Genomic DNA, 56,190 nt, shown 5'->3' with positions numbered 1-56,190 from the left:
GACGCACTGTCGATCGGGGGCAACCACCTGATCCACGCCCTGCGACGTAACGTGAACATGCGGATCCTGTTGTTCAACAACAGGATCTACGGACTGACGAAGGGGCAGTACTCGCCCACGTCGGAGGTTGGCAAGGTCACCAAGTCGACGCCGATGGGTTCGGTCGACGCGCCCTTCAACACCATGTCGCTGGCGCTCGGCGCCGACGCGAGTTTCGTCGGCAGAGCCCTCGATTCGGATCGGGACGGGCTGACCGAAGTGTTGCGCGCCGCGGCGCACCACCGCGGTGCGGCGTTCGTCGAGATACTGCAGGACTGCCCGATCTTCAACGACGGATCGTTCGACGTGCTGCGTAAGGAAGGTGCCGGTGCGCGGATGATCCACGTTCGGCACGGTGAGCCGATCATCTTCGGAACCGACGACGAACTCTGCGTGGTCCGAAAAGGTTTCGGCCTGGGCGTCGCACAGCGTACCGAGGTGGACCCCGACGAGATCATCGTCCACGACGCGTACACCGACGACCTCGAGTACGCCTACGCCCTGTCGCGCCTGTCGGATCAGGACCTCCGGTACACCGTCACCGGTGTCGTGCGCGCGGTGCATCGGCCGGCGTACGACGACGGCGTGCGCGACCAGGTGGCGCAGGCGAAGACCGAGGCACCCGCCGACCTGCAACAACTCCTCGACGGGCCCAATACCTGGACCGTCGCCTGACGGTCCTCGGGGACAACCGGAATCATCCGTGGACGATCCGTCCACCGATGAGGGTGGTACGCACAGCGGACGACGAAGGCGACCGGAGTACCTCGGCGAGAGGTGCGTGGAGCAGGACCACGTCCGCAGGCCCGCCACGCCGGATCGTTCTCGGCCGACCACCCGGATCGTCCGCCGGCGACAGAAAACCGGTGAGCGACTGCATCGGGGTGAGCTTTTCGGCCGGCCCGACGACAGCACCCGAGGCGGCCCTCCGCGTCGTCGCAGCCCGAATGATCTGCCACGGGTCGAGCGGCCCGTACGGGGCGTCGCTCGACAATGCGAGGGAGATCCCCGCGTCGACGAGGCTGCGGCAGCGGTACAGGTCGCCGAGGTCCCTCGGCTCGACCTCGCTCAGATAACTGTCGCCGCGGTCGGCGATGAAACCGGGCTGGGACACGACGCGCAGACCGAGTCGACGCAGGTCGTCGATCGACTCGGCGGGGATGAGCGCACCGTGTTCGATGCGGTCGCCCGGATAGGTGCCCACCTCGGTGAAGACGGCCACGAGAAGCGCGAACGCCTCCCTGCTGACGCAGTGCACAGCAACCGCACGACCTCCCGCATGCACCCGGCGGATCGTCTCGGTGAGACCGTCGAGATCGGGTAGCCCGGAATCGGCGAGCACGATCTTGAAAGGCCCGCATGTGATCGTGTCTGCGGGAGAGACGAAATCGGCCGGTGCGCCCAGAAGGTGCAGACGCTGGGGAACAGCACCTCCGGTGTGCGCGTCCACGAGTGCGGTGAGTGAACTCGGTGACAGATCCGGTGTGGCGTCGGTGATCCCGGTGACCCCGTACCGCGCGAGTTCTCCGCCGATCACATCGAGTGGGGGCGGCGCGGTAGCGGGAAGGCGGTCCCGCAGCCAGGTGTCGGCCCGCCACACCTGCCCCGTCGGACGCCCGTCGTCGTACCGTTCGACACCCGGGTGGTCGGCGCTGTCGAGATGCGCTTGCGCCACGGCAGCGGAGTTGAGCACCCACAGCGCGCCGCTGCGATGCTGGATGCGCACCGGCCGTCCCGGGTGCAGCCGGTCGAGGATCTCCGAATCGAGCACCCCCGCCACCGATTCGAAGTATCCGACCCCGCGGACCGCGTCCCCCGGCGCGGACGCAAGCGCCGCTCCGAGTTCGTCGGCGGTCCGGACCTGCGGCGGACCGCACCGTACCGACATCCGCTCGGCGGCCGCCGCGTGCAGGTGGATGTGGTGGTCGTGCAGGCCCGGTACGAGTGCTCCTCCGCCGCCGTCGATCACGTAGGCGTCACCCGCCGGTTCGAGACCGGCCACGACCTGTGCGATCGCCGCGTTCCGGATCACCACCGTCGACCCGGGAACGCCGTCGACTTCGACATCGCGCAATACCAGCGATCTCACGGCCGGATTCCCAACTCGAACAGCACTTTCTCGGTGTCCCGCCCTGTCGGGGCGGCGTCACCCTGCGGCGCGCGCGGGCGTGGGGCGGCGATCTCCACAGCGCCGGACGTGGTCTCCGCCCACCAGGCACCGCCGCGCCGATGGACCTGTGGCACAGGGGGATACGGGGCATCGAGAGTCGCGGCCACCACCGCGGACATCGACACGTCCCACAGGACACCGGAACCGTCGGCGGGCGCCGACAGCGCAAGCGCGGCGGCGGTGAGTCCGGTGAGCGGATCGGCGAGCGCGTCGCCCACGAAGACCGGACCGTGCGCGTCGCGGGCGAGCAGGCCTGCGGTGGCGGCGACGTCGTCGCCGAACCCGATCCGCATCGACTCCCTGCCGTGGGCGGTGATGGACACCCACGTGCCGCCCCGCGCGACGACCTTGCGGGCATCGAGTCCGAAGCCCGTGAGGGCACGCGGACGTGACGCTTCGACGACGATGTCCGCGGCGTCGACGAGGGCAGCGAGTTCGCGGCGTTGCCCGTCGTCGGCGGGGTCGAGCACGACCGATTCGTGACCGCCGTGCAGAAGGCGATAGAACTCGGGGTTGCCGCGACGTGCTCCGTCCGGCCGGGTCGGAGTTTCCACCTTCACCACCCGGGCCCCGGCCAGTCCGAGCAGGTGCGCACACAGCGGTCCGGCCCACAGCGCACTGAAATCGACGACGAGCAAACCACGGACGGAGCGCGGTTCGAGCGGCCGGGGCGGGAGGCCTACCGGTGCTGCAACGGGGCCGGCCGCGATGCCGAGGAGTTCCGCGCGTTCCGCGAGTTCCGCACCGGTGTGCTCGGTGAGCCAGATCGTCACCGCCGGCCACGGATCGTCACCCACGTCGCAGCCGACGAGCGCACCGAGCAGAAGCGGGTCACCGGGACGCGCGCACGACACCGCTGCCCACCCGTCGGCGGTGGGCAGCAACCGGCACGCTCCACCCACGGACGTGGCACCCGCCCGGCGGGCTCCGGTGAAGGCGGCACGTTCGGACAGCAGGCGGGCGCCGTCGAGCAGCACGGCGTCGCCGGTCGCGGATGCGATCCATGCGCCCAGTTCCCGTGCCCTCGTCGCTGCGCGGCCCGGAGGAATGATCGGTGGTCCGTCGAGTCTGCCCGTCAGAGAAGCTATTCCGCTCTCCGCCCAGTCGCGGACCGGATCGTCGGTGCGACAGGTGGACATGGGCCTGATGCTACATTCCTGCGGACGGAGCCGAGTCGAGCGCGAAGGCGGGGCATATGGATACGGCACAGACCGTGACGATCTCCCTCGCGGACCTCGCCGACGGAGCAGCAGACGCACCGCTCGTCGGTGCGGACGGCGCGGTCGAGCGCCCGATGATGATCGTTTGCCTCGACGATGCGCCGGCGCCGGTCGTCGCGCGGGCGGTGCACCGGGCCACCCGGTCCGATCGGGTGCTGGTGGGCCGGGCCACGACGCCGTACGGAGACACCCCGGAGGGTTTCGGTCCGCTGCTCGACGCCCTCGACGTCACCTACGCGAGTTCCGGATCGAACTCTAAAACCACGGTCGGATCCGCCGATCCCGACGCGGATATCGCGACCTTCTTCGCCGCGGTGACCCGGAATCCACTCGCGTCCCTGGTGGCCCGGCAGGTGCTGCGAGCAACGGAGACACTTGCGGTGGGCGAGGCGATCGATGTGGAGTCGCTGGGTTACTCGACGCTGCAGGGCGGACCCGAATTCGCACGCTGGCTCGCAGAGCGTGGCCCCCGTCCTCTGCCCCTTCGAGTCCGCAGGACCCGGTGCTCCTGACGCGCGACGGGGACGTTCTGCACGTAACCCTGAACCGCCCGGAACGGCGCAATGCGTACGGCACGCAGTTGCGTGATGCACTGGTCGAGGCGCTGCACGTGGCCCTCGCCGACGAGAGCATCACGCGTGTCGTGCTGGACGGCGCGGGCCCGTCGTTCTGTGCGGGCGGCGATCTCGACGAATTCGGGCGTACCCCCGATACGGCGACGGCACATCTGATCCGCACGCGTGGGGGAGCCGGTCGTCTCGTCGGGCGTCTCGCCGACCGCGTCGAGGTACACCTGCACGGTCATTGCGTAGGTGCCGGCATCGAGATTCCCGCGTTCGCCGGCAGGGTCGTTGCCCACCCGGACACGATCTTCCGGCTTCCCGAGGTGTCGATGGGGTTGATTCCGGGCGCCGGTGGGACCGTGAGCATCCCGCGCCGGATCGGGAGATGGCGGGCGATGCATCTGTTCGTCACCGCCGCGCCGGTTGCCGCCGTGCGTGCCCTCGAATGGGGTCTGGTCGACGAGATCCGCGCCACCGGAACGGAGTAGACCGCTTCGGTGCTTAGGCCATCAGCGCGGTGAAACGCCAGTCCAACACCGGCGCCGATGCGTTGTCCCCGCGATGGGCGAACACCGAGGACCGCAGCGTGAGCACACCACCTCCCTGCGGGAGCGGTTCGGCGGACTCGACATGCAGGTCGCTGGTGAGGGTGTCGCCCTCGTGTACCGGACCGGTGTGATCGCAGGACTCCCAGCCGAGCACGGTCACCAGGTTCGGTAGCGCCCGCGCAGCCTGGGACAGCGCCAGTCCGATGGTGTGCCCGCCGTACACCAGACGTCCCGCCGCGCCGACGCGCTCGTCGTGGTGCGTCGCGGCGATGTTGAGAGTCAGCCGTGCCAGTTCGGGTGCATTCGACACGACATCCCCGCTGGATCGCAGCACGGTACCGGCAAGGGCCGGGTCGAAATGCGCGCCGGGCACGCGGGCGCGATACAGCGCGAGATCCCAGTCGCCCGGAACAGACCATGCGGGGCTGTCCTGTGGGCCGATGGCGGACAGATCGTCGGCAGGGACGGCCCTGTGGGGATCGGGGTTCGCACTCAGCGGCAGCATTGCGCAGCGGTAGAAGTCGAGCACCGTGGTGCCGTCCTGATCGACGGTGCTCATGCGAAGCGCCGCCAGGCCGGTGGGTCTACGCCCCGGCTTGGCCGAGTTCTCTTTCAGGCCTACCACTTCGGTGGTGGTGTAGAGCGTGTCGCCAATGAACGGGAAACGGTGGAATCGAAGACCGCGGTAGAAGAGATTGGCCTTGACGTGATGGGTCACCAGCGTGGACTGACCGATGGCGATGTCGGTGACCAACCCGGCATGGGCGAGGGCGCCGCCCGCGACGGCGGTCGACAGGTGCCGGTCCAGTGGGAGACGGAATCGATCACCGAGGATGGACTGGTGGGCGGCCGCGAGACCGTCGGTGAGGGTGACTGCGGGTGCTGCGTCGAAAACCTGCCCGACGGACAGTTCGTCGAAGTAGGGTCCGCCGACGTCGACGGGGGTCGTGGTCATGCCGGCGCTCCGATCTTCGGCAACGTGCGAGAACGCCGTGAATGTACGGCCAATGTGCAGTGCTGCGCCAGCCTTATAGGCAGATGTAGCGGGACCGATCACCGAAAACTCTGGATTCCTCGGCATCTTCGCGAGTCCGGCCATTGACAACGGTTGCGCAAGGTCCACAAAATGGCCGTACAAAGTCCGGTCGGGTGGTCGCACCCGAAACCGATCGAAGGATCCGCGTGAGCACTCTGAACGACGAAGAGACCTTCCTGATCAAGACGGTTCGCGACTTCGTCGACCGCGAGGTCAAGCCGACGGTGCAAGAAGTCGAGCATGCCGACGAATACCCGGAGCGCTGGATCGAGCAGATGAAGCAGATCGGCATCTACGGTCTCGCGGTGCCGGAGGCGTACGGCGGGTCGCCGGTGTCGATGCCCTGCTACGTGCAGGTCACCGAAGAACTTTCCCGAGGCTGGATGAGCCTTGCCGGAGCGATGGGCGGTCATACCGTCGTCGCCAAACTTCTCGCGCTGTACGGAACCGAGGACCAGAAGCAGAAATATCTGCCCAGGCTCGCCACCGGCGAGATCCGCGCGACGATGGCGCTCACCGAACCCGGGGGCGGTTCCGACCTGCAGGCCATGACCACCACCGCCAAGCGCGACGGCGACGACCTGGTGATCAACGGGGCGAAGACGTGGATCACCAATGCGCGCCGCGCGGGATTGATCGCGCTGCTGTGCAAGACCGACCCCAAGGCCACGCCGCGGCACAAGGGCATTTCGGTCGTTCTCGTCGAACACGGTCCGGGACTGACGGTTTCGCGGGATCTTCCCAAGCTCGGTTATAAGGGCGTCGAGTCGTGCGAACTGAGCTTCGACAACTACCGGATTCCGGCAGAGGCGATTCTCGGCGGTGAGCCGGGCAAGGGATTCGGGCACATGATGAAGGGCCTCGAAACCGGGCGTCTGCAGGTCGCTTCTCGCGCGCTCGGCGTGGCCGCGGCGGCGCTCGAGGACTCGCTGGCCTATGCCCAGCAGCGGGAGAGTTTCGGTAAGCCCATCTGGAAGCACCAGTCGATCGGCAACTACCTCGCGGACATGGCCACCAAACTCACGGCGGCCCGTCAGCTCACCCGATATGCCGCGGAGAAGTTCGACAGCGGGGAGCGGTGCGACATGGAAGCCGGTATGGCGAAGTTGTACTGCTCCGAGATCGCGATGGAGATCGCTCTGAACGCGGTGCGGATCCACGGTGGATACGGATATTCGACCGAGTACGACGTGGAGCGGTACTTCCGCGACGCGCCGCTGATGATTGTCGGCGAGGGCACCAACGAGATCCAGCGCAACGTGATCGCGAGCCAACTCGTCAGCCGCGGCGGAATCTGACCGGCAGCACGGGAGCACGGTCGTGGACAGCAGGGCACGGGAGACGGAACCGGCCTACGCGCAGGTCGCGCGCCGGTTACGCACGGAGGTCGAAGCAGGCCGGTACAGCAACGGAACCCGCCTGCCCACCGAAGCGGAACTCGCCCGGCAGCACGGGGTGAGCAGGCAGACGGTACGTCGTGCGTTCCAGGACCTCGTGGCGGACGACCTCGTCTACCGCGTCCCGGGGCGGGGAACGTTCGCCAACGAGTCGAGCCGGCGGTATCGGCGCAGGCTGGGGTCGATCGAGGATCTGCTCGCGCTGTCGGCCGACACTCTCATGCAGATCGCGGTCCCGCTGCGCAGGGGCGCTCACATCGATGCCGCGAGCCGGTTGCGGCTCGACACCGACCTCTTGTACTCGGTCGTACTGAGACGCGTTCACGGGTCCACCCCGTTCGTGCTCACTACCATCTATCTCCCCGACGAGATCGCCGCCCACGTGCTCGGCGCCCCCGAATTGCAGGCCGGTGCGTCGAGCGGCAACACGGTGATCGGGCTACTCGAACCGCATCTGGACAGCCCCATCACCGAGGCCGCACAGTCGATCACGGTCGCGCCCGCATCCGATCAGGTCGCGTCCGAGTTGGACTGTGCGGTAGGACATCCGCTGCTACGAGTGGACCGTCTTTATTCGAACGCCGAAGGCCTACCGGTGGAGCTGTCGGTGAGTTACTTTCTGCCGGAGCACTACACCTACCGCGTCACCCTCAGGCGGACAGCGAACTGAACTCCCGCCACAACCCGAAACAGGAGCGGCAATGCGAGTTTTCAACGGAATCGACGAAGTCGAGAAGGCAGTCGGGGAGGATCTCGGCCGCAGTGAGTGGATGGAGATCACCCAGGAGCGCGTGAACCTGTTCGCCGACGCCACCGGCGACCACCAGTGGATCCACGTCGACCAGGAGAAAGCGAAGGACGGCCCGTACGGCACGACGATCGCCCACGGCTACCTCACCCTCTCGCTGTTGCCGGTACTCGGCGCGCAGATCTTCTCGCTCGAGGGAGTGACCATGAAGGTCAACTACGGCGCGAACAAGGTGCGTTTCCCGGCGCCGGTGCCCGTCGGTTCCAGGATCCGTGCGGGAGCCGAATTCAAGTCGCTCGAACGCACTGCGAAGGGTGCAAACGTGGTGGTGAACTACGTCGTCGAGGTGGAGGACGGAACCAAGCCGGCGCTGGTCGCCGAAACGGTCGTCGTACTCGTTCCCTGATCCGCTCAGGATATTTCGACGCGCAGGATGCGATCGTCGTCGTCGCCCGGTTGCCCGCGACCGTCCCGGTTCGAGGTGGTGAGCCACAGTGAACCGTCCGGCGCGGCGGCGACGGTTCGGAGCCGCCCGTACTCGCCGACGAAGAACTCTCGTGCGGAGGCGGTGCCGTCGGCCCCGACCTCGATGCTCCACAAGCGTTCTCCCCGCAGAGCGGCCATCCACAGTCGTCCATCGGCGTACGCGAGGCCGGACGGTGACGCGTCGGCCACCGGCCAGGTCGTGACCGGGTCGGTGAACTCCGGTGCGCCTCCGCTGCCCTCCACCTCGGGCCAGCCGTAATTCGCCCCCGGCGTTACGAGATTCAGTTCGTCGACGTCGTTCTGGCCGAACTCCGACGCCCACAGGCGACCTTCGTCGTCGAACGCGAGGCCCTGCACATTGCGGTGTCCGAGCGAATAGACCGGCGACGCGGGGTCCGGGTTACCCGGGGCGGGTGCACCGTCGGGGGTGATCCTGAGGATCTTGCCGCCGAGCGACGCCGGGTCCTGGGCGAGTTCACCGTCGCCCGCCTCTCCCGTCGCTGCGTACAGCAGTCCGTCCGGGCCGAACGCCATGCGGCCACCGTCGTGGATCCGCGCGGCGGGGATGCCGTCGAGGATCACCGACGGCTCCGACAGCGCCGTGCCGTCGTAGACCGCGCGCACGATGCGGTTGTCGTCAGCGGTCGTGACGTACAGGAAGACCAGACCGTCGGTCTCGAACGCAGGGGAGACGGCGATGCCGAGAAGCCCGGATTCGCCCTGCGCGACGACATCGTCGATGCGGCCGACTTCGCGGATCGAGCCGTCCGCGCCGACATCGAGGACCCGGCCCGAATCACGCTCGGTGACGAGCGCGGAACCGCCGGGCAGGAACGCGATGCCCCACGGGGTTCCGAGCCCGGATGCGACCGTCCCGGTGACACGCGGAACGCCTGCCTCGGACGCCGCAGACCCGGTCGTCACGGAGGTGGCCCGGGTGGGCTCCTCGTCGACAGCGGGGGTGGACGGTGACGCGCACGCCACGAGAGTTGCCGCCAGCAAGGCGACGGCGAGACGAGCCTGGTGCATTCCGGTCACGTGATGCATCCTCTCGCGGCGTGTGCGATCCCGCCGGGTCAGGACGAGAATCGAATACGGGCCTGCGTCTTCCCGAGGACGGTCCGGCCTCCGGCGGAGACGGTGATGTCCACTCGTGCCACCCGCTCCTCCTCGTCGAGCCGGGCGACCTTCGCCGAGATCGACAGGTCGGCCCCGTCCACGGGATCTACGACGACCGGCCGCGTGAAGCGGGCTTCGTACGACACCACCGAGGTCGGGTCGCCGACCCAATCGACGACCACCTGCAATCCGAGCGCTGCGGTGAGCATTCCGTGGCAGAGCACCCCGGGCAACCCCTCCTCGGCCGCGACCTCGTCGTCGAAGTGGATGGGATTGAAGTCGCCCGACGCACCGGCGTAACGCACCAGGTCCGTGCGGGTGACCTTCACGTCGGACTTGGCGACGATCACTCCGAGTTCGAGATCGTCGAATCGCGGTGCCGTGCTCCGAGTCATTCGTCGTCCCCCCGGTGCAGCAGTGTCGATGTGATGGTGGCGACCGGATCGCCGGTGGTATCCCGGATCTCGCAGACGGTGGAGAGGATCGCGCTCCCGGCGCGTTCGGTGACATCGGTGATGATCATCGTGGCGGCCAGGTCGTCGCCGGCGACGATCGGGCGGTGATACTCGATTTTCTCCGAGCCGTGGACGGTCCGCCGCAATTCGAGGCCGGTGCCCGGCGTCTCCAGCAGTTGTACGACCGCCGGGCTCTGGACCACGGTGGTGAAGGTGGTCGGGGCGACGACATCGGCGAACCCTGCGGCGCGCGCGGCATCCACATCGTGGTGGATCGGATTCTTCGATCGCACGGCACGAGCGAACTCGCGAATCTTCTCGCGTCCGACGAGATACGACGTCGGTGGGAAGACCCGTCCGGCGAGGTCGGGGTTCAGTGGTGCAACGGAGCCTATTGGGACCGGGCGCGGATCAGGTATTGCATCCGCGTGCCGCGACCGCCCACGTCCCGACGACCGCATCGCCGGAGACCGCCACCAACTCGTCGACGAGGTTCACCGCGTTGCACGCGTGGTTCGGCGCCACGCGCACCCGCTCACCGAGCGCGGGCCGGGGACTGCCATCGGGCCACTGCACGGTGGCGTGATGTTCGGACAACGCGACGATCCGGGCGTCGGGTGTCCCGAGAATGCGACCGTATCCACTCGCCCACGGCGCGCGGTCGGCACCGAGAATCTTGCTCCCGGCATCGAGGACGAGAACGTCGTCGCGTGCCGACACCACGGTGGCCAATGCGGACAGTGCGATGTCCTGCTCGGTGATCGCTTCGAGTTCGAGTTGCTGGGCGTCGCCGAACACGTATACGCCGGGACGCAATTCCGTTGCTTCCGTCGGAGTTTCGATCATCGCGGTGGGTGAGGAACCGCCGCTGATCACCACGGGTTCGATGCCGGCCGCGCGCAGGGACGCGGCTGCCGCGGTGAGTGCGGCCGACTCTTCGGCGGCGACTCGCGGGCGAACACCCGGACCGTACGAGTGTCCGGGGAAGGTGAAGATACCGGCCACGTCGAGGCCTTCGTCATGGGCGGCCACCGCGACGTCGCCGGCGCGTTCGGGAGGAACCCCGGTGCGATGGTGTCCGCTGTCGATCTCGACGAGCGCGCGGGTACCCGTCCCGGCGTGGGCGGCGAGCGCTCGCGCACCGGTGGCGGACTCGACGCCGACCGTGAGCCGGACCCGGCCGGCGAGTGCTCGGATCCGTGCACCTCGCGCCGCGTCCACCCACAACGGATACGCCACGAAGAGGTCGTCGACACCGGCGTCGGCGAACACCTCGGCCTCGGAGACCGTCGCGACCGTCAGTCCCCGGGCACCCGCCTCGAGTTGACGGCGCGCGATCTCGACGCACTTGTGTGTCTTCGCGTGCGGGCGCAGCGCAAGTCCACGTGCCTCGGCCGATTCGGCCATGCGCGTGAGGTTGCGTTGCAGGACGTCGGGGTCGACGACGAGTACGGGGGTTTCGTCGAGTTCCGGAAACGAGGTCATTTCCGCAGCATATCGGGGGTGGACGGGGTTGCCCGGAAACGGAACGGGATTTGGAGAGTGCGCGACCTCTAATTGGGGTTACACTCGCCCCCATGAGTGGTGTGGATCACAAGAACGAAGATTTCGATGTCGTCGTGCGCGGCGGCCTGTGGTTCGACGGAACGGGGTCCCCGGGGGTTGTCCGCAACCTGGGAATCCGCAACGGTGTCGTCGCGGCCGCGACCTCCGGCGAACTGCCGGTCGGCCCGGATACCGAGGTCGTCGAAGCCGGAGGCCGGTGGGTGATGCCCGGCTTCGTCGACACGCATACGCACTACGACGCCGAGGTGCTCGTCGGGCCGGGCCTGCCCGAGTCGGTGCGGCACGGCGTCACCACCGTGCTGATGGGCAACTGCTCGATCTCGACGGTGTACGTCCCGCCCATCGACGCCGCCGACCTGTTCAGCCGGGTCGAAGCGCTGCCGCGCGAGCACGTGCTCACCGCCCTCGAACGTTCCAAGACCTGGAATTCGCCGCGCGAATACATCGACACGCTCAATGCTCTGCCGCTCGGCCCCAACGTCACCGCATTCGTGGGGCATTCGGATGTGCGGGCCTCGGTGATGGGCCTCGGTCGCTCGACGGACGGTGCCAACCGGCCGACCCGCGACGAACTCGCCGCGATCGACGCGCGGGTGTCCGAAGCCCTCGACGCAGGTTTCCTCGGCGTCTCCACGATGACGAATCCGTGGGACAAGATGGACGGTGACCGCTACCGCTCGCGCACGCTGCCGTCGACGCATGCCACCTGGTCGGAATTCCGAAGACTGCACAGGATTCTGCGCCGTCGCGGACGGGTCCTCCAGGCGGTCCCCAATCTCAACACCAAGTACGACGTCGCGTTCTTCGCCGCCGCGAGTACCGGGTTCGGCAGGAAGCCGATGAAGACGTCCGTCCTCGCCGCCGCCGACACCAAGGCGGAGCGGTGGGTCAACCGGATCTTCGGGCCGATCGCGTTCGCCGCCAACAAGATCGGTAAGGGTGCGTTCCGCTGGCAGCATCTGCCGACGACCTTCGAAGTCTATTCCGACGGAATCGATCTCGTGGTGTTCGAGGAGTTCGGTTCGGGCCGCGCGGCGCTGCATCTCCAGGAGGAGATGGGCCGCAACGACCTGTTGCGCGACGAGGCGTACCGCCGGTGGTTCCGCCGGGACTTCGAGAAGAAGTTCTCGCCGCGCGTCTGGCACCGCGACTTCAATGACACCCGCATCGTGGAATGCCCGGACGACTCGCTCGTCGGCCGGTCGATCGGTGACGTCGCCCGGGAGCGCAAGCTTCACCCCGTGGACACCTTCCTCGACCTCGTCGTGGAGCACGGCCGGGAATTCCGGTGGCACACCGTGATCGCGAACGATCGTCCCAAGGTCGCCGATCGGCTGATTCGCACGGAAGGCATCACGCTCGGCTTCTCCGATGCCGGAGCACACCTGCGCAACATGGCGTTCTACAACTTCGGCATCTGCCTGCTTCGCCGGATCCACGAAGGCGAGCAACGCGGAAAGCCGGTGCTGCCCTTGCACACCGCCGTCCACAAACTCACCGGCGAACTCGCGGACTTCTACGGAGTCGACGCCGGTCACCTGCGCATCGGCGACCGTGCCGACTTCGTCGTCATCGATCCGGCCGGCCTCGACGAGGACACGGATCGGTACCACGAAGCGCCGCTCGAGGAATTCGGCGGACTGCGGAGAATGGTGAACCGCAACGACAGGGCGGTCACCGCGACCGCTGTGGCCGGCAAGGTCGTCTTCCGTGACGGGGAGTTCGTACCGGGATACGGGCGCACCGTCGGCACCGGTCGCTTCCTGCGAGCGGGTGTGGAGGAACGCGGACCCGCGCCGGTGCGGACGATGGAGTCGTCGGCCTCGGTGGGGTAGCGGTGCCCGTCCTGCAGGGTGAGCATCTGCCCCGGCGCACCCAGAAGGAACGGCGCGAGGAAACGATCGGCCGCATCCTCGACGCGACGATCGCTTCGCTCGCCGAACGCGGCTACACCTCCACGACCATCGGGGAGGTGTGCCGACGTTCGGGAGTGTCGTCGGGGGGCGTGTTCCGGCATTTCCCCACGCGACTCGACCTGATGGTCGCGGCGGCCGAAGAGGTGAGCGACCGCCAGTTCGCGAACTTCCGGGCAGGACTCGAGGTGCTCGGACGTCTGGAGGAGCGCAGCGGTGCCGATACCACCATCGACGTGGTGCGTACCTGCCTGCTGTTGTTGCGAAAGGCGTGCCGGGCCCCGATGAATGCGGCCTGGTACGAACTTCTCGGCGCGGCCCGCACCGATCCGGCGCTGCGCGGTCACCTCGCGCCGATGGCCGCTCGGTACCACGCGCAGATCGCCGAGTTCGGCAGGTCGTTGCCGGTCGCAGACCGATTGCCGCCCACACAGTTCGACATGGTGCTGTTCTCGCTCGTGCACATGTTCGACGGTGAGGCGGTGTCGTCGACCGTGCACCCCCAGCCCGAATTGGATGATCCGAGAATCGAAATGCTGGCCCGAATGCTCACCGGCGTCACATCTCGCATAAGTTCGGAGAATGATCGATAACGAAGCTGCTCCCGGTTGGTTTGTCGACGCCCTCGAAACGCCTGTCGACAAGGGCACCGTCGACGTCGACGGTGTGTCCACCGCCTACCGCGCGTGGGGTGATGCCGGAAGCCCCGGTGTGGTTCTCGTGCACGGCGGAATGGCGCACTCGGGCTGGTGGGATCACATCGGACCGCAACTGGCCCTGGGCCGCCGAGTCGTCGCGCTCGATCTCAGCGGTCACGGGGACAGCATGCACCGTGAGCACTACTCTCTGGAGGCGTGGTCTGCAGAGGTGCTTGCCGCAGCAGCAGCAGGGGGGATAACCGGGCGTCCGGTGCTGATCGGGCACAGCATGGGCGGGATCGTGTCGTTCGCAACGGCACACCTGCACGGCGACCGGCTCGGCGGCGTGATGATTCTCGATTCCCCGATTCGTGACATGACTCCCGAGGAACTCGAGATGCGGGCGAAGATCGTCGCGAATGCGGTTCCGCCGAAGGTGTATCCGTCGGTAGACGCGGCAGTGGCCCGCTTCCGTCTCGTCCCGCCGCAGGACACAGCCGAGCCCTACGTCCTCGACCACATCGCGCGGGAATCCTTGAAGCAGGTCGAGGGCGGGTGGTCGTGGAAATTCGACAATCTCCGCATGGGGCGCGAAGGACGCGGCAGCCTCGAAAGTATGACAGCGCGATGCCGGTTGGCGTACTTCCGGAGCGAGCACGGAATCGTGGACGACACGCTCGCCGCGCGGATCCGCCGGCACCTCGGCCCGGACGCTCTGATGGTGGAACTGCCTGCGGCGGGACATCATCCCATGATCGATCAGCCGCTGGCCGTCGTCACCGCAGCCCGCACCGTGCTCGCAACCTGGGAAGGGTAACGCCGTGAATCCCTTCCGTCCGCTCGCGATCCGCATCGGGCGGTTGTCGTGGCTCCCGAACTACTCGCGTCCGATCATCAAAGTGGACAAGACCATTCAACGCCTCACGCGTGGGAAGTTCACACTTCTCAAGATCGGGGGGTTGCCGTCGCTCGCGCTCACGGTCCGTGGACGGAAGACCGGCGTGCCGCACACGACCCCGCTGCTGTGCGTGCCGCACGACGGCGACTGGCTCGTCGTCGGTTCGAACTGGGGTCACCCCAAGCCACCGGTCTGGGCACTGAATCTGAGCGAGGCAGACGAGGCGGAGGTGCTCCACGAGGGACACCGGACTCCGGTGTCGGTGCGGATCGCCGAAGGTGAAGAGCGCGAACGGTTGTGGCCGGTGCTGCTGAAGACGTGGCCGAACTACAAGCTGTACGCCCACCGCACCGACCGCACGCTGCCGGTGTTCGTGCTGACCCCGAAACCCCAATAGGGGACGGTCCCGGCACTCACGCCGCGGTCGCCGCAGTGCGCTTCTCCTCCTGCGGCGCGAGCACCCGGAAACAGATTCCAGCGAGAACGAAGGTGCCGAAAGTCCCCAGCAGAGCGGCGAATCCCTCGGATCCAGGCCGGTCACCCACCGTGTAGCCGGCGAGCGCGCTACCGGCCAGGCGGTGTTCTTCGACGTGGCGTGCCATGCACTCGCCCGTGGTTGCCTCCGGTCCGGCGGCGCATCCTCGCAGCGTCGCCGCTTCCAGTGCATCGGGCGCGGACGACCCGAGAGGGGAGGCGATTCCCGCGAGCAGCAATGCCGCGAATGCCAGGCCGGCGAGCAGCAGTCCCCGCGACCGTCCGGCGCTCCGGACCGGTGCGTCCGGCTTCCGTGACAGGAAGACCGACGCGGGGCGCGCCCGGACGACGGCAATCACCACGAGCGCTGTGACCACTCCGTCGACGATTCCGACCGGAATGTGCACGGCGAACAGATATCCCACAGTCGTCAGGGGGGTGACCGTGGCACCTCCGAGGGCATATTCGACGACGAATCCGGCGGTGGCCGCGAACACGGATGCGAACCCTGCGACGAGGCAGACCAGGACCCACGCGAGCGTGGGGGATGTGGAACGCCGTTCGAGCAGGGCACGCATCGCCACCGCGACGAGGAACGCGGCGGCGACGGCGGCGAGTGCCATGTTGGTGATGTTGGCGCCGAGTGCGGACAGGCCACCGTCCGCGAACACGAACGACTGCACGGTGAGCACGAGCGCCATACTCAGTGCGCCGACGAACGGGCCGAGCAGGATCGCGGCGATCGCGGCACCGACCACGTGCCCGCCGACGCCGGGCAGGATCGGCACCGCGACCGTGTGCACCGCGAAGATCAGTGCTGTAACCAGCGCCGCGAACGGCACGGTGTGCACGTGGAGATCGCTGCGTGCGCACCACGCAGCGAGGCACATGCCGATCGCCGCCACTACGTAGAACAACGTGGAGGCGCGCGGATCGATCAACCCGTCGCTCATGTGCAGCGCCACGACATCCATTCGAGACCTCCCGGGCAGCGTGTCCGGCCGAAACAGTAACCCCGGATCCTCGCCGTCCGGGTGGTTTCGGCACGGCCACGGTCCATGCGGAGCGTATACAGAAACCGGAACGTGTTCTATATTTCGGGGATGTACGAGTGGTCAGATACAGACCTCATGTTCCGCGATGCACTGCGCGGATTCATCGAGAAGGAACTCCGTCCGCATGTCGACAGACTCGAGTCGGGTGAGTTGCCGCCCTACGACATCATCCGCAAGTTGTACTCGACGTTCGGCATCGACGAGATGGCGCGCGAATCGCTCGAACGCGCCCTCGCGAAGGAAGAATCGGGCGAGAAGTCGTCCGGGGGCGGCATGGGCGGTTCGCCGGGTATGGCCGCGCTCCTCAACATCGAGATCGCGGGTGTCAGCCTCGGCCTCGTGGCGTCGCTCGGCGTGAGCCTGGGACTGACCGCCGGGACGATCCGCAGTCGCGGCACCCTCGCGCAGAAGAAGCGGTGGCTGCCCGAACTCGTGACCTTCGAAAAGGTCGGCGCGTGGGCGATCACCGAGCCCGATTCCGGGTCCGATGCCTTCGGCGGAATGAAGACGACGGTCCGCCGCGACGGTGAGGACTACATCCTCAACGGCCAGAAGACGTTCATCACCAACGGTCCCTATGCGGATGTCATCATCGTCTACGCGAAACTCGACGAGGGTGACGCCTCCGTCGACCGCCGCGACCGCAAGGTGCTGGTGTTCGTGCTCGACAAGGGGATGGAAGGGCTCACCCAGAGCCCGCCGTTCAAGAAGATGGGCATGAATTCGTCGCCCACCGGTGAATTGTTCTTCGACAACGTCCGCCTCACCCCCGACCGCCTCCTCGGCGAAACGGAGGAAAGCGGCAAGAGCGACGGTAAGGACAGCGCCAAGGAGTCGTTCGCGGCGGAGCGGATCGGCATTGCGTATCTGTCCCTCGGCATCATCGAGCAGTGCCTCGAGCTGTGCGTCGAGTACTCCCACTCCCGCAAGCTGTGGGGCAGCGAAATCGGGCGGTTCCAGCTCATCCAGCTCAAGCTCGCGGAAATGGAGATCGCGCGGGTGAACGTGCGGAACATGGTGTTCAGTGCCATCGAACGCGCGGAGGCCGGCAAGCCCGTGAGTCTGTCCGAGGCCTCGGCGATGAAGTTGTACTCGTCGCGCGCCGCGACGGACGTGGCCATGGAAGCGGTGCAGTTGTTCGGCGGAAACGGATACATGGCCGAATATCGCGTCGAACAACTCGCGAGAGACGCGAAGTCGCTGATGATCTATGCGGGGAGCAACGAGATCCAGGTGACGCACATAGCGAAGGGGTTGCTGTCCAGGTAGTTTCATCGGCTCCGAATTCGACACGCCGGACGTCCTCATTTTCGTCCGGCGTGTCGTCTATTCTCGGCGATACAACAATCCGGCCACCGACGAGGGGAGTGGCCGGTACATAGTTATCGAGCGGAAATCGGGGGAGCGATGTACGCGTACGATATTGAAACCGGAGTCCGGCCACGCGGCCATGTCGACGGGCGGTCGGCGCGTGCCGAACGCACGCGGCAGGCGGTGATCGAGGCGCATCTGGCGTTGATCCGAGGTGGCGAACTCAAACCCACGGGAGCGCAGATCGCGGCACGTGCAGGTGTGTCGTTGAGGTCGCTGTGGGGCCATTTCGGTGATCTGGAGAAGTTGTTCGAGGCCACGGGCGCCGAACTCTTACGCCGGCAGGACGACGCCTACGAGCCGATCGATCCGTCGTTGCCGCTCGCGGTGCGGATCGACGCGTACTGCCGCCAGCGTGCGGAAATGCTCGAGTACATCGCACCGTTTGCCCGTTCGTCGGAAGTCCGGGCACCGTTCTCGCGGGAACTCCAGCACAATCGGCTGCGCTACTTCGAGCGGGCGGCATTCGAAGCGAGGGTGCTGTTCGCGCGAGAATTCGACGGTGTCGGCAGCGAGTTGCGCTGCCAGATCGAAAGTTCGCTCGCGATCGCCACGACGTGGCCGATGTGGGTCTCGCTCCGCGACGTGCTGCGTCTTCCCGTGCCCGACGCCGTCGAAGTGATGAAACGGGCGGTCAAGGCGCTGATAGCGGAAGCGATGGCCGCTCGCCGTCCTGCAGCGGTGAGCTGAGCGCGCGACCCGTCACGAGGCGGTTCGGGCAGCGAGGAACGGTTCGATCACGGAGAGGACCTCGGGCGACGCCGCCACGGTCGTCGCGTGATCGAACCCGCGCAGCACGGCCAGGCGGGCGCCGGGAATCGCGCGGGACATGGCACGGGTGTCGTCCACCCGCATGTGGTCTTCCGACCCGGCGACCGCCAGCGTCGGCACCTCGAGTTTTTCGAGGGTCTCGTCGTCGATGCCGGGCTCCCGATCCGAGCGCCGGAAGTACGCGGCGAGGGCGAGGGGGTCGTTGGCGAGGAACGCCGCCCGCGTCGACGAGTCCACCGGTGCGCCCCGGTGTTGCTCCCAGTCGCGGACGAATCCCTCCATGCCGTCGCGCTCGAGCACCTCGATGCAGCCGCCGAAGAACATCGCGTCCATGGCCCCGCGTTGCGGCCTCGCGCTGCCGCCGAGCAGGACGAGGCTCGCGACACGCTCGGGGGCGGCGATGGCCAGTGCCAGTCCTGCCCTCGCTCCGAACGAATACCCGACGTAATGGGTGCGCTCGACCTCGGCGGCATCGAGAACGGCAAGCAGATCCCCGACGATGCGGTCCATCGCATAGGCGTCCGGGTCGTGCGGGGCATCGCTGCGACCGTGCCCGCGCAGGTCCGGCAGAGTCAACCGATACCGGTCGCGCAGCGCACGCACGTAGCCGAAGCCGCGCCACACGGCGGACGACAACGCGCTGCCGTGCACGAGCATCACATCGGGCGCGTCCTCTCGGTCCGGGCCGGCGATCGAATAGGAGATCCGGGTGCCGTCGGCGGTCTCGATCATGAAACTCATGTGCCCAGTGTGACCCACCGGGTGATACCGACGTCGTCGAGGAATCGCCTGTCGTGAGAGACGACAACGAGGGCCCCGGCGAACCCGCGCAATGCCTGGGTCAGATGTTCGAGGCTGGGCAGGTCGAGATTGTTGGTGGGTTCGTCGAGCAACAGCAGGCGGGGTGGCGGATCGGCGGCGAGGGCGATCGCGAGTGCCGCCCGCAGACGTTCGCCGCCGGACAGTGCTCCGACGGGCGCGTCGCCGTCGCTGCCGCGGAAGAGGAACCGCGCGAGCCGGGCCCGGATCTGCTGGGGCGGGAGGTGGGGTGCCCGCCGTTGCGCGTTCTCCACCACCGACAGTTCGTCGTCGAAGATGTCGAGTCGCTGTGGCAGGACCGCGAACGGCACGAGTGGGCCGGCGTCGACGATGCGGGAGAGCAACGTCGTCTTGCCCGATCCGTTGGGACCGCCGAGCGCGATGCGCTCCGGGCCGACGATTTCCAGTGGCCCCTCCGTGACGCGGCTACCTGAATGCACGGTGGTTTCCGGCAGGTCCACACGGATTTCCCGGTCTTCGCGCACCGCGTCCTGCGCGTGCTCGAGTTGAGCCCGCGCGGAATCGAGATTCGCCTCGTGCTCACGGCGGTACCGGCCCGCCGACTCCTGCGCCTGCCGTTTGCGGGCACCCATGACGATCTTCGGTTCGCGTTTCTGCTCGAACATCTTGCGGCCGTATCGCTGTCGTTGGGCGAGTGTCGATTCGGCGGCCGCGAGATCCCGGCTCTGCCTCCGGACATCGCTGCGGGCGTCGCGCAATGCGGCGCGCGCGGCCTGCTGCTCTGCCGCGATGATCTGCTCGTACTCGCTGTAACCGCCGCCGAACAACCGGAGGTGTCCGTCGCGCAGTTCGGCGATCGTCTCCATCCGGTCGAGAAGGTCGCGGTCGTGCCCCGCGACGACGACGGTGCCCGGGAAGCGGTCGAGCGCCTCCTGCAACCGTGCCCGTCCCTCCCCGTCCAGGTTGTTGGTCGGTTCGTCGAGCAACAGCACGTCCGGTTCCTCGAGCAACCGTGCGGTGAGGGCGAGCAGCATCGTCTCGCCGCCGGAGAGAGCGCCGACGGTTCGATCGAAGTCGTTGTCGTCGTGGAGGATCCGGCTCATGCCGAGCCGGTGGACGAGCGCGAGTGCTCGCTCCTCGATGTCCCACCGGTCGCCCACGACACCGAAGTCGGCGTCCTCACCCCTACCGGATTCGATGCGTCGCAGAGCATTTCGTATCCGATCGAGCCCCAGGACTGCCGCGACCGTTATCGCAGGGTCCAGCGTCACGTCCTGACGGAGGAAGGCGACGCGACCGCGGACGGTCACCGACCCGCTGTGGGGCCGCAGGTCTCCCGCGACGAGACGGAGAAGGGTGCTCTTCCCGCTTCCGTTGCGTCCCACCAAACCGGTGCGGCCGAGTGTGAACGTCGCGTCGAGTTTCTCGAAGACGCGGGTGCCGTCGGGATGGTCGTACGTGACGCCCGAAAAGGTGATGCCCGAGGGCGAAGACATGGTTGCTCCTGACAGGTGGGATCGATCGCGGTAATGCCGCGTGGTCGAAATCCACTACTGGAGCAACGCAGTTCTCCGATCGATCGGGGGCAGGGCCGAACACCACGGTAGGTGGGCCACGACAGTCGTGCAAGCGAATATCTCCACCCGCGCGACGGCCCGTCGGCGTGTGCTTTCCGGCACGCGCACGAAAGTTTGGGCATGATCGATGTCGTGCGTATTCGACGGCGGTGGGTTCCTGCAGGCGTGACCTTGGCCCTCGTGCTGGCGGCGGCCGGGTGCGGATTCGGGCCGGATCAACCGGAGACGGTAGCCGCGGAGTTCGCATCCGCACTCGACGCCGGCGATGTGCAGGCGGCGGCCGCGCTCACCACCGACCCTGGTTCCGCCGCCGCCGTGATCACCGAATTGTTCGACGGCCTCGGCACCGATCCGGCGGTGAGTGTCGCGGAGACAGGCGAGGGCGACACCTTCGACCTGGACGTGGCCTGGAACTTCGGGGAGGGCCGTGACTGGGCGTACCGCACGACAGGATCGGCCGTAGAGGAAGCCGATTCGTGGCGGGTGCGCTGGGACCCGGCGGTACTCTCCCCCGAACTCACCGACGGAGCGTCGCTGCGTGTCCTGACCACGGCCGGCACACCACCGAACATCTACGACCGGTCGGGCGGCACCTTGTTCAGCGAACAGGTCGTCACCCTGGTCAACCTCGACGCGACCGCCGATCCTGCTGCCGTAGCCCCGCTGCTCGCGCCCGTCGCTCCGACGATCACCGCCGAGTCGCTCGCTGCCGACCGCGCGAAAGCACCCGGGCCGTCACTGACCGCGATCGCGTTGCGCGAGGAAGACCTCGCGCCCATCGAGCAGCAACTCGCCGCACTGCCCGGCGTCACGCTCGTGCCGCAGAGCCGATTGCTGGTCGCCGACCGGGCGCTGGCCTCACCAGTGTGGTCCGGGCTGGTGGAGCTGTGGGACGAAGGGCAGGCCGCGTCCGCAGGATGGGTCGTGCAGAAGGTCGCATCGGACGGATCCACCCAGCAGGTGGCCGGCGAGACAGGACCCGACGCGCCCGACCTGACCACCACGATCGACCTCGACCTGCAGACCCGCGCGGAAGCCGCCCTCGCGTCCCTCGACACCCCTGCCGTGATCGTCGGTATCGAACCCTCGACGGGCGCCGTCCGGGCGGTCGCGCAGAACGCCGCCGCCGACGGCGAAGGACCGATCGCGCTGACCGGTCTGTATCCGCCGGGCTCCACCTTCAAGGTCGTCACCACCTCCGCCGCGCTCCAGGCCGGGCTCGCTACTCCGGATACGGTGCTGCCGTGTCCCGGCGTGGCGACCATCGGCGACCGCACCATCCCCAACGACGAAAGCTTCGACCTCGGCGCGGTGCCGTTGCACACTGCGTTCGCCTTCTCGTGCAACACCACGATGGGACAACTCTCGATGGACCTGTCCTCGACCGCGTTGCGAGACGCGGCCCTCCAATTCGGGCTCGGCGCCGACTACATCACGCCCGGGCTTGTGACCGTCACCGGATCGGTACCGGAAACGGACACCCCTTCGGCGCGCGTGGAATCCGCGATCGGACAGGGAGAGGTCACCGCGAGTCCGTTCGGGATGGCGCTCGTCGCGGCGGCCGTCGCGAACGGCAGCGCGCCCCTGCCGGTACTCGTGGACGGGCGCGAGACGACCGTCGACGAGCAGGTGGATCCTGCGCCTCGCACGGTCACCGATGCGTTGCGAACGATGATGCGGGAGACCGTAACCGAAGGTACAGCCAGTTTGTTGCGAGACATCCCCGATCTGACGGGAAAGACCGGGACCGCAGAGTACGGTTTAAACGACGGGGCGCACGGATGGTTCGTCGGATCACGCGATAATCTGGCCTTCGCAGTGTTCGTGGCAGGGGCGAACGGTTCGGCTCCCGCAGTCGAGGCCGCCGGCAGGTGGTTGAGGGGGTAGATCGGACGTGTGGCGTAATTGTGATTCGTTCGTAGACGAGCCGTGCTTGTTACCCCTGTGGCCGAAGTGAAGGTTGGTAGGCATGGGATTCGGTGAGTGGCGGCGCAGGGGGCGTACGCGAGTGCTCGCCCTCACGGCTGTCGTCGTTTTGGCTGTCGCGGTGGCAATCACCACCTTCGTCGTCACCGGCTCACGGACCGACGCACGCGGCCTCGTCGATGACTTCGTCGCTGCCCTCGACGACCGCGACCCCGCGGCCGCGGCCGCGCTCACGTCCTACCCGAGCGCAGCCGAAGGCGCCATCGGGCAGATGTTCGACGGCTTGTCGGACGGCACGGTGGATTACGAAGTCTCACAATTCGTCGAACTGAACAGCGAGTCCGGCTATTTCACGCTCTCGGCCGCATGGAACTTCGGCGAGGGCATGGATTGGAGCTACCAGGTCGACGGCGCGGTGAGAAAACTGGGCGTCGGGTGGCGGGTGTCCTGGGACCCGGACATCATCGTGCCCGACCTCGGCGGCGGACGAACCGTCCACCACGTCCGCACCGACGCCGCGCCTCCGAAGATCTTCGACCGCGCCGGTCGCCTCCTCATGGAGGAGCAGCCGATCAACGCCGTCGTGCTCGACCCCGCGGCGATGCCCGACCCGGGTGCCACCACGGCCCGGTTGGCCGAGGTGCTCGCGCCGGTTGCACCCGTCATCACCGCGCAACTGATGCAGGAGCGGCTCGCGAGCGACCCGGGCAACCGGATCACCGCCGTGAAACTGCGCGATCAGGACTACCAGTTCCTGGAAAGCGATCTCGCGGCCATCCCCGGTGTCGAGGTGATCCAGACCCCCACGTTGATCAGCGCCGACCGGCGGATCTCCACGCCGTTGCTCGACACGCTGCGCTCGGCGTGGCAACTCGAGCGCGACCGCACCGCGGGATGGGCGGTCACCCTCGAAGATCCCGAGGAAGGTCCGATCCAGGTTGCGGGCTTCCAGGGACCGCCGCCTCCCGATCTGAACGCCATGGTGGACTCGAAGGTGCAGCTTGCCGCGAAGGAAGCGGTGGTCACCACGGGCACGCCCACCGCGCTCGTCGCGATCCAGCCGTCCACGGGCGGAGTTCTCGCCGCCGACGTGAACAACTGGGCGATGGAACTCGGTCCGGTCGCGACACACGGGATGTATCCGGCGGGCGGCACCCTCGACCCGGTGCGCCTGGCCGCCGGACTCGACAAGGGCATCGACAGCGCGGATGTGAGCTCGGAAGATCTCGCGGAGACCGCGCGCAGGCTCGGTCTCGGACTCGACGTCAGCGTGCCCGGGTTCGATTTCGAGACCAGCGAGATCGGGAACACCCGGTCCGGGGTCGTGCAGTTCACCGGATCGGGCGGCGACGATGCGCTCATCAGCCCGCTCGGTGCGGCGGTCCTCGCTGCGTCCGTGGCCCGCGGCGAGGCGGTGGCACCGTCGATCGTGCAGGGCCAGCCCGCGACGATCAACGATCCGGTCGACGCACTTCCGCCCAACGTCATCGACGCGATGCGCGGCATGATGATCGACAACGTGCAGAAGGGCCCGGCGTCGTTCCTCCGCAGGCATGCCGGATTGTCGGGTGTCGCCGCCGCGGGTGGAGACGATCGGTGGTTCTACGGCTACAGCGGCGACCTGGCCTTCGCGGTGTTCGTCGCCGATGCCGACGGTGGAGACCGCGCGATCAAGGTCGCGGACACGTTCCTGAGCAAACTCGCCCAACCCGACGCTGCCTACTTCTGACGTTGCTGTCTTCGGACGTTGCTGTCTTCGGACGCCGCGTACCCCGGTAGCCGGTCGTCCGGCCGCGCGACCGGGCACCGCAGCCGGTAGGTTTTGCGATCGTGACCGTCCTGGACCTGCTGCTGCTCGTGGTGGCGGGGTTTTTCGCAGGGGTGATCGGCTTCGTCACCGGGCTCGCGTCGCTCGTGTCGTATCCGGCGTTGCTCGCCGTCGGTCTGCCTCCGGTTGACGCGAACGTGACGAACACGGTCGCGATGGTCGGCGTCGGGGTGGGTGCGCTCAGCAACTCCGCGCGCGAGGTCGTCGAGACCGGGCCACGCGTGTGGCGATGGACGGCATACGCGGCGGTCGGTGGCGCGCTCGGTGCGTGGGTGCTGCTCGTCGCTCCGGCCGGGTCGTTCGAGGCCGTCGTGCCGTATCTGGTGGCGCTCGCCTCGCTCGCGCTTCTGCTGCAGCCCCGCATTCGCGCTTTGGCGCACGGCCGGGACCTGCCGCGCACGTTTGCGGCGGCGTTGTTCGTGGTCGCCGTGTACGGCGGTTACTTCGGTGCGGGCGCCGGCGTCATGATCCTCGCGGTGACGTTGATCTGTACCTCCGAGAACATCTGGCGCGCGAGCATTCTCAAGAGCTATCTGCTCGGTATCGCGAACCTCGTGGCGGCGATCGGATTCGCCGTGTTCGGTCCCGTGCATTGGCCGGCGGCGCTGGCGATGGCGCTCGGGGCGTTCCTCGGTGGGTGGTGCGGACCGCCGCTGGTCGCGCGGATCCCCCCGACGGCGCTCCGCGTGGGTGTCGCGATCGCCGGATTCGGTCTCGCCGCGTGGCTGGCACTGAAGTGACGAGGGCCCACGGTGTCGCGGCGAGACCGCCCGGACGGCGTCAGTTCACGCCGTGCATCAGCTTCTTGATCCAGGGCGAACCCACTGCGAGGGCGATGCCGACCGCGATGGAGGCACCACCGATCCACAGGTAGTAGGGCACCTCGTTGTTCTGGTCGTAGAACCCGGCGAGCGTGCCGGCCATAGAACTGCCCAGCGCGACCGACAGGTAGAACAACGCGACCATCTGCGTATGGAAGCTCTTCGGTGCGAGTTTCGTGGTCAGCGACAGGCCGACCGGCGACAGGAGCAACTCCGCGAACGTGAAGAGCAGGAGGATGCCGACGAGGCCGAGCAGCGGAGCGCTGTTGGCGCCGCCGCCTGCCATCGGGATGAAGCACAGGAACGCGATGCCCATGATGATCGTGCCGGCTGCGAACTTGATCGGCGACGAGGGCTGGCGCGGTCCGAGCTTGGTCCACAGGGCAGCGAAGACGCCCGCGAACGCGATGATGAACACCGGGTTGATGGACTGGACCCACGAAGGCGGGAACTCCCAGCCGAAGAGGTCGCGGTTCAAGCGGGTATCGGCGTACACCGCGACCATCGTGAACTGTTGCTGGAACAGCGACCAGAACACGGCGCTCGCCACGAACATCGGGATGAACGACACCACCCGGCTTCGTTCGACCGTGGAGATGTTCTTGCTCGACAGGATGATGACGAAGTAGCTGATCGTCGCGATGACCGTCAGAGCGACGACGATGTCGGACAACCTGCCCGCGGAGATGATCCCGGTGGAGGCGAGGATGACGACCAGAACGATCGCGGCCACAGCGATCCCGGCGACGCGCATCCGGCTTTCGGCCGGCAGCGGGTTCGGGGCGACCTTGCCGATGTTGCCGAGGTGCTTGCGGTAGAGCGTGTACTGCAGCAGGCCGAGTGCCATGCCCACCGCGGCGAGGCCGAAGCCCCAGTGGAATCCGTAGCGGGTCTGCAGGAAGCCGGTGAGGAGCGGACCGACGAGGGCGCCGAGATTGATGCCCATGTAGAAGATGGAGAATCCGGCGTCGCGGCGCTCGTCCTTCTCGTCGTACAGGTCACCGACGATCGACGTGGCGGTGGCCTTCAGACCGCCGCTGCCCACCGCAACCAGCACGAGACCGACGCCGACTCCGACGAAGCCGGGGAGGAGCGCAAGCGCGATGTGACCGAACATGATGAGGATCGCGCTGTAGAACAGCGTTCGTTCGGAGCCGAGCAGCCTGTCGGCGATCCATCCCCCGAGGATCGTCGACAGGTACACCGTGCCGCCGTAGGCGCCGACGATGGAGGTCGCGGCGGCGTTGCTGATCCCCAGCCCACCCTCGTTGACCGAGTAGTACAGGTAGTAGATGAGGATGCCCTGCATGCCGTAGAAGGAGAATCGCTCCCACATCTCGACGCCGAACAGGTTCGCCAACGCCAAGGGCTGGCCGAAAAACCTCTTATCGGATCGCGACTCCGGCACTGAAGCGGTGTCAGTCATATATCCACTGTTTCACCGCGGTACATCCTCGAGCCAATTGATCTCGAAAAATCACAACATGGCGGTCGTCACGTTCGGGCCTCGGACCGTCGCATCACCCGGGCGACAACTCGCCAGCCGATCAGGGTTACGCCGAGGAAGGCGGTCGCGACCAGGATGAACGCGGTTGCGGTGCCCTGACCGGTTGCCGCGCGGAGCAACATGCCGCCGACCAGAGTGCTCACCCAGACGAGAAGGCCCGTGGGTGCGGGAGCGAACGCGTCGAACTTCTCGCGGTAGAGCCACACGAGCAGGAACCAGCCGACGGTCAGGCCGCCGAGGAACGGCCACGCGGTGCGTGCCAGACCGACGAGATCGAGGACTTCTTCGTGGCTGGATCGGCCGAGGGCTGCGAACACGACGATGAGGACCACGTCGACGACCAGCGCGGGAGCGTACTTCTTCACGGCTTTCAGGGTAGCGCCGGCGCGAACGGACCCCGCAGACGCCGACGGGCGTCCCTCCGTGAGGAGGAACGCCCGTCGAGACTCGGACGATCAGGCCTGCAGGCCTGCCTCGATCTCGAGGTGGATGGTGATCTTGTCGCCGACGACGGCGCCGCCGCCTTCGAGCGGCATCTCGATGGAGATGCCGAAGTCCTTGCGGTTGATGACGGTGGTGGCGTCGAATCCGGCGACCGGGCCGTTGCCCATGCCCGCGTTCACTCCGTTGAACTCGAGGCGCAGCTCGACCGGCTTGGTGACACCGCGGAGGGTGAAGTCACCGTCGACGATGTAGTCGTCGCCGTCCCGACGGATGCCGGTGGAGACGAAGGATGCGACCGGGAACTGCTCGGCGTCGAAGAAGTCGGCAGACCGGATGTGTGCGTCGCGGTCGGCGTTCTTGGTGGTGATGGACGCGACCTGGATGTCGGCGCGAACCGATGCGGTGCCGTCCTCGGCAACGGTGATCGCGCCGGAGAAGTCTTGGAAGCTGCCGCGGACCTTGCTCACCATGAGGTGGCGGACGGTGAAGCCGACGTTGGAGTGGACGGGATCGAGCGCCCAGGTTCCTGCGGTGAGGCCGGGGAAGGTGGTGGTGGCGGTAGTCATGTGCGAAACTCCTCGAATCGTTGAACCTTCAACTTGGTGAGGACGACGATGGCACGATTTGGTTGCGTGCGCAACTAATGAGTGGTCGGGATCACACGGATTCGACGTTGTCCGGACGGCGCCCGGGATCGTCAGCGGTGCCTCCGGGAGCATCCGGGCTGGTCACGCCACCCTCAGGGGCAGACGCGACAGCGTCCGGGGGAGGTGCGGCTACGTCGAGGGCAGCGGCGTCCGGACCGGCCACCGGCTTGCGACGTCGCGCGACGGCACTGCGATCCTGCTCCTCGCGTTCCGCCGCGGCGTCGATGTCCTCGTCCGCGCTGCTGCCGCGATACATCACCGCAATGGTGCCCCAGCCGGCGAGCGCCACGAACCCGAAGCTCACCGCGCGGTACACGAACACCGCGGCCAGCGACTGCGGCGCAGTGAGGCCTGCTGCCGTGAGCGTCGCGATGAGGGTCCCGTCGACGAACCCGAGGCCTCCGGGCGCGAGCGGTACGCTGCCCACCGCCTTGGCGGCGGCGAACGCGATGCACAACCCGGCGACCGACGGTGTACCTCCCACCGCCCAGCAGGCGAAACCGAGGCACGCGACGTCGAAGACGCGGTGCACGGCGGACCACGCCACCGCGGCGATCCCGTCGCGTCGTGCGAGTTCGACGGCCTCGAGCTGAGCGAGTACCCGGTCGAACACGCTGAATCCCGCGTCCTCGGGCTTCCCCGCGAACCTGTTGAAGCGGGTGAGCACGCGTGTACCCGCCGCTTCGATCGACGACGGATTGCGGGCGACGTAGCGAAGCCCGTAGAACAGCACGATCAGGCCGGCGAGCGACAGTACAAGCGTCACGGGGCTGATGCGCGTACCCACCGCGAACGCGCCCGCGACCCCCACGGACGCCAGGGTGACCGCGGCGATGACTCCCGAGATCGCGAGTTGCCACGACGCGACCACCGGGGTGGCGCCCCACTTGCGGGTCTGCTTGTAGGTGAAGGCGGTCGAGAACACCGGGCCGGCCGGCAGGGTCACCGCCATGGCGGTGCTCCCGTAGATGACCGACGCCGAGCGGAGATGACCCACTCGCACACCGCCTGCGTGCAACAGCCGTTGCTGGACGCCCGCGAAGCCGCTCAGCGAGATCATCTGCGCCGCGAGACAGGCCGCGAACCAGCCCCAATGGATTTCCGTGAGGGCCTTCCACGAGTCGCTCATCGTCGGCCACAGGTAGACGACCTCCACCGTGAGTAACGCGACGAGAGCGCCGGCCACCAGCCACTTGACCCACAGGAAACGGCCCCGGCGCGGTGCGGCGTCGGGGCCAGAGAGGTCTTGCTGCGGCTGCGCCACGCCATTCACCGTAACCGACGTGGGTATGTAGATGGCGCAATTGAGGTCCGCCGGTGACGTGCCCCCTCTCTCACTCCCCCTGTTCCGTGGCGTCGTCGCCGGGACGGCGGCCGCTCGGATACCGGACGGGTGAGGCGAGCTGGGTGACCCTGCGCCGGCCGCGAAGCTGCACCTCGTCGCCGAGTTCCCAGTGGCCGCGCTCGTCGTCGTCGGCGAAATACAGGGCACTCGACGACGCGAGGACCCGGCTCGGACGGAGCTTGGCCAGTTCGGTCAGACGCGACGCCTCGTTCACCGGATCTCCGATGACGGTGTATTCGAAGCGCTCCGCGGCGCCGATGTTGCCTGCCACCGCCAGGCCTGCGGAGACACCGATACCGACGTCGAGTCCGGTGATGTCGTCCAGCGCGAAGCGCAGTTCGCGGGCCGCCGCGAGCGCAGCGGTCGGGGCGTCGGGTCGATCGAGCGGTGCCCCGAAGATCACCAGGGCCGCGTCGCCCATGAACTTGTTGACGAAGCCGTGGTGCCGGTCCACGACCTCCACCACCACGCGGAAGAACTCGTTGAGGAGGTCGACGACCTCGTTCGGGGGCCGTTCCGCCGCCGTGGCGGTCGATCCGACCATGTCCACGAACAACACCGCCACGTAGCGGGTCTCGCCGCCGAGTTCGGTGCCGTACTGCAGCGCCCGCCGGGCAACGTCCTCGCCGACGTGCTGACCGAACAACTCGCGCAGTCGCCGTCGCTCGTCGGCCTCGGCCATCATCCGGTTGAAGCCCACCTGGAGTCGCCCGATCTCGCTGCCGTCGAAGACCTCGACCTGCACAGCCGACGCACCGCGCTGCACCCGTTCGATCGCCCAGCGCAACTGCTTGATCGGATCGGAGATCTGCGCCGACGTCAGCAACGACAGCACGAGGGCCAGCAGGATGGACGTCACGGCGAGCGCCAGCACCGCGAACGCCAGCGCGTCGGGCGTGAACGACGATTCGGTCGTGAGCTGGGTGACGCACAGTAGGACGATCCCCGCGACGGGCATCAAGGTGCCGAGCCCCCACGTCATGGCCAGGCGGGTGCCCACACCGGGAGCCATGGTGCGGTCGAAGTTTCCTTCACTGAGCGCGCGGGCGGCGACAGGACGCAGAATCCGCTCACCGAGCATATAGGTGAAACCGAACGTGCTCGTCGCGGCCATCGCCACGGTGATCGCCACCGCTACTGCCAGAGAGGGCGTCTCCCCGGCGGTGAGGAACACGAACAGCACGCCGCCGAGCAGCCACAGCCCGAGGTGCACGATCGCCTGTCGCAGCGGCGCATGGAGGGCCGCCATCTGCTCGGCCCGCGTCGGTGGACCACCGCGCAGTTGCCAGCGCACGACCGAGCGGAGCATGAGCGCGGCCGCCGTGAGGCTCACGATTCCGGCGAAGACGAGGTAGACCGCGAACACGGTGAAGTTCTGAACACGGTCGATCGTGTTGAAATCCTCGTCCGCGAACGGGACGCCGTAACGCACGAACGCGAACACGAGCATGGCGCCGAACAGGTTCGATGCGCCCATCGAGGCCATATACAGCGGCCAGCGACTACGCAATGTCGCGGCGACGGCTCGATAGGACCTCAGCACGACTTCAAATCAAACCATTGTCGGGACGGTCACAGCGCGTGGTGGTCACCTTCGGGGCGAAGAGTGACGGGATTCTCCCTGCGCGGTGGCCTCACCGGGTGGCGGCACGGCGTGATACCGGACGTTCCGGTCGGGACGAACTGTGTCGCGGATCCTATTCTGTACGCATGGACCCGAAGGATCTGCGCGTTTCCGACGCCGAACGTGAACATGTGGGTGAGCTTCTTCAGCGAGCCGTGGGACAGGGAATGCTCTCGCTCGGTGAGTTCACCGAACGGATGGACACCGTTCTGGCAGCCAAGACCCGCGGCGATCTGAACCAGGTCCTCGTCGACCTGCCCGGCATCCAGATGCGGCCCGAGTACCTCCCGCAGGCGACAGCGGCCTTCCCGGTCCAGCCTCACGCGAGCGCCGCTCCGGCGTACCCGGCCGTCGGGCCCGGTGGTCCGCTCGTGCTCAAGGGGCGCCTGTCGTCGCTCACCCGCAAGGGCCGGTGGGACGTCCCGCCGGCCATTCGCCTCGACACGTTCGCTTCCTCGGTCACTCTCGACTTCACCGAGGCGGTGATGCAGACGCAGGTGGTGCGGATCGAGATGAACGATTCGTTCAGCTCGATCTCCATCGTCCTTCCCGCGGAAGCCACAGCCGACATCAACGGCGTCGAGACCGTCGCGTCCAGCGCCACCACCAAGGTGCGCGGCGGTGCGCCGTTCGGCCCGCTGCACGTCGTGGTGGTCGGGAAGATCTTCTGCGGCAACGTGAGCGTCACGCATCCGTTCGCCACGCGGCTGCGGAAGTTCATCAACGGAGCCTGAGACCCGGCCGTCCGTACCGTCGCTGCGACCGGGGATCAGGGTCGCCGCTGGCGCGCAATCAGCTCACTGACACTGATCGGTCGTCCGGCGTCGTTGCCGTGCCGGCCGCCCTGCGGATCGTTGGGATCGACCGCCCGATCCGGCTCGGGGTCGGCCGGTGGCTCGGGGGACCGGCCGGTGGGACGGGGTTGTCCCTCCGGCCGTGCGGGCGGCTGCTGCCCATTCGGCCTCGGCTGCATATTCGGGCCGGGCTGGGGCCGCGGTTGCGGGTTCGGCGGCTGCTGAGGGTACTGCCCGGGTTGTGGGCGAGGTCCGGCCTGTGGACGGGGTCCGGCCGGGGGTCGCGGTCCGCTCTGCGGCCGCGGTCCCGTCTCCGGTGCCCGGTGCGCCGACTGTCCCGATCCGGGACCGGTGCGCCGCAGCTGCGACAGCCAGCTTTCGATCGCCTGCGGATCCCGTGCCCGGCCGGCACCGTTCGCGGCGTCACCGTCGGGCTGCGGTCCGTCGACTCCGTGTTGCGCGGGCGGGTTGCCGCGCGCACTCGGATCCGTGATGGGCGGACGCACGAAGTTCTGCGGCAACGGCGGCGGCACGTCGCCGCGCCGACGTCGGGGCAGTGGCGGCATGCCCGCGGTGGGCGGCTGGGACGCAGCCGACGGCCGACCCTGCGGTGGCAGTGCCTGAGGTACGTCCGGCGACTGGGCGTCTGCATCCCGTCGTTGCGGCATCGGCGGACGCTGGCCCGGGTTCTGGCCGTCGAACGGCGCGGGACGACGCGGCGGCAGCGGCGGAGCCTGACGATCGTCGCCCTGCGGCCGACGCTGCGGTGGTAGCTGCTGCGACGGCTCTCCGGCGCGCGGCGTCGGACGTCCGTCTGCGGCGCGGTGGCGCGGGTCGGCACCCTGCGCATCCGGACGTGGCCGCGGGGCCGCGGGCCGGGGCACCGGGCGACCAGGACCCTGACGTCGCGGCTGCGGCGTGAGGTCGCGGAACTTGCGTTGCTCTGCCGCCGGTCGCGGCGCGGCGATCTTGGGCAGCGGCTGCGTCATGTCCGACGTGCCGGCGAAGATACCGGGCGGGAAACGATGCGAACCGGTTGCCGACACGGTCGCGGGCCCGAACATGCCGACCGTGATGAGTTCGGGCACGTCCTCGGGCATCAGTTCGTCGGCGAGGATCGGCTCGGCGAGGCCGACCTTCTCCTGGATGCGTTTCATCCACGCCGGTGCCCACCAGCAGTCGTCGCCGAGCAACTTCATCACTGCCGGCACAAGGAACATGCGGATGACGGTCGCGTCGATGACGAGAGCGGCGATCATGCCGTAGGCGATGTACTTCATCATCACCAATTCGGAGAACGCGAACGCACCGGTGACGACGATGAGGATCAGCGCGGCGGCGGTGATGATCCGGCCGGTGTGCGACGTGCCCACCCTGATCGATTCGGTGGTGCTGGCGCCCTGCGCTCTCGCTTCCACCATCCGGGAGAGCAGGAACACTTCGTAGTCGGTCGACAGCCCGTACACGATCGCGATGATCAGCACGAGCACCGGAGACATGATCGGTCCCGGCGTGAAGTTGAGTAGTTCGGCGCCGTTGCCGTTGATGAAGATCCAGGTGAGGATGCCGAGCGTCGAGCCGAGGCCCAACGCGCTCATCAACACGGCCTTGATCGGCAACACCAGGGATCCGAACGCCAGGAACATCAGCACGATCGTCAGCGAGACCACGACCAGCACCATCAGCGGCAGCGTGTCGAGCAGTGCCGCGATCGAATCCTGCTCGATCGCCGGGGTGCCGCCGACAAGGACCTGGACGCCTTCGGGCCACTCCGCGGAATGCAGATAGTCGATGGTCGGGGCGGTTTCGTTGCGGTCCGTCAGACCTGCTTTCAGGACGCGCACGCCGTCCTTGGCTGGGCCTGTGATGCTGAATTTCTCGACGAGACCCGGCGCGGCGTTCGCCGTCTCCATGATCTTGTTCAGGTCGCCGCCCTCGGCACCCTGGATCACCAGGCGCACAGGTTCGGCTCGCTGACCCGGGAACAGTTCGTCGAACTGCTCCTGCGCGACGCGCGTCGGATGGTCGGGCGGAAGGTACGTCTCGTTGATGCCGCCGAATTTGATGCCCGTCAGCGGCGTGATCAGCAGCAGCAGTCCGATGACCGTCGGGATGGTCACCTTCATCGGGTTGAGCATCACCCAGCGGGTGAGTCGTCCGATGAAGCTGTTCTCGACTTGTTCGTTCGACTGGATCTGGCCGAACTTCTTCATCCCGAACTTGTCGATGCGCTTGCCGAGGATGCCGAGGATCGCGGGAAGCACCGTCACCGACAGCAACGCGGCGAGGGAGATCGCGGCGATCGCGCCGTAGGAGACGGATTTGAGGAAGCCCTGGGGAAAGAGGAGCAGGCCGCCGAGGCTGGTGACCACCATCGTTGCCGAGAAGATGACGGTACGACCGGCCGTCATGACGGTGCGTCGCACCGCTGCGGCAGTGTCGTAGCCCTCGGCGAGTTCTTCCCTGAATCGGGACACCATGAACAGGCCGTAGTCGATCGCCAGGCCCAGGCCGATGAGCGAGACGACGGGCGCGACGAACGAGTTGACCTCGGTGAAGTTCGTGATCAGGCGCACGACGCCGTTCGCCGCGACGATCGTCAGGCCACCGGTGATCAGCGGCAACGCGGCCGCGATGACGCCACCGAACACGAAGAACAGCAGGATGCCGACGGCGGGGATCGCAAGTATCTCCATCCGCTTGATGTCGTTGGCCATCGTGTCGTTGAGCGCACCGGAGATGGGCTGCAGACCGGCGAGCTGAACGTCGACGCCCTCGATGTAGAACTTGTCCTTGACGTCGCGGAAGTTCCCGGTCAGTTCGGTGTCGTTCGCGCCGGCGATCGCCACCGACGCGATGGCGTGCTGCCGGGATTCGTCGGCCAGGCTCGGGAGCGACGGCGCGGTGTCGGTGGGCCAGTACGCGCCGTTGATCTTGAGGATGTGTTCGGGGTTCTGTTCGACGAGTGCGTTGAGGCTGTCGCTGACCTTCGCCGCGAACTCGGGGTCGTCGACGGTCTTGCCCTCGGGCGCGGTGTACAGGACCAGCACGTCACCGTTGGTGTCGCGCCCGAAGGTCCCGTCGGCAAGTTTCGCCGCGGCTACGGACTGCGAGCCCGGATCGTCCCAGCCGCTCTGGCTGAGATGGTCGTTCAGGCTCAGTCCGTACCCGGCGAGCCCGAGCAGCGCCGCGACCATCACCGCAATGACGGTGAAGCGCGCGCGATAGACGAGCGTTCCCCAACGGTCGAACACTAGATCTCCTATTCGGCGACGCTCTTGCGCCCCACGAGGAGGGCGGACAGCGGTCGGAACGGCTGCAGCCAGGCTCCTTCGTCGGGCAGCGATTCCAGGCTGACGCGGGGCAGCGGTTCACGGAAGACGCCGGGGATGTCCTCGAGATCGACGAAATCGAGGATCTCGGACGTGACCGCCCAGCTGGCGTGCTCACGGAAACCCAGCACTTGCACAGCGACGCCCGCGGCTGCCAGTTCCTCGAGCGGTTCGCGGAACGCCTGCCCGTCCGCCGACGCCACCATGACACCGGCGAGGCCTTCACGGCGGCGCAACGCGATGTGCTCGAGCATATCGGAGTCGACGTCGCTGTCCTCGTCGATCTTGGGCTTGGCGAACACCGCGAAGCCCACGTTGCGCAGGGCTTCTACCCAGGGACGCACCACGTCGGCGCTGCCGGGGGCGATGTTGGTGAAGACCGTCGCTTCCGGTTCGAGCGTCGTTCCGACGCGACGTGACAGATCGGCGGTGCGGCCGAGAAGCCAACGGCCGAGTGCGTCGAACCGGGGACGATAGGCCGCAGTGGGCCGGCCGCCGAGGATGGCGCCGAGCCCCATGTCGAGGTTGGGAGCATCCCAGACGAGGAGGACGCGACCGGACTGGTCGCTGCCGCCGACAGGGCCGCTCTCGATGGCGGTGGGATCGGTCGTATCGGACAGCTCTTCGTGGACGCTCATGCTCCGATCTTCCCCCAGACCATTTCGGAGATGGTGCTGCCCACCTGGTGAGCCTTCCCCTCGAACTTCGTCACGGGCCGCTCGAGGCTGATCGGCGACTCCCCCGACAGGCGCTTCAGCAGCGGTTCGGCGTCTCCGGTTTCCCGGATCGCTTCGGCGTATTCGGCGTGGTCGGTGGCGACATGCAGCACACCGCCGGGGACGAGGCGATCGGCGATCAGGGAGAAGGTCGGTGCCTGCAGCAGCCGACGCTTGTGGTGGCGCGCCTTGGGCCACGGGTCCGGAAAGAAGACCCGCACCCCGGTCAGCGACGCGGGGGCAAGCATCTTCTCGAGCACCTCGACGGCGTCGCCCCGGAGAATGCGGAGATTCGTGACGGGGGAGTCGGTGTCCAGGGTGCGCTCGATGCGCTGCAGCGTCTGGGCGAGGCCGGGGCGATAGACCTCGACGGCGATCAGGTTCACGCTCGGTTCGGCCCTAGCCATCGAGACGGCGGCGGTTCCGGTTCCCGATCCGATCTCGAGCACCACGGGAGCCGAACGGCCGAACCACGCGTCGATGTCGAGCCGGTCGTCGCCGACATCCCGGCCGAGCTGGGGCCACAGCCGGTCCCACGTCAGCTGCTGGGGTTCGGTCAGCGCTCCCCGGCGGGACCGGAAGCTCGTGACCCTCGGGTACAGGCGATTACCGCGGGTGGGCTGCTCGTCGAGCATCTCGGTGGTGTCTTGATCGGCGTCGTTCACCCGACCATTGTCACGTATCCGGCGAGTGGGTGGCAGGAGTGACGGAAGGGACCACAGTGTTTTCTCAGGCTTCCACCGGGATTTTTAGGGTCCGGGAGCCGTTTTCCCGGGATTTCGCGCGGTTTCCGGGCCTCGTGTCGCTTTTCTTCCCCTCCGGAATCCCTCACTTTCTCAGAATTGCGTCGAGTCTTACCCCTGCACGACGTCGTGTGTTCTGACACAATCCCGCCGACGATCGGGGGATGTCGATGGTGGGGGACCTCTGGCACCGGCTCGCGGTGGAGGTGGAGAAGCTCGACAGTGCTGCCGGTCGTGCGGTGCATGCGGCAGTGCGTGAGCATGGCGGACCGCTCCGAATCCAGGTGGCCGGACGAGCGGGCACCGGCCGCAGGTCCGTACAGAACGTTGTCGCGTCGATCTCGGCCGGCGAAGCGGACGTCACGGGTGCGGTCGTCGATGCGCCGGACGCACCCGACCCCCTGTTCGACGGCGACGTCGTCGTCTACGTCCTGCCGAATCGCCTCGACCCTTCATCGGTGCATCCCGCAGACCGGTCCGCGCTGTCCCGTATCGACCCGCGACGCGTCGTGGCGGTGACGGGCGGACCGGGTGAACAGGCCGATCCCATTGCCGCGACACTCGGCATCGGAGTATTCACCGTCGAAGACCCGGCGCTCGCCGACGCGGTGACCGCACGACTGGCCAACGCGTTCTCTCACCGCGACGAGCACCTCGTGCGGACGGTCGCGGGGATCGCCGCCGGACCTGCGGCGCGCGATCTGATCGAGGCGGCGATCGACACCGCGAACCCGCCGCGCGAGGTCTCATGACGACCGGTGCCGACGACGTCGTGCGCCGGTGGAATCCGCACGGGTGGGCTCGACTCCACGAGGCCGCTTCGCGTGTCGTGCGGGTCGTCGGTGTCGCGGGGTCGGGAGTAGGCGCACTGTGCGACGAACTCGCGGAGATCGGGGGCGTGCAGGTCGTGCGGGACGGACCGGCACCGGTGGTGCTCGTCGTCTTCGACGCGTCGGCCGTGATCGGGCGCACCGAATTGGAGTTGCTCGCCGCTGCCGCGCTCGCCGCGAGCGAGGTGGTATGTGTCCTGACGGGGATCGACCGGTACCCGGCGTGGCGCTCGGTCCGCGACCGCGACGCGGCATTGCTGCACCGGCACGCGTCCTTTCTCGAGCGGGTCACCGTCCTGCCGGTGTCGGCCGAGATGTCTCGACGCGCGCGGGAGGTGGGGGGAGACGCGGGTTCGGTCCTGCTCATCGAATCAGGCATCACCGAACTGCGGGACGTGCTCGTCGCGGCCGTGGACGCCGCGGGTGACCCCCGTCGTGTGCGCCGCGCTGTCCTGGCCCGGACGCAGCGCATGATCCACGACGAGATCGAGGGGTTGAGGGCCGGCGACGACACCACCGACCTGCGCGCCGAGCGGCAACGACTCGCGTCGCAGCCCTCGCCCCTCCCCCCGACGACGGAGTTGCAGCGGGTGCGGGTGGAACTGCTGCAGGACGTCGCGCGCGAGATCCGGGGCGTGGCGTCCACGATGCGCGAGACCCTCGACGACAGCTCGTGCGCTGCCGAGGACATCGCCGGGAGCCTGGACGCTCACCTCGCCGACGTGCGTGCCCGCGTCGCCTCGAACCTCGCGTCGCGGACGGACACCGACCCGGGCAGCAGCGGCGCGGTGCCCCCGGAACCGATGCGCTCCTCGCTTCCCGGTCCGGGACGTGCACTCGAAGACCGGCTGACGGTCGTGCTCGGCGCATCGGCGGGTGCCGGTCTAGGGCGGCTCCTGGTCACGCCGTTCGGCGACATCCCCGCTCTGGTGGCGGTGGCGGTGGCACTCGCGGGCGCGGTGCCCGCCGCATGGTGGCTCGTCCGGGTGCGTCGCCGCATCGCGCACCGCGAACGCGTCCGTCGCTGGGTGGGGGAAGAACTCGCCACCGCCCGCGCCGACCTCGAGGCGTGGGTGCGGACGCGCACCTACGAACTGGAAGCGCACGCACTGTCGGCGGCCCGGAGCGCACACGACGCCCGCACGGCTCGGCGGCGGGAACGTCTGGCCGCGCTCGACGACGAGATCGCGCGACTCACCGGCGAGCGGCGTGCGCGGGTCGCGGCGTGCGAGCGAGACCTCGCAGTGCTGGGACGCCCGGGGGAATCGGGCGGGGACAGGGAACCGCGAGGGCGCCTCGTGCGTCGAACCGATCAGGAGAACGATTCGGCGGGCGGCGACCGTGCACGGGTTCGGGGGATCTGATGATGGAGACGTTTCCGGGTGACGCCGGTCCGGGCGGGCCGGTGCCCGGCGAGTTCGACCCGCTGGCGGCGTCCGCGTGGGCGGACGGAACGGCGCCGACAGCCGACCTGGACGGCGACGGGATCCTCGACACCGTCGTCGCCGGCAGTGAGGTGTTCGACGGGGGTCGTTCCGGTGGGGGAGCGCTGGTCGTCGCCACCGACACCGACCTCGACGGCCACGCCGACCGCCTCACGGCGATCGAGGACGACGGGGAATACGGCGTGTGGGAGTTGCACCGGGACCTCGACGGAACAACCCGCTGGACACGCGTCGACCGAGGTAATATGAACGCCGTAGATCACGTAGAAGCGGGCAAGTGAGCTGTGTCCGTCTGTACGAGGGGGGTAGGTGAAGGTATTCTGCGCGCTCTCTGAATCGTTCATGTGACATTTCCGACCGGCCCCGAGTGTTACCGGCAGGAGATCCACAGTTAGCCTCTACGAATAGGACTTCCGGCGCCCGCTTCGCCGTCCGGCCACGGATGAAGCTGGTGGTACCCCTGCCGAGAGGGGAAAAGCCCGGGTCTGCCACTGTCCGTGCGCCATTGGTGCAGGTCGGGGGAGGGATCCGGTTCCGGGCACACCCCAGGAGAGTTTGATGACCTCAGCGACCATTCCCGGTTTGAACGGTACCGACGACAAGCTCCCGACCCAGCACGCCGAACTGCTTGCGTGGGTCCAGGAGGTTGCGGAGCTCACCCAGCCCGATCGCGTCGTGTGGGCCGACGGATCCGACGAGGAGTGGGACCGGCTGACCGCTCAGCTGGTCGAGGCGGGAACGTTCACTCGTCTCAACGATGAGAAGAAGCCGAATTCCTTCCTCGCGAACTCCGATCCGTCGGATGTGGCGCGTGTCGAGTCCCGCACCTACATCTGCACCGAGAACGAGATCGGCGCGGGCCCCACCAACAACTGGATGGCGCCCGACAAGATGCGCGAGATCATGACGGAGCTGTACCGCGGCAGCATGCGCGGCCGCACGCTCTTCGTGGTGCCCTTCTGCATGGGTCCCCTCGGCGCCGACGACCCGAAGCTGGGTGTCGAGCTCACCGACTCCGAGTACGTCGTCGTCTCCATGCGCATCATGACCCGCATGGGCACCGCCGCGCTCGAGAAGCTGGGCACCGACCGGCCGTTCGTGAAGGCGCTGCACTCTGTCGGTGCGCCCCTCGAAGCAGGTCAGCAGGATGTCGCGTGGCCGTGCAACGACACCAAGTACATCACCCACTTCCCGGAGACCCGCGAGATCTGGAGCTACGGCTCCGGTTACGGCGGCAACGCGCTCCTCGGCAAGAAGTGCTACTCGCTGCGTATCGCCTCGGCGATGGCCCACGACGAGGGCTGGCTCGCCGAGCACATGCTCATCCTCAAGCTGATCTCGCCCGAGAACAAGCCGTACTACGTCGCCGCGGCATTCCCGTCGGCATGTGGCAAGACGAACCTCGCGATGATCCAGCCGACCATCCCGGGATGGCGCGCCGAGACCCTCGGTGACGACATCGCCTGGATGCGCTTCGGAGAGGACGGCCGTCTCTACGCCGTCAACCCGGAGTTCGGTTTCTTCGGCGTCGCGCCCGGCACGAGCGCCGATTCCAACCCGAACGCCATGGCGACGATCGAAGCCGGCAACACCATCTACACCAACGTCGCGAAGACCGACGACGGTGACGTGTGGTGGGAGGGCATCGGCGGCGAGACCCCCGCGCACCTGACCGACTGGCTGGGCAACGACTGGACCCCCGAGTCCGACACGAAGGCCGCGCACCCGAACTCGCGGTACTGCACCCCGATGTCACAGTGCCCGATTCTGGCTCCCGAGTGGGACGACCCGCAGGGCGTGCCGATCTCGGCGATCCTGTTCGGTGGTCGCCGCAAGACGACCGTTCCCCTGGTCAGCGAGTCCTTCGACTGGCAGCACGGCACGTTCCTCGGTGCCACCCTGTCGTCCGAGCAGACCGCTGCCGCCGAGGGCAAGGTCGGCAGCGTGCGCCGCGACCCGATGGCGATGCTGCCGTTCCTCGGCTACAACGCCGGCGACTACCTCAGCCACTGGATCAACCTCGGCAAGAACGCCGATGCGACCAAGCTGCCGAAGATCTTCTACGTCAACTGGTTCCGTCGTGGCGACGACGGCCGTTTCCTGTGGCCCGGGTTCGGCGAGAACTCGCGCGTCCTGAAGTGGATCGTCGACCGCATCGAGCACAAGGCCGACGCGGAGGCCACGCCGATCGGCTACGTGCCCACCGCCGCCGACCTGACCCTCGACGGACTCGATGTCGATCGCGCCGATGTCGACGAGGCGCTGAAGGTCGATGTCGAGGAGTGGAAGCAGGAACTTCCCCTCATCGAGGAGTGGTTCGAGTTCCTCGGCGAGAAGGTGCCGTCGGGTATCCGCGACGAGTTCGAGGCACTGAAGCAGCGTCTCGGCTGATCGAACGAACTACGACGAATGCCGCTGTCCATCGGACGGCGGCATTCGTCGTATGTGAGTCGAGAAGCAGAACCCCGAATTTCGGTGCTGTCGATGAGGACTGTGCCGTGCCGGGGCGTCAGCCCGCGAATCGGCGGACGAGTTCGTCCACGCGGCGCTCCTGGTTCTCCGCGGAGTAGCGGGCCGCCAGCCACAGGGTCGCCACGCCGTGCATCGCACCCCACAGCACCTCGGCCGCCGTCCCGAGGTCGGCCGGTGGATGGTCGACGCTTTCCAGGACGTCGACGATCGAGCCGAAGGCGTCCTGCAGCGCGGGAGGAGTGTCGTCGGACGCGAACGGCGTCCCGATCGGCAGACGGAACATCGCCTCGTACGTCGCGGGGTTCTGCGCGGCGAAGTCGAGGTACGTCGTGACGAGCGCGCGCACGCGCTCGGCACCGCTCACGTCCGGAGTGGACGGTGTGGCGGCGAGTGCCGCCGCGAGTTCGTCGAAGCCGGCAAGTGCCACCGCCGTGACGATCTGGGACCGGCCCTGCGGGAAGTGGCTGTAGAGCACGGGCTGGCTGTACTCGATCGCGTCTGCGAGCCGCCGCACGGTCACCGCCTCCCAGCCCTGCTCCTCGGCGAGAGCCCGCGCGGAGGTGACGATCCGCCGCTCACGCTCCGCCCGCTGTTGTGCCTTGCACGCTGCTGCCGGTGTGGTCATGACACGAATGCTAGCGCCGCTAGATTCCGTCTGCTACATTTCCTAGCATTGCTAGATTTCGAACGACCGAGGGAGTCGGACATGGACTGGTTGTCGATAGTCGCCGTGGTGGTAGTCGGACCGATGGTGGGCGTGGAGGCGTCGGTGGCGTTCGTCGTCAACCCGATCGTCGACAGGCTGCCGGGGAGCGCAGGGCTGTTGGCCCGGACCGATGGTGGACGCATGCTCGGCCGGGCGATGCCGCCCTGGTACGTCGCGTCGCTGGTGCTCACCGTCGCCACGGCCCTGTGGGTACCCGCCGCGGCCTGGGCGGCCTGGACGTCCGCCGCACTCCTGGCGCTGAGCATCGGCCTTTCGGTCGGCGTGCTCGTGCCGATCAACAACCGCACGAAGAACTGGACGCCGGAGACGGCGCCGCCGGACTGGCGCGAGCAGATCGGCCGCTGGGACCGGTACCACCTCGTCCGCATCGCCCTGCTCGTCGCCGCCTTCGCGCTGCTTGCTGCAGCGGTCGCTGCCTGACCGGCGTGAGGTCCCGTCCTCCTCCGGGAATAATGACGACTAGCGGATACGTTCGTACTTCGATGGGACCTCCGCGTCCGCATGCGGCGACGGGATGGTGCAATAGACCACAAGCTAGATCGATACGGCCGCAACAGTGGCCACGAGGAGGACTCCAACATGGGGATCTACAACAACGTCACCGAGCTCGTAGGCCGCACGCCGATCGTGCGCCTGAACCGGCTCACCGAAGACGCCGGCGCCACCGTCGCCGCGAAGCTCGAGTTCTACAACCCGGCCAACAGCGTCAAGGACCGTATCGGTGTGGCGATCATCGACGCCGCCGAGAAGTCCGGCGAGCTCAAGCCCGGCGGCACCATCGTCGAGGGCACTTCCGGCAACACCGGCATCGCGCTCGCCATGGTGGGTGCTGCGCGTGGCTACAACGTCATCCTCACGATGCCCGAGACCATGTCCACCGAGCGTCGCGTCATGCTCCGCGCCTACGGTGCGCAGATCGTTCTCACCCCCGGTTCCGAGGGCATGAAGGGCGCGGTCGCCAAGGCCGAGGAGATCGTCGCCAACACCGAGAACGCGATCCTCGCCCGCCAGTTCGGCAACCCCGCCAACCCGGCGATCCACGAGCGCACCACCGGTGAAGAGGTCTGGAACGACACCGACGGCGCCGTCGACATCTTCGTCGCGGGAATCGGTACCGGCGGCACCCTCACGGGCGTCGGCCGCACCCTCAAGGCACGCAAGCCCGGCGTGCAGATCATCGGCGTCGAGCCCGCCGACTCGCCGATCCTCACCGGTGGTGAGCCCGGTCCGCACAAGATCCAGGGCATCGGCGCGAACTTCGTGCCCGACGTTCTCGATCGCGAGATCTACGACGAGATCGTCGACGTCAAGTTCGGCGACGCGATCGAGGTCGCGCGTCGGCTGGGTACCGAGGAGGGCATCCTCGGCGGCATCTCGGCAGGCGCCAACGTCTGGGCGGCGCTCGAGATCGCGAAGCGTCCGGAGAACGCAGGCAAGCTGATCGTCGTCGTCGTGCCCGACTTCGGCGAGCGCTACATCTCCACCCCGCTGTTCGAGCACATCCGGGACTGATTCCGTGCTGGCTATCCTCCGGACAGTTCGTGAGGACCTGCAGGCTGCGCGTGGCCAGGACCCGGCCGCGCGCAGCAATGCGGAGAACGCGATCGTCTATTCCGGCCTGCACGCGATCTGGTCGCACCGGGTTGCGCACCGGATGTGGGCGGTGCCGGCCCTGCGCGGGCCCGCACGGGTGCTCGCGCAGTTCACCCGGTTCCTCACTGGTATCGAGATCCACCCGGGTGCGACCATCGGGCGGCGCTTCTTCATCGATCACGGTATGGGCGTGGTGATCGGTGAAACGGCAGAGATCGGTGACGACGTCATGCTGTACCACGGGGTGACGCTCGGCGGACGGTCGCTTCTCAAGGAGAAACGGCATCCCACGCTGGGTAACCACGTGACCGTCGGAGCCGGGGCGAAGATTCTCGGACCCGTCGTCATCGGGGACGGCAGCGCGATCGGAGCCAATGCTGTTGTCACACACGACGTGCCAGCGGATTCGATCGCGACCGGCATCCCCGCGACCGTGCGTTCACGCCGTCAGCACGAGCCGCTCGTGGATCCGACGACGTTCATAGATCCTGCGATGTATATCTGACCGCAACTCCGTGGGGCGCACTCGGGCGCCCCACGGAGTTGGTGTGTCTGTGACGAAAAACGTTCGCCTCGCGCGATATTGCCGACGCGAGTACCTTGAGTTTTCATGCTGACCCTCACCGGAGCGGTGCGTCTCCTTCTCGGTTCTGCGGGCGAGGTCACCGCAGACATCCACTGCGCGGACGGCGTCGTCGTCGCGGACGTGGCGCCGGGCGGCGAGGTGCTGGACGTGTCCGGCTGCGTCGTTACGCCAGGTCTGGTCAATGCCCATCATCACTTGTTCCAGACGGCATTTCGCACGATTCCCGGTACGCGTGGAGTACCGATGGCGCAGTGGTTGCCCACCATGGCCGCGGCATACGCGGCCGCCGGTGTCGATCCGGAATTGGGAGCCGCCGCCGCGCGGGCCGGACTCGCGGAAGCCCTGCTGTGTGGTGTGACCACTGTCGCGGATCATCATCTGACATGGCCCGCGGGCGGTACCGCAGCGTCCAGCGTGGAGTTCGCCGACGCGGTGCGCGGAGCAGCCGAAGAACTGCACGCACGGCTCGTGTTCGTTCGTGGCAGTGCGAAGGACGACCCGGATGCTGCCGGTGAGTCGGCAGAAGCTGTTGCGGCGCACTGGTTCACCCCCGGTGATCGAGGTGTGACGGCAAACGGCATGGTGCAGTTGGCTGTCGGTCCGGCAGGCGTACACAGTGACTCCCGCGAGACGTTCGACGTTCTCGCGGCGGTAGCTGCGAAATACGGTCTGCGCCGCCGGACACAGGCCAACGAACAGGTCGACGTGGCGATCGCGCAGGAACGTTACGGACGTCGGCCCCTCGACCTGCTCGACGACTGGGGCTGGCTTGCCTCCGATGTCACGCTCGCGCACCTGTGCGAGGTGACGGACGACGAGATCGCGCGACTGGCCGCCGCCGGTGTCACGGCCACCCACGCGCCCGGCTGTGATCTTCCGATGGGGTGGGGAATCGCTCCCGTGGCTTCGTTGCTGGATGCCGGAGTCGTAGTGGGCCTGGGCACGAGCGGCGGGGGTAGCAACGACGCCGGTCATCTTCTCGCCGACGCACGACTTGCGATGCAGGTTGCGCCCCTGGTGGGCAGGCCGATCCCGGCTCGGGAACTCCTTGCTGCGGCCACATCCGGCGGAGCCGCCGGCTTGGGACGACCCGAGTTGGGCACCCTCGAGGTCGGTGCGGCCGCAGACCTGTGTGTCTGGGACGTGTCGGGGGTGGCCGACGCGGGTGTCGCCGATCCGGTTGCCGGGCTGTTGTGGGCGGCACCCGGACGCCGACCCCGGCATGTCGTGGTCGCGGGCAAGGTCGTGGTCCGTGACGGCGAGTTGGTGACTGCCGACGAGCGGGAGATCGCAGGCTCTCTGCGGAAGCTGTTGTCCGAGCGAATGTCCTGATCAGTGCTCGTCGTGGATGCGCTGCTTCACGACGAGCAGTCGGTAGCCGGGGCCGTCTGTTGCCGACGCCCACCAACGGTGCGGTGTTCCGCCACGGTAGTACAACGAATCGCCCGGGGACAGATGGTGGCAGCCCTGGTTCTGAAGCTCGACGGTGACGAAACCTGTCGCAACATAAAGGAACTCGTCTTCAGGGTGTGCGAAATATGTCCCGACTGTCGTGTCGGTGCCGACGTACTCCATGGGGTGGAACACACTGTCGTGCGGGACCAGCATGCGTGCGTGCCCGCCGGCTGCGGGGACGGCAGGACCCTCGTCGGCGCGCAGTATCCGGGGCTCGCAGCCGGGTGTGAGCACGGGGTCCGGTTCGGCGGCGGCCATCAGCGCGGGCTGGGTGCTGTCGAGCGCGCGAGCAATGCGATCGAGTGACGGCATGCTCGGCCGCGTCAGGCCGCGCTCGAGCTGACTCAGGAACGAGTGGGTGAGGTGCGTACGTTCGGCCAGTTGGACGAGGGTCAGACCCTGAGCGCGCCGGAGCAGACGGATCTGTCGGCCGAGCCGTACCGATTGCTCGTCGAGTACACGTGTCACAGAGGAACCTCCCTACGGTCCGGTCCCCGGACCGTAAGTGAGTGTTACAAGAACGTCGCACGGCTTCATCCAGGGGAAACGCCTGGCCTCTACCTTACTCGATGTAACCAGCACTTACATTCGAGGCGCTGGCACTCGTCGAACGGAGGATCCGCGTGGACGAAAACCGAGCACACGGACGCGAGGTGGCGGTTCTGCGGCGGGCAACCACCGCCGACGGTTCTCGCGTCGACGTACACATGTCCGGAGGGACCGTCACCGCAGTTGCTCCGGCAACGACCGAAGCTGTGGTGGCCGACGACCTCGATCTCGACGGCTACCTCCTCCTCCCTGCCCCCGCCGAGCCGCACGCACATCTGGACAAAGCGTTGTCCTGGAACGAGATCCGTCCACCGATGGGAGATCTCGTATCTGCCATCACGGCCTGGCGGGACTACAGCGCGCAACTCACCGTCAGCGGAATCGCAGCGCGCGCCCGACGTGCCGCCCTGTCGTTGCTGGCAAACGGGACCACTGCCGTCCGGACGCACGTGGACCTGCTGCCCGGACCGGAACCGCTGCGCGGTGTCCACGCGCTCCTGCAGGTCCGTGAAGAACTGGCGAGCGTCATGGACATCCAGTTGGTCGCGCTGGTCCCACACGACGTGGGTGATGAGGTCGTCGACCAGGCCCTCGATCTCGGCGTCGACTTCGTCGGGGGGAGTCCGCACCATGCCCCCGATCCGAGTGCAACGCTGCAGCGGCTGCTCGCAATTGCGAAAAGGCGACAAGTGGGCGTCGACATGCACACCGACGAGCAACTCGACCCGAACGTGCTCACGCTTCTCGAACTCACGGAGACGGTGCGCGGGTGGCCCGGCGACATACCGGTCACCGCGGGACACTGCGTGAGCCTCGGGACGGTAGATCCTGCCGTACGGGCACACGTGGTCGAGGCCGTCCGCGCGACCGGAATAGGGATCGTTGCGCTCCCGATCACCAATCTGTACCTCCAGGGCTGGGGACATCCGGTGGCCACTCCCCGGGGCCTCACGCCGGTGCGAGCTCTCCTCGATGCCGGCGTTCGCGTAGCGGGCGGCGCCGACAACGTCAGAGATCCCTTCAATCCGCTCGGCCGGAGCGATGCGCTCGAGACCGCCATGTTGCTGGTCACCGCAGGACATCTGACCACCACCGAGGCCTACGACGCGGTCAGTACGTCCGCGCGGGAGATCATGTCGTTGCCTGCTGCCGGTGTGGCCGTAGGCGCGCAGGCGGATTTCCTTGCGATCCGAGCAGGGGATCTCGACGAAGCGGTCGCGGAGGCACCCGGCTCCCGGTATGTCCTGCACCGCGGCCGGCTCGTCGCAACCTCTCGAGTCAGCAGTTCGGTACACGTCCCTCTCTCCGCGTCACTCGAATCGGAGGTTCGCCCATGAGTATCGCCTCAACCCTCGCTACCCGAACCCGCACGCCCTCCTCTGCGCCGGCCACAGTGAACGAAGAGAAGCCGGGAATCGAATTCGACTCTGTGACGAAGAGATTCGCGACCGGGACAGTTGCGCTCGACAACGTGAGTGTGGCGGCAACCCCCGGCGAGTTCGTCACCGTCGTCGGCCCGTCCGGATGTGGAAAGTCGACTCTGCTGCGCCTCGCCGCGGGACTCAGCGAACCGACCTCCGGCACCGTACGCATGGGCGGCGCGCGCCTCGGCTATGTGTTCCAGGAGGCGACGCTGCTGCCGTGGCGCAGTGTCCGGTCGAACGTCGAACTGACCGGCGAGCTGCGGGGCGTCCCGCGTGCAGTTCGCCGCCGGAAGGCCCAGGAGGCAATCGATCTGGTCGGTCTCACCGGGTTCGAAAAGCAACTCCCCGGTCAGCTTTCCGGTGGCATGCGGATGCGTGTATCGATCGCCCGGGCTTTCGCGGGCGACCCCGATCTGATGTTGTTCGACGAGCCCTTCGGTGCTCTCGACGAGATCACCCGGCTCACGATGCAGGTCGAACTCCAGCGCATCGTCGCGCAGTCGGGGGTGACCGGGCTTTTCATCACCCATTCGGTGTCGGAGGCGGTGTACCTGTCGACCCGCGTTGTGGTGATGTCCGCCCGTCCGGGCCGTATCGTCGCCGAGATCGATGTGCCGTTCGCGTACCCGCGTCCACCGGAACTGCGCTACGAGCAGTCGTTCACCGATATCACCGCTGCGGTTTCGGCTGCTCTGGAAGGTGGTCACCGATGAGCACGGTTCTGGAATCTCCGCACACTGCGCAACCGGCCTCGCTCGTCCCGGAAGCCGGTTCGGCCGCTGTTCGACCCCGGAAATTGTTGCGGCACAGGGTGCTTTCGGCGGTTCCGGCAATCGCGACCCTGATCCTTGCCCTGTCTGCCTGGTACGCCGTGAGCTATCTGGTGCTTTCGCCCGAACGCAGGTTCCTGCTCCCGCCGCCGCACCAGATCGTGCAGGTCTCTCTGCTCGACTTCGACCATCTCGGACCGATGCTGCGAGCACTGTGGCTCACTGCTCAGGTATCGATGGTGGGACTGCTCGTGGCGTGCGTGCTCGGCATCGGCTCGGCGATCCTGATGAGCCGCACCAAATGGCTCGAAAGTGCGCTGTACCCGTACGCGATCATCCTGCAGACCGTGCCGATTCTGGCTATCGTCCCGCTGATCGGCCTCTGGTTCGGGTACGGATTCTTCTCGCGCACAGTCGTTTGCGTCATCATCGCGCTCTTCCCGATGATCTCGAACACCCTGTTCGGACTCACCTCCACCGAGAAGAGCATGCACGACCTGTTCACGATGAACGCCGCGTCGTCGTGGCATCGCCTGGTCAAGTTGCAGTTCCCCGGTGCGCTCCCGTCGATCTTCGCCGGATTGCGCATCTCGTCCGGGCTGGCTGTCATCGGGGCAGTGGTGGGGGACATGTTCTTCACGCAGGGCCAGGCCGGAATCGGCACCCTGTTGACCACCTACCGCGCTCGTCTCCAGACCGAGGACCTCTATGCGGCGATCGGGTTGTCCTCGCTCTACGGCACCACGGTGTTCCTCGTCGTCACGGTCCTGACCAAGGCCGCGATCGGGTCCTGGCATTCATCGGTGCGTTCGAACACCGCCGACTGATCCTCTCTGCACCTTCCCCATCCATCATCGGAGGCATATCCGTGCGATCGACACGCTCGTTACCGGTCCTCGCGACCATAGTTCTGTCCACCGCAATGCTCGGTGCCTGCGGCACTTCGGAAACCGACACGGCGGAAGCCGTCTCCCTCGAACCCGCTGCGGAAGGGCAGACTCTTTCCGGGATATGTCCTGATGTGATCGGTATCCAGATGGACTGGGAACCGGAGGCGGAACACGGTCCGCTCTACAACCTGGTCGGACCCGATTACACCGTCGACACAGCCGGCAAGAGTGTGACCGGCACTCTGGTCGCCGACGGCAAGGACACCGGGGTCGAGGTGAACGTTCGAGCCGGCGGATCCGCAATCGGATTCCAATCGGTCTCGTCGCAGATGTACGTCGACGACGATTTGATGCTCGGCACGGTCACCACCGACGGTGCCATCTCGGCCTCACAGAGTCAGCCCGTGATCGCGGTGGCCGCACTGATGAAGAAGAGTCCCCAGATCCTGATGTGGGACCCGGAAACATATCCCGATTGGAAGACCCTCGGAGACATCGGTAAGTCCGACGCCACCGTGGTGGTCAACCAGGGCAACGTCTTCGGGCCGATGCTGGCGAGCAAGGGCCTGTTGAAGGCGGACCAGCTCGACAACAGCTACGACGGTGCACCCGCCCGGTTCGTCGCGGATCCCACCATCGTCCAGCAGGGGTATGCGACCGCCGAGCCGTACACCTACGAGAACGAGGTCGCGGCGTGGGGCAAACCCATCGCCTCGGCTCTCGTTGCGGACGAGGGTTATGTCGTTTATCCCCAAGCAATTTCGGTTCGTGCCGACAAGCTCTCCGAGCACGAGGCATGCCTGTCGAAACTCGTACCGATCATTCAGCAGTCGACCCTCGACTACCTCGACGACCCGTCCAGGGCCAACGACATCATCACGGACATCGTCACGCAGTACAACGACGGCTGGGTGTACTCCGAAGGTGTCGCCGAATACGGCGCAAACCAATTGAAGGAGCAGGGCTTCATGGGTGCCGAACCCGGCCTTGCCGTCGGACAATTCGACACCGCCCGGATCCGGACAACGATCGACACCTTCGTTCCCATCCTCCAGCAGTCCGGCGCGTCGCCCAGATCCGACCTCTCGCCGGACGACATCGCCACCAACCGATTCATCGATACCGCGATCGGAGCGGAAATATGACCTCGATTCTCCAGTCCCGTCTCGACGTCTTCACCGACAAGCTTCGGGACCTCGTGGGTGCCGACAGCGTGAGCACCGACCTCGCGGCCCGCCGTAAAGCTTCCGCCGACTGGGCGAAGATGTCACCGATTCTCGAGGCGCAACTTCCACTCGGCCTCGCAGACCTCGTGGTGTATCCGTCGTCGTCCGACGAGGTGGCGCCGATTGTCGCCCTCGCGGTGGAACATTCGGTGCCGGTCACACCGCGAGGGAAGGGGACCGGGAACTACGGGCAGGCGATTCCGATGCGGGGGGGCCTGGTCGTCGACCTGTCCCGCGCGAGCGCGGTGCTCGACGTCGGAGACGGGTACCTCGTCGCCGAGGCGGGGGCCAAGATGACCACGCTCGAATCCGTCGCGCGCGATCACGGTCAGCAATTGTGGATGTATCCGTCGACCGGCGGAAGTTCCCTGGGCGGGTTTCTCGCGGGGGGTTCGGGCGGAACCGGAACCATTGCGCACGGATCGAACATGGACGGTTTCGTGACCGCACTCGACGTCGCGCACGCCGACGGCACCAGCGAACTCGTATCCGTTTCGGGCGCAGATGTGGACACGTATCTGCACGCTTACGGTGTCACCGGCATCCTGGCGCGGGCGACGGTCCGGCTCGAACCACTCCAGGACTGGCGCGGGTTGTTCTGCAGCTTCGAGACTTTCGAACAAGCTCTCCCACTGATTCGCGAGATCGGCGGTCTGTCACCCCGCCCCCGCCTCGTCTCAGCCGACGTGCCGGAGGTGGTGGCGGCACTCCCACGCGACCGCGGGTACCCGCACGGCCGCGCGAGCCTGCGTTCGATCATCGATGTGGAGGCCCTCGACACGGCGATCGCGATGGTCGAGAAGGCGGGCGGCCGAGTCGAAGACATCCGGCAAGGGTCGCAGACCGGTGCCAAACTCTCCTCCTTGTCGTACAACCATCCGACGTGGCATCTGCAGAGAACGGCACCCGGGAAGTACTTCCACGTGGAGGTCGGCGGTGACGCGCTGATCGACCGCTTTGCCGAGGTGGATCGGGTCTACGACGGGTCGATGTTGCACATCGAGGCCGGCCACCGAGCGCCGATCGGCATGCTCAACGGCATCTACCACAGCCCGGAGCAGGTCTACGACGGTATCGACCGGTTGCGGGAACTGGGGGTCTCGGTTCACAGTCCTCACCAGTGGTTCGTGGACCGCAATGTCGAGGCGGTCCGGGCGCACGCCGCACGCGTCGATCCGCACGGCCTGCTCAATCCGGGCAAGCTCGTATGACACGCAATCTCGCCGAACTCTCCGGGCCTTCCGCAGGCGCAGTCCTTGCACGGGACTCGGTGGTCGTCGTTCCGACCGGCGCGATCGAGCATCACGGGCCGCATCTTCCGCTGTCGACCGATCTGATCGTTGCGGACGCGGTTGCCCGTAGTGCGGTCGAACGCGCGCATGCGCGTGGCGTCGACGTCTGGCACCTGCCGGCACTGGCGTACACGAAGTCCGACGAGCATCACTGGGCACCCGGAACGGTGTGGCTGTCGTGGGAAACGATGATGGCCACGGTTGTGGACATCGGACGCTCGGTCGCGGCGACGCCGTGCCGTCGGCTGGCGTTCTTCAACGGGCACGGTGGTAATTCGGCGCTGCTGCAGGTCGCCTGCCGGGAACTGCGTCGCCGGTTCGGACTGCAGACCTTCTTGCTGCACGCCTCGATGCCCGCCGATCAAGGCGGTGTCTCGGTGGGCGACGAACTCGGAATGGGCGTCCACGGAGGTGCGAAGGAGACATCGCTGCTGTTGCATCTGCGTCCCGATCTGGTGGACATGTCGCTGGCCGAGCGCAGTGTTCCGGAGCACCTCGCGGAATACCGCTACGTCGGATTCGGCAAGCCCGTGAGCTTCGGGTGGCTCAGCGACGACTTCGGTAGCGGCGGGGTGATCGGCGATCCCACCGCGGCCTCGGCCGAAGCGGGCGCCAAGCTGTTCGAAGGTGCCGTCGAGTCGGCGGCCGCCGCGCTGGCCGAGGTCGCGGTGTTCCGGCCGAACATCCACGACGACGTGCCTCTGTCGCTCCCGGGATAGCGAGAAGGGTGGCACCCTGTCTTTCGACCGAGTGCCACCCTTTCGCTTTGTTCAGCGCGCCGGATCAGTCCTGGTAGCCGGGCGGGTAGAGCACGGACTTGGTCTCGCAGAACGCCTCGAGGCCCTCGGGACCGTTCTCGCGTCCGATGCCCGAGTTCTTGTACCCACCGAACGGCGATCCCGGATCGAATGCGTACCAGTTGATTCCGTATGTGCCGGTGCGAACGCGGGATGCGACGTCCAGGCCCTTCTGGACGTCGGTGGTGTAGACCGATCCTGCGAGGCCGTAGTCGGAATCGTTGGCGATCTTCACGGCTTCGTCGACGCTGTCGTAGGGCAGCACGCACAGCACGGGACCGAAGATCTCCTCGCGGGCGATCGTCATCGAATTGTCGACGTCGGCGAAGACGGTGGGCTCGACGAAGTATCCGGTGTCGAGGCCGTCGGGGCGACCGCCGCCGAGCACGATGCGTGCACCTTCTTCGAGACCCTTGGCGATGTATCCCTCGACGCGTTCGCGCTGCTTGGCCGAGATCAGGGGGCCGAGTTGTGCGCTCTCGTCGGACGGCGGTCCGACGGGGAAGAAGGCTGCGGTGGCGACGATCTTCTCGACCACCTCGTCGTACCGGGACCGCGGCGCGAGGATGCGGGTCTGGCCCACGCACGCCTGGCCGGTGTTCATCAGGCCCGACATCACGAGCATCGCGATGGTGGAGTCGAGGTCGGCGTCTTCGAGGATGATGGCCGCGGACTTGCCGCCGAGTTCGAGCGAGCAGCGCTTGAGGTTGCGTGCGGCGATCTCGCCGATGTGCTTGCCGACGGCGGTGGAACCCGTGAAGGTGATCTTGTCGAGGTCGGGGTGCGAGACGAGGTATTCCCCGGTCTCGGCGCCACCGGGCACCACCGACAGCACACCTTCGGGAAGCCCGGCCTCCGTGAAGATTTCGGCGACGACGTTGACCGCGAGGGGAGATTCGGGTGCCGGCTTGAGCACCACGCTGCAGCCCGCGAGCAGGGCCGGTCCGAGCTTGTTGGCGCACAGGAACAGGGGCACGTTCCATGCGATGACTGCTCCGACGACACCGACCGGCTCGCGGGTGACGCGCGAGCGTCCGAACGAGCCGTTGCGCTCGTCTGTCCACTTGAACGAATCGGCAAGTCCGGCATAGTAGTTGAGTGTCGCCAGCGACGGCGTCATCTGCATCATCTGCACCGAGGCGGCGGGCTGGCCCATCTCGGACGAGACGAGCGACGCGAGTTCGGTGCCACGCTCTTCGATCAGTTTCGCGGCCTTGGCGATCACCTGGCCACGCTCGGAGGGCGACATGCGCGGCCACGGGCCGTCGTCGAACGCGCGACGCGCTGCGGCGACTGCGGCGTCGACGTCCTTGGGTCCGGCGACGGGAACAGATCCGACGCGTTCTTCCGTGGCAGGGGAGAACACCTCGAGCTTCTCGTCTGTCGACGGTGCCACCCACTGGCCGCCGATGAACAACTTGTCGTAGTCGGTCATGTCTGCTTCCTCACCCGTTGCTGTTCGCTCATGTAAAACGGCAGGTTCGTGGTTCGGTGCCGGCGTTCCGGCGGTCCCCACCTGTGACCCCGAACACTAGAACAGGTTACAGGTTTTTGGGAAGGTTGAGGGCGGTCGGTAGCGGGAACCCGAAGAGTTGCCCACACTGGACAGTGCCTGGGCTCACGCGACGACGGTCACGGGCCATGACGTTCGGTCACGGGCCAACGGCAGGAGACAGCAATGGCGGAGAACAACCCCTTCGGATTCGATCCGGACGATCTCGACCGAGTGGTCCGCGAGGCCGGTGAGGAACTACGTCAGCTCAAGGACCGTGTGTTGTCGTTCCTCGACGCACCTGAAGGCCCCCGCGCCCCCAAGGGCGCGCCTGCGCCCGAGACGACGGGCGAGACCGGAGCGGGCGTGTGGGTCGTCTACACCTGCGACGACGAGGGCGTCGTGCGTGTCGACGAGGTCTATCCGGCCGAACTCGATGCGCTGCGCGCGCTCAAGGGCAACACCGATCCGACGAGGTCGGTGCGGTTCCTGCCTTACGGGATGAGTGTGAGCGTCCTCGATCGGCCCAAGAAGACGGCCGCGGACGGGGACGACGATCAGAGCCGCGCGGGTACCGAGGATTCGGACGGCTAGTCGTCTCATCCTCGGTGGATGTAGGACTCGAGCTGATCGCGTTCGGCCTGGAGTTCGTCGAGGCGACTCTTGACGACGTCGCCGATACTGACGATGCCGACAAGCCGGTCGCCCTCGACGACGGGTAGGTGGCGGACCCGTCGGTCGGTCATGGTTTCGGCCAGGCTGTCCACCGTGTCGGTCGGCACGCACGTCGCCACGTCGGTGGTCATGAGGTTGCGTGCCTGGTCGGCGAGGATGGACGGTCCGCGCTGGTTGAGGCTGCGCACTACGTCCCGCTCGGTGATGATGCCGACGACCGCGTCGTTCTCGACCACGACCATCGCGCCGATGTTGTAGCGGGCGAAATCCCCGAGCAACTCGCAGATCGGCGTGTCGGGCGGGACGGTGCACACTCCCGAGCCCTTGTTCCGCAAAATCTCAGCAATCCGCATCCCGGTACCGCCGATCGATCCGCTGGACGAGTGGTACGTCAGAGGGTAGGGCAGCGCCCCGAAGTGCACCGGATTGGGTTATCTAGTCGTGACCTGCGGCGAGCAGTGACGCGCCGGCGAGAGTGCCGAGCGCGCCGAGTTCGGCGGGCACGATCTGCAACTCGCGCAGAAAGCCGAGCCGAGCGTGCCGTGACGCCGACGCCAGCATCGGCCGCCACAGGTGGGTGCCGGACTGTGCGAACCCGCCCCCGACCACCACACGTTCCACGTCCGTCAGAGCCGTTGCGGACGCGATGACCTGACCCAATGCGGTCCCCGCGCGTTCGAGCGCGGCCGCCGCCACACCGACACCGGCCTGCGCGTCGGCTGCGAGAGCCGCGCCGTCCGTACCTTCCCAGCCGTGGGTCTGCGCCCACCGCACCGCGGAGGGGCCGCTCGCGACGGTCTCGATGCAGCCGACACCGCCGCACGCGCACACTGCGGTCCCGTACGCCGACACGATGTGGCCGATGTGCCCGGCATTACCGGTGCGGCCGGCGACGATCCGGCCGCCGATCACCAGGCCGCCTCCGATCCCGGTACCGACGACCACCCCGAGCAGATCTGCCGCACCGCGTCCGGCACCGAAGCGCTGTTCTCCGAGCGTCGCGGCGGCGCCGTCAAGCGCCAGCCGTACACGGGCACCGGGGAACAGGCTGCGGACCGCGTCGACCAGCGGAAACCCGCCGGCCCATTCGGTGATGTTGATCGGCGACACGGTGCCGCGCGCGGCGTCGACCGGGCCGGCCGCGGCGATCCCGACGGCCGTCACCGGTTCGGTGCCGGCGACATCCCGCAGGAGTGCGGCGCACGAATCCCAGACACCTGTGACAGGTACGGGCACGGACTTCGGTTCGAGTGGTGTCGCGTCGTCGGCGACGATGGCGGCGGCAAGTTTCGTGCCGCCGACGTCGAGGGCCAGTGCGGTCATACCGCGACCCTAGGTGATGTTCGCCGGGTTCCCCCGTGGGTCACCGGCGCTGCATCACGAGAACCAGGTTGCTCACCAGGATTTCCCGCAGCC

The 56,190-nt window shown here is 67.3% G+C and carries 53 protein-coding genes and 1 pseudogene (2 of these 54 running past the window's edge); 30 read left to right on the top strand and 24 right to left on the bottom strand.

The annotated features are described in order from the left end of the window. Positions 1-714, top strand: the 3' portion of a protein-coding gene (locus AC0B44_RS13405; protein ID WP_471903346.1) for a 2-oxoacid:ferredoxin oxidoreductase subunit beta. Its footprint begins 378 nt before the window's first position; the window shows 714 of its 1,092 coding nt (coding positions 379-1,092); its start codon lies beyond the left edge, outside the window; the stop codon is at positions 712-714. A gap of 22 nt (positions 715-736) precedes the next feature. Here AC0B44_RS13405 and AC0B44_RS13400 read toward each other — a convergent pair whose 3' ends face one another. Both AC0B44_RS13400 and AC0B44_RS13395 read right to left on the bottom strand, forming a co-directional pair. Further along, positions 737-2,128, bottom strand: a complete 1,392-nt coding sequence (locus AC0B44_RS13400) for an amidohydrolase family protein (protein WP_471903345.1) — start codon at positions 2,126-2,128, stop codon at positions 737-739. Continuing rightward, a complete protein-coding gene (locus tag AC0B44_RS13395; protein WP_471903344.1) occupies positions 2,125-3,348 on the bottom strand; it encodes a CoA transferase in 1,224 nt (407 codons plus the stop codon). The genes AC0B44_RS13400 and AC0B44_RS13395 overlap by 4 nt, the downstream gene beginning before the upstream one ends. 56 nt (positions 3,349-3,404) lie before the next feature. Between AC0B44_RS13395 and AC0B44_RS13390 the strand changes: the two are divergent. After that, positions 3,405-4,480 (top strand): annotated as a pseudogene (locus tag AC0B44_RS13390) (enoyl-CoA hydratase/isomerase family protein). Positions 4,481-4,493: 13 nt separating this feature from the next. Here AC0B44_RS13390 and AC0B44_RS13385 read toward each other — a convergent pair. Further along, a complete protein-coding gene (locus AC0B44_RS13385; RefSeq protein ID WP_471903343.1) occupies positions 4,494-5,495 on the bottom strand; it encodes a MaoC family dehydratase in 1,002 nt (333 codons plus the stop codon). A gap of 227 nt (positions 5,496-5,722) precedes the next feature. Here AC0B44_RS13385 and AC0B44_RS13380 point away from each other — a divergent pair, with 227 nt between their 5' ends. From AC0B44_RS13380 to AC0B44_RS13370, 3 genes are read left to right on the top strand one after another with little or no spacing between them, the layout of a single operon-like run. Continuing rightward, positions 5,723-6,874, top strand: a complete 1,152-nt coding sequence (locus AC0B44_RS13380) for an acyl-CoA dehydrogenase family protein (RefSeq protein ID WP_471903342.1) — start codon at positions 5,723-5,725, stop codon at positions 6,872-6,874. A 22-nt stretch (positions 6,875-6,896) separates the two neighbouring features. Next, the gene (locus AC0B44_RS13375) at positions 6,897-7,643 is read left to right on the top strand and encodes a GntR family transcriptional regulator (RefSeq protein ID WP_471903341.1); all 747 of its coding nucleotides are present in this window, start codon (positions 6,897-6,899) and stop codon (positions 7,641-7,643) included. Positions 7,644-7,674: 31 nt separating this feature from the next. Further along, complete coding sequence (locus AC0B44_RS13370) at positions 7,675-8,127, top strand: MaoC family dehydratase (protein ID WP_471903340.1); 453 nt, start codon at positions 7,675-7,677, stop codon at positions 8,125-8,127. A 5-nt stretch (positions 8,128-8,132) separates the two neighbouring features. On the opposite strand, the gene AC0B44_RS13365 is transcribed toward AC0B44_RS13370, so the two are convergent. The 4 genes from AC0B44_RS13365 to AC0B44_RS13350 are packed head-to-tail and all read right to left on the bottom strand — an operon-like array spanning position 8,133 to position 11,266. Next, a complete protein-coding gene (locus AC0B44_RS13365; protein ID WP_471903380.1) occupies positions 8,133-9,236 on the bottom strand; it encodes a PQQ-dependent sugar dehydrogenase in 1,104 nt (367 codons plus the stop codon). Between the two features lie 47 nt (positions 9,237-9,283). Next, positions 9,284-9,721 carry a MaoC/PaaZ C-terminal domain-containing protein gene (locus AC0B44_RS13360; RefSeq protein WP_471903339.1) on the bottom strand — a complete coding sequence of 146 codons (438 nt, stop codon included), beginning with the start codon at positions 9,719-9,721 and terminating at the stop codon, positions 9,284-9,286. After that, positions 9,718-10,158: an FAS1-like dehydratase domain-containing protein gene (locus AC0B44_RS13355; RefSeq protein WP_471903379.1), complete on the bottom strand. Its 441-nt coding sequence runs from the start codon at positions 10,156-10,158 to the stop codon at positions 9,718-9,720. The genes AC0B44_RS13360 and AC0B44_RS13355 overlap by 4 nt, the downstream gene beginning before the upstream one ends. 34 nt (positions 10,159-10,192) lie before the next feature. After that, positions 10,193-11,266 carry an alanine racemase gene (locus AC0B44_RS13350; protein ID WP_471903338.1) on the bottom strand — a complete coding sequence of 358 codons (1,074 nt, stop codon included), beginning with the start codon at positions 11,264-11,266 and terminating at the stop codon, positions 10,193-10,195. 92 nt (positions 11,267-11,358) lie between these two features. On the opposite strand from AC0B44_RS13350, the gene AC0B44_RS13345 reads away from it, so the two are divergent. The 4 genes from AC0B44_RS13345 to AC0B44_RS13330 are packed head-to-tail and all read left to right on the top strand — an operon-like array spanning position 11,359 to position 15,193. Continuing rightward, complete coding sequence (locus AC0B44_RS13345; protein WP_471903337.1) at positions 11,359-13,182, top strand: N-acyl-D-amino-acid deacylase family protein; 1,824 nt, start codon at positions 11,359-11,361, stop codon at positions 13,180-13,182. Between the two features lie 2 nt (positions 13,183-13,184). Further along, on the top strand, positions 13,185-13,853 hold the full coding sequence (locus tag AC0B44_RS13340) for a TetR/AcrR family transcriptional regulator (protein ID WP_471903336.1): 669 nt from the start codon (positions 13,185-13,187) through the stop codon (positions 13,851-13,853). Continuing rightward, positions 13,843-14,715 carry an alpha/beta fold hydrolase gene (locus tag AC0B44_RS13335; RefSeq protein ID WP_471903335.1) on the top strand — a complete coding sequence of 291 codons (873 nt, stop codon included), beginning with the start codon at positions 13,843-13,845 and terminating at the stop codon, positions 14,713-14,715. Before AC0B44_RS13340 ends, AC0B44_RS13335 begins: the two co-directional genes overlap by 11 nt. Before the next feature lie 4 nt (positions 14,716-14,719). Further along, complete coding sequence (locus AC0B44_RS13330) at positions 14,720-15,193, top strand: nitroreductase family deazaflavin-dependent oxidoreductase (protein ID WP_471903334.1); 474 nt, start codon at positions 14,720-14,722, stop codon at positions 15,191-15,193. A 16-nt stretch (positions 15,194-15,209) separates the two neighbouring features. Here the strand turns inward: AC0B44_RS13330 and AC0B44_RS13325 are convergent, their stop codons facing one another. Continuing rightward, the gene (locus tag AC0B44_RS13325; protein WP_471903333.1) at positions 15,210-16,244 is read right to left on the bottom strand and encodes an energy-coupling factor ABC transporter permease; all 1,035 of its coding nucleotides are present in this window, start codon (positions 16,242-16,244) and stop codon (positions 15,210-15,212) included. Positions 16,245-16,373: 129 nt separating this feature from the next. Here AC0B44_RS13325 and AC0B44_RS13320 point away from each other — a divergent pair, with 129 nt between their 5' ends. Beyond that, entirely contained in the window at positions 16,374-17,594 is a 1,221-nt protein-coding gene (locus tag AC0B44_RS13320) for an acyl-CoA dehydrogenase family protein (protein WP_471903332.1), read from the top strand. A 138-nt stretch (positions 17,595-17,732) separates the two neighbouring features. Further along, positions 17,733-18,386, top strand: a complete 654-nt coding sequence (locus AC0B44_RS13315; RefSeq protein WP_471903331.1) for a TetR/AcrR family transcriptional regulator — start codon at positions 17,733-17,735, stop codon at positions 18,384-18,386. A gap of 12 nt (positions 18,387-18,398) precedes the next feature. Here AC0B44_RS13315 and AC0B44_RS13310 read toward each other — a convergent pair whose 3' ends face one another. Together AC0B44_RS13310 and AC0B44_RS13305 are read right to left on the bottom strand one after the other, a co-directional pair. Beyond that, on the bottom strand, positions 18,399-19,208 hold the full coding sequence (locus AC0B44_RS13310) for an alpha/beta fold hydrolase (protein ID WP_471903330.1): 810 nt from the start codon (positions 19,206-19,208) through the stop codon (positions 18,399-18,401). Next, entirely contained in the window at positions 19,205-20,743 is a 1,539-nt protein-coding gene (locus tag AC0B44_RS13305; protein WP_471903329.1) for an ABC-F family ATP-binding cassette domain-containing protein, read from the bottom strand. Before AC0B44_RS13305 ends, AC0B44_RS13310 begins: the two co-directional genes overlap by 4 nt. Positions 20,744-20,944: 201 nt before the next feature. Here AC0B44_RS13305 and AC0B44_RS13300 point away from each other — a divergent pair, with 201 nt between their 5' ends. The 3 genes from AC0B44_RS13300 to AC0B44_RS13290 all read left to right on the top strand — a co-directional run bounded on the left by AC0B44_RS13300 (position 20,945) and on the right by AC0B44_RS13290 (position 25,318). Further along, the gene (locus AC0B44_RS13300) at positions 20,945-22,711 is read left to right on the top strand and encodes a penicillin-binding transpeptidase domain-containing protein (protein WP_471903328.1); all 1,767 of its coding nucleotides are present in this window, start codon (positions 20,945-20,947) and stop codon (positions 22,709-22,711) included. 82 nt (positions 22,712-22,793) lie between these two features. After that, a complete protein-coding gene (locus AC0B44_RS13295; protein ID WP_471903327.1) occupies positions 22,794-24,479 on the top strand; it encodes an NTF2-like N-terminal transpeptidase domain-containing protein in 1,686 nt (561 codons plus the stop codon). 101 nt (positions 24,480-24,580) lie between these two features. Next, positions 24,581-25,318, top strand: coding sequence for a sulfite exporter TauE/SafE family protein (locus AC0B44_RS13290; protein WP_471903326.1), 738 nt, complete (start codon positions 24,581-24,583; stop codon positions 25,316-25,318). A gap of 40 nt (positions 25,319-25,358) precedes the next feature. Here the strand turns inward: AC0B44_RS13290 and AC0B44_RS13285 are convergent, their stop codons facing one another. From AC0B44_RS13285 to AC0B44_RS13265, 5 genes are all read right to left on the bottom strand, one after another. Continuing rightward, positions 25,359-26,825: a peptide MFS transporter gene (locus AC0B44_RS13285; RefSeq protein ID WP_471903325.1), complete on the bottom strand. Its 1,467-nt coding sequence runs from the start codon at positions 26,823-26,825 to the stop codon at positions 25,359-25,361. 68 nt (positions 26,826-26,893) lie between these two features. Further along, positions 26,894-27,271 carry a DUF3054 domain-containing protein gene (locus AC0B44_RS13280; protein ID WP_471903324.1) on the bottom strand — a complete coding sequence of 126 codons (378 nt, stop codon included), beginning with the start codon at positions 27,269-27,271 and terminating at the stop codon, positions 26,894-26,896. A gap of 90 nt (positions 27,272-27,361) precedes the next feature. Beyond that, positions 27,362-27,916, bottom strand: a complete 555-nt coding sequence (locus AC0B44_RS13275) for a YceI family protein (protein WP_471903323.1) — start codon at positions 27,914-27,916, stop codon at positions 27,362-27,364. A 91-nt stretch (positions 27,917-28,007) separates the two neighbouring features. After that, positions 28,008-29,261 carry a lysylphosphatidylglycerol synthase transmembrane domain-containing protein gene (locus AC0B44_RS13270; protein WP_471903322.1) on the bottom strand — a complete coding sequence of 418 codons (1,254 nt, stop codon included), beginning with the start codon at positions 29,259-29,261 and terminating at the stop codon, positions 28,008-28,010. 70 nt (positions 29,262-29,331) lie between these two features. Further along, positions 29,332-30,828 (bottom strand): adenylate/guanylate cyclase domain-containing protein, encoded by a 1,497-nt coding sequence (locus AC0B44_RS13265; RefSeq protein ID WP_471903378.1) that lies wholly within the window; start codon positions 30,826-30,828, stop codon positions 29,332-29,334. Between the two features lie 224 nt (positions 30,829-31,052). Here AC0B44_RS13265 and AC0B44_RS13260 point away from each other — a divergent pair, with 224 nt between their 5' ends. Then, positions 31,053-31,700, top strand: coding sequence for a DUF1707 SHOCT-like domain-containing protein (locus AC0B44_RS13260; RefSeq protein ID WP_471903321.1), 648 nt, complete (start codon positions 31,053-31,055; stop codon positions 31,698-31,700). A 35-nt stretch (positions 31,701-31,735) separates the two neighbouring features. Here AC0B44_RS13260 and AC0B44_RS13255 read toward each other — a convergent pair whose 3' ends face one another. The 3 genes from AC0B44_RS13255 to trmB are packed head-to-tail and all read right to left on the bottom strand — an operon-like array spanning position 31,736 to position 36,509. After that, complete coding sequence (locus tag AC0B44_RS13255; protein WP_471903320.1) at positions 31,736-35,014, bottom strand: MMPL family transporter; 3,279 nt, start codon at positions 35,012-35,014, stop codon at positions 31,736-31,738. Positions 35,015-35,022: 8 nt separating this feature from the next. Beyond that, positions 35,023-35,730: an NYN domain-containing protein gene (locus tag AC0B44_RS13250; protein WP_471903319.1), complete on the bottom strand. Its 708-nt coding sequence runs from the start codon at positions 35,728-35,730 to the stop codon at positions 35,023-35,025. Then, positions 35,727-36,509: a tRNA (guanosine(46)-N7)-methyltransferase TrmB gene (trmB, locus tag AC0B44_RS13245; protein WP_471903377.1), complete on the bottom strand. Its 783-nt coding sequence runs from the start codon at positions 36,507-36,509 to the stop codon at positions 35,727-35,729. Before trmB ends, AC0B44_RS13250 begins: the two co-directional genes overlap by 4 nt. A 206-nt stretch (positions 36,510-36,715) precedes the next feature. Here trmB and AC0B44_RS13240 point away from each other — a divergent pair, with 206 nt between their 5' ends. From AC0B44_RS13240 to AC0B44_RS13225, 4 genes are all read left to right on the top strand, one after another. Continuing rightward, positions 36,716-37,303: a hypothetical protein gene (locus AC0B44_RS13240; RefSeq protein WP_471903318.1), complete on the top strand. Its 588-nt coding sequence runs from the start codon at positions 36,716-36,718 to the stop codon at positions 37,301-37,303. Next, on the top strand, positions 37,300-38,745 hold the full coding sequence (locus tag AC0B44_RS13235; protein WP_471903317.1) for a hypothetical protein: 1,446 nt from the start codon (positions 37,300-37,302) through the stop codon (positions 38,743-38,745). The genes AC0B44_RS13240 and AC0B44_RS13235 overlap by 4 nt, the downstream gene beginning before the upstream one ends. After that, positions 38,745-39,107, top strand: a complete 363-nt coding sequence (locus tag AC0B44_RS13230) for a DUF6802 family protein (protein WP_471903316.1) — start codon at positions 38,745-38,747, stop codon at positions 39,105-39,107. The genes AC0B44_RS13235 and AC0B44_RS13230 overlap by 1 nt, the downstream gene beginning before the upstream one ends. A 277-nt stretch (positions 39,108-39,384) precedes the next feature. Continuing rightward, positions 39,385-41,217 carry a phosphoenolpyruvate carboxykinase (GTP) gene (locus AC0B44_RS13225; protein ID WP_471903315.1) on the top strand — a complete coding sequence of 611 codons (1,833 nt, stop codon included), beginning with the start codon at positions 39,385-39,387 and terminating at the stop codon, positions 41,215-41,217. A 118-nt stretch (positions 41,218-41,335) separates the two neighbouring features. Here AC0B44_RS13225 and AC0B44_RS13220 read toward each other — a convergent pair whose 3' ends face one another. Beyond that, positions 41,336-41,923, bottom strand: coding sequence for a TetR/AcrR family transcriptional regulator (locus AC0B44_RS13220; protein ID WP_471903314.1), 588 nt, complete (start codon positions 41,921-41,923; stop codon positions 41,336-41,338). Between the two features lie 81 nt (positions 41,924-42,004). On the opposite strand from AC0B44_RS13220, the gene AC0B44_RS13215 reads away from it, so the two are divergent. The 4 genes from AC0B44_RS13215 to AC0B44_RS13200 all read left to right on the top strand — a co-directional run bounded on the left by AC0B44_RS13215 (position 42,005) and on the right by AC0B44_RS13200 (position 45,536). After that, positions 42,005-42,445, top strand: a complete 441-nt coding sequence (locus tag AC0B44_RS13215) for an anthrone oxygenase family protein (RefSeq protein WP_471903313.1) — start codon at positions 42,005-42,007, stop codon at positions 42,443-42,445. 159 nt (positions 42,446-42,604) lie between these two features. Next, complete coding sequence (cysK, locus tag AC0B44_RS13210) at positions 42,605-43,537, top strand: cysteine synthase A (protein ID WP_471903312.1); 933 nt, start codon at positions 42,605-42,607, stop codon at positions 43,535-43,537. Positions 43,538-43,544: 7 nt separating this feature from the next. After that, positions 43,545-44,123 (top strand): serine O-acetyltransferase EpsC, encoded by a 579-nt coding sequence (gene epsC / locus AC0B44_RS13205; protein WP_471903376.1) that lies wholly within the window; start codon positions 43,545-43,547, stop codon positions 44,121-44,123. Positions 44,124-44,228: 105 nt separating this feature from the next. After that, positions 44,229-45,536 (top strand): amidohydrolase family protein, encoded by a 1,308-nt coding sequence (locus AC0B44_RS13200; RefSeq protein WP_471903311.1) that lies wholly within the window; start codon positions 44,229-44,231, stop codon positions 45,534-45,536. On the opposite strand, the gene AC0B44_RS13195 is transcribed toward AC0B44_RS13200, so the two are convergent. Continuing rightward, positions 45,537-46,127 carry a helix-turn-helix domain-containing protein gene (locus AC0B44_RS13195; RefSeq protein WP_471903310.1) on the bottom strand — a complete coding sequence of 197 codons (591 nt, stop codon included), beginning with the start codon at positions 46,125-46,127 and terminating at the stop codon, positions 45,537-45,539. It lies immediately after the preceding gene. Between the two features lie 155 nt (positions 46,128-46,282). Between AC0B44_RS13195 and AC0B44_RS13190 the strand changes: the two genes are divergently transcribed. Genes AC0B44_RS13190 through AC0B44_RS13165 form a run of 6 tightly spaced genes read left to right on the top strand, consistent with a single transcriptional unit; the run spans position 46,283 to position 52,529 of the window. Further along, on the top strand, positions 46,283-47,545 hold the full coding sequence (locus AC0B44_RS13190; protein WP_471903309.1) for an amidohydrolase family protein: 1,263 nt from the start codon (positions 46,283-46,285) through the stop codon (positions 47,543-47,545). After that, positions 47,542-48,345, top strand: a complete 804-nt coding sequence (locus AC0B44_RS13185) for an ABC transporter ATP-binding protein (RefSeq protein WP_471903308.1) — start codon at positions 47,542-47,544, stop codon at positions 48,343-48,345. The genes AC0B44_RS13190 and AC0B44_RS13185 overlap by 4 nt, the downstream gene beginning before the upstream one ends. Further along, positions 48,342-49,229, top strand: coding sequence for an ABC transporter permease (locus AC0B44_RS13180; RefSeq protein ID WP_471903307.1), 888 nt, complete (start codon positions 48,342-48,344; stop codon positions 49,227-49,229). Before AC0B44_RS13185 ends, AC0B44_RS13180 begins: the two co-directional genes overlap by 4 nt. 41 nt (positions 49,230-49,270) lie before the next feature. Next, positions 49,271-50,437, top strand: coding sequence for a substrate-binding domain-containing protein (locus AC0B44_RS13175; protein WP_471903306.1), 1,167 nt, complete (start codon positions 49,271-49,273; stop codon positions 50,435-50,437). Then, positions 50,434-51,729: an FAD-binding oxidoreductase gene (locus AC0B44_RS13170; protein WP_471903305.1), complete on the top strand. Its 1,296-nt coding sequence runs from the start codon at positions 50,434-50,436 to the stop codon at positions 51,727-51,729. The genes AC0B44_RS13175 and AC0B44_RS13170 overlap by 4 nt, the downstream gene beginning before the upstream one ends. Further along, positions 51,726-52,529, top strand: coding sequence for a creatininase family protein (locus AC0B44_RS13165; protein ID WP_471903304.1), 804 nt, complete (start codon positions 51,726-51,728; stop codon positions 52,527-52,529). The genes AC0B44_RS13170 and AC0B44_RS13165 overlap by 4 nt, the downstream gene beginning before the upstream one ends. Before the next feature lie 64 nt (positions 52,530-52,593). Here the strand turns inward: AC0B44_RS13165 and AC0B44_RS13160 are convergent, their stop codons facing one another. Continuing rightward, positions 52,594-54,042: an aldehyde dehydrogenase gene (locus AC0B44_RS13160; RefSeq protein ID WP_471903303.1), complete on the bottom strand. Its 1,449-nt coding sequence runs from the start codon at positions 54,040-54,042 to the stop codon at positions 52,594-52,596. 243 nt (positions 54,043-54,285) lie between these two features. On the opposite strand from AC0B44_RS13160, the gene AC0B44_RS13155 reads away from it, so the two are divergent. Continuing rightward, positions 54,286-54,693 carry a hypothetical protein gene (locus tag AC0B44_RS13155; protein ID WP_471903302.1) on the top strand — a complete coding sequence of 136 codons (408 nt, stop codon included), beginning with the start codon at positions 54,286-54,288 and terminating at the stop codon, positions 54,691-54,693. A 5-nt stretch (positions 54,694-54,698) separates the two neighbouring features. Here AC0B44_RS13155 and AC0B44_RS13150 read toward each other — a convergent pair whose 3' ends face one another. The 3 genes from AC0B44_RS13150 to AC0B44_RS13140 all read right to left on the bottom strand — a co-directional run. Next, positions 54,699-55,127: a CBS domain-containing protein gene (locus tag AC0B44_RS13150; protein WP_471903301.1), complete on the bottom strand. Its 429-nt coding sequence runs from the start codon at positions 55,125-55,127 to the stop codon at positions 54,699-54,701. 82 nt (positions 55,128-55,209) lie between these two features. Continuing rightward, the gene (locus AC0B44_RS13145; RefSeq protein WP_471903300.1) at positions 55,210-56,097 is read right to left on the bottom strand and encodes an ROK family protein; all 888 of its coding nucleotides are present in this window, start codon (positions 56,095-56,097) and stop codon (positions 55,210-55,212) included. Positions 56,098-56,137: 40 nt separating this feature from the next. Then, positions 56,138-56,190: the 3' portion of a class I SAM-dependent methyltransferase gene (locus AC0B44_RS13140; protein ID WP_471903375.1), read on the bottom strand. 703 nt of this gene lie beyond the right edge of the window; 53 of the gene's 756 nt are visible here — the last part of the coding sequence; its start codon lies off the right edge, out of view; the stop codon is at positions 56,138-56,140.

It is taken from the genome of Rhodococcus sp. NPDC019050, from assembly GCF_055664235.1.
Note: the sequence above shows the minus strand (reverse complement) of the source record. Positions and strands in the feature narration are given on the sequence as shown.

Coding starts and splice junctions, on each gene's coding strand:
- AC0B44_RS13185 (WP_471903308.1), top strand. CDS start 47,542: ATGAGTATCGCCTCAACCCTCGCTACCCGAACCCGCACGCCCTCCTCT.
- AC0B44_RS13230 (WP_471903316.1), top strand. CDS start 38,745: ATGATGGAGACGTTTCCGGGTGACGCCGGTCCGGGCGGGCCGGTGCCC.
- AC0B44_RS13215 (WP_471903313.1), top strand. CDS start 42,005: ATGGACTGGTTGTCGATAGTCGCCGTGGTGGTAGTCGGACCGATGGTG.
- AC0B44_RS13200 (WP_471903311.1), top strand. CDS start 44,229: ATGCTGACCCTCACCGGAGCGGTGCGTCTCCTTCTCGGTTCTGCGGGC.
- AC0B44_RS13285 (WP_471903325.1), bottom strand. CDS start 26,825: ATGACTGACACCGCTTCAGTGCCGGAGTCGCGATCCGATAAGAGGTTT.
- cysK (WP_471903312.1), top strand. CDS start 42,605: ATGGGGATCTACAACAACGTCACCGAGCTCGTAGGCCGCACGCCGATC.
- AC0B44_RS13305 (WP_471903329.1), bottom strand. CDS start 20,743: ATGTCTTCGCCCTCGGGCATCACCTTTTCGGGCGTCACGTACGACCAT.
- AC0B44_RS13370 (WP_471903340.1), top strand. CDS start 7,675: ATGCGAGTTTTCAACGGAATCGACGAAGTCGAGAAGGCAGTCGGGGAG.
- AC0B44_RS13385 (WP_471903343.1), bottom strand. CDS start 5,495: ATGACCACGACCCCCGTCGACGTCGGCGGACCCTACTTCGACGAACTG.
- AC0B44_RS13170 (WP_471903305.1), top strand. CDS start 50,434: ATGACCTCGATTCTCCAGTCCCGTCTCGACGTCTTCACCGACAAGCTT.
- AC0B44_RS13320 (WP_471903332.1), top strand. CDS start 16,374: ATGTACGAGTGGTCAGATACAGACCTCATGTTCCGCGATGCACTGCGC.
- AC0B44_RS13260 (WP_471903321.1), top strand. CDS start 31,053: ATGGACCCGAAGGATCTGCGCGTTTCCGACGCCGAACGTGAACATGTG.
- AC0B44_RS13240 (WP_471903318.1), top strand. CDS start 36,716: ATGTCGATGGTGGGGGACCTCTGGCACCGGCTCGCGGTGGAGGTGGAG.
- AC0B44_RS13365 (WP_471903380.1), bottom strand. CDS start 9,236: ATGCACCAGGCTCGTCTCGCCGTCGCCTTGCTGGCGGCAACTCTCGTG.
- AC0B44_RS13250 (WP_471903319.1), bottom strand. CDS start 35,730: ATGAGCGTCCACGAAGAGCTGTCCGATACGACCGATCCCACCGCCATC.
- AC0B44_RS13360 (WP_471903339.1), bottom strand. CDS start 9,721: ATGACTCGGAGCACGGCACCGCGATTCGACGATCTCGAACTCGGAGTG.
- AC0B44_RS13180 (WP_471903307.1), top strand. CDS start 48,342: ATGAGCACGGTTCTGGAATCTCCGCACACTGCGCAACCGGCCTCGCTC.
- AC0B44_RS13345 (WP_471903337.1), top strand. CDS start 11,359: ATGAGTGGTGTGGATCACAAGAACGAAGATTTCGATGTCGTCGTGCGC.
- AC0B44_RS13295 (WP_471903327.1), top strand. CDS start 22,794: ATGGGATTCGGTGAGTGGCGGCGCAGGGGGCGTACGCGAGTGCTCGCC.
- AC0B44_RS13325 (WP_471903333.1), bottom strand. CDS start 16,244: ATGGATGTCGTGGCGCTGCACATGAGCGACGGGTTGATCGATCCGCGC.
- AC0B44_RS13310 (WP_471903330.1), bottom strand. CDS start 19,208: ATGAGTTTCATGATCGAGACCGCCGACGGCACCCGGATCTCCTATTCG.
- AC0B44_RS13220 (WP_471903314.1), bottom strand. CDS start 41,923: ATGACCACACCGGCAGCAGCGTGCAAGGCACAACAGCGGGCGGAGCGT.
- AC0B44_RS13235 (WP_471903317.1), top strand. CDS start 37,300: ATGACGACCGGTGCCGACGACGTCGTGCGCCGGTGGAATCCGCACGGG.
- AC0B44_RS13275 (WP_471903323.1), bottom strand. CDS start 27,916: ATGACTACCGCCACCACCACCTTCCCCGGCCTCACCGCAGGAACCTGG.
- AC0B44_RS13395 (WP_471903344.1), bottom strand. CDS start 3,348: ATGTCCACCTGTCGCACCGACGATCCGGTCCGCGACTGGGCGGAGAGC.
- AC0B44_RS13145 (WP_471903300.1), bottom strand. CDS start 56,097: ATGACCGCACTGGCCCTCGACGTCGGCGGCACGAAACTTGCCGCCGCC.
- AC0B44_RS13300 (WP_471903328.1), top strand. CDS start 20,945: ATGATCGATGTCGTGCGTATTCGACGGCGGTGGGTTCCTGCAGGCGTG.
- AC0B44_RS13225 (WP_471903315.1), top strand. CDS start 39,385: ATGACCTCAGCGACCATTCCCGGTTTGAACGGTACCGACGACAAGCTC.
- AC0B44_RS13150 (WP_471903301.1), bottom strand. CDS start 55,127: ATGCGGATTGCTGAGATTTTGCGGAACAAGGGCTCGGGAGTGTGCACC.
- AC0B44_RS13265 (WP_471903378.1), bottom strand. CDS start 30,828: ATGGCCTCGATGGGCGCATCGAACCTGTTCGGCGCCATGCTCGTGTTC.
- AC0B44_RS13160 (WP_471903303.1), bottom strand. CDS start 54,042: ATGACCGACTACGACAAGTTGTTCATCGGCGGCCAGTGGGTGGCACCG.
- AC0B44_RS13315 (WP_471903331.1), top strand. CDS start 17,733: ATGTACGCGTACGATATTGAAACCGGAGTCCGGCCACGCGGCCATGTC.
- AC0B44_RS13335 (WP_471903335.1), top strand. CDS start 13,843: ATGATCGATAACGAAGCTGCTCCCGGTTGGTTTGTCGACGCCCTCGAA.
- AC0B44_RS13155 (WP_471903302.1), top strand. CDS start 54,286: ATGGCGGAGAACAACCCCTTCGGATTCGATCCGGACGATCTCGACCGA.
- AC0B44_RS13165 (WP_471903304.1), top strand. CDS start 51,726: ATGACACGCAATCTCGCCGAACTCTCCGGGCCTTCCGCAGGCGCAGTC.
- AC0B44_RS13350 (WP_471903338.1), bottom strand. CDS start 11,266: ATGACCTCGTTTCCGGAACTCGACGAAACCCCCGTACTCGTCGTCGAC.